Raw genomic sequence first — 42,417 nt, 5'->3', positions numbered from 1 at the left:
CGGTGCGGCCGGTGGCTTGGGGGCGGCAGGCGGTGCCGGCGGCGGCGTTGCCGGGCGCGCAGCGGGCGGCGGTCCCTTTGGCGCTTCCTTCGGAGGCTGCTTCGGTTTTCCGTCAGGGCCCGTCTCCGGCTGGGCCTGCGCGACCACGAGCGGCGGCGCGCTTTGCGCATGAGCTGCAGAGCCTGCAAATTGCATCGCGGTCAGGGCCGTCGTGGCAAGCAGCACGAAACGAAGGTTGGTCATGTGGTTGAACTTCCCCGGAAGGTTCTTTGACGATGTGAAGTCGGGTGATGAACAGCTACGCGTTAGGCCGGATTGTGGCGGGCGAAGACATTGCGTCGCGATTTATTTCTGCATGGAAATCATGTCACGAGAACAACGTTCATTACGCATTCAGGCGTGAGTCGCAATCGCCTCACATGTGAGTGCTCTGTCTCACATGTGACGCCTGCGACGAATTGGCATCCGTCGCGGGATTCGGCGTGAGCGGGCCGCTCGGTCCACGCGACGGAATCTCTTCGGGCACGCGGCCCGGCAATTCGTCGGGCCGAGGTGATTCGCCGGGCTCGTGCACCGGCGGCGTGACTTCAGGCTGCGGATTGCCCGGCGGAATACCGGGCGGCGGCTCGGTCGGCGTGCCCGGTGTCGATGGCGGTATCTCGGGCGGGTCAATCGGCATCGGCATCATCGAGGTCAGTTGTCAGGAGAACGACAACGATGATGCGGCACCAATGTTCCGCCGCGCGTTACGCTATTCCGGCGCGTGGCAGACCGCCTCGATGTTGTGGCCGTCGGGGTCGAGCACAAAGGCGCCGTAATAGTTCGCGTGATAATGCGGGCGCAGGCCGGGTGGCCCGTTGTCGCGGCCGCCTGCCGCCATCGCAGCCTTGTAGAACGCATCAACCGTGGCGCGGTCTTTCGCCGAGATCGCGACATGCACCGGCTTGTTCATCGCGCCTTTTCCGTCGATCCAGAAATCCGGCTTGCCGCCCGCACCGAATCCGGCGGCTGCGGCGTGACCGGTCTGCTCCTCCGTCACTTCCATGATCAGGCTATAATCGAGCGGCGCGAGCGCCTTGCTGTAGAACGTTTTCGCCGCCTCATAGTCGGAGACGGAGAGGCCCAAATGATCGATCATCGCTAGGCTCCGTGGTTCAGCGCGACAGGAACGTATTGCTGCGCGTCTTGCGCGCGACGGTAAAGCCGCGCGCGACCATGTCGGCGATACAGTCCTGCTGCCATTCGTTTTGTGACAGATGCTCCATTACGACCGCGCGCGGCCATAGCGCTTGTTGCGCATCACGGAAGAAGCCGATCAGCACGCGGTCCTCAAAACCCTCGACGTCGATCTTGAGCGAATCGACCTGGGTCACGCCGGCCTCTTCAAGGATGCGCGTCAGCCGCAGCGAGGGCACCTTGATGGCCTCCGTGCTGGCCGCGCCGGTGACCACATGCGTGGCGCCGAGATTGCCGCCGCCGCTCTCGATCATCAGCTCGCCGTCGGCATCGCCCGCGGCGGCCTGCACCAGGCGAACCTGCGCCGCCTTCGATGCGGCATGGTTGAACGTGAGCCGCGCGAACGTGAGGGGATGCGGCTCGATCGCGACAACCTTGCCTGATGACCCGACCTGCCGTGCCATCACCAGCGCAAAGGTGCCGACATTGGCGCCAACGTCGACGAACGTGCCGCCTTCGGGTGTGTGCTGGCGCAGGAAGTCGAGCTCGTCGATGTTGTAGTCGGGATTGAACAGCGCGCCGCGCTCGGTGGCGCTGCCCTGATGGTAGAAGCGAAACGAAGCGCCCTGATATTGCACGTCGACCGGCCCGCCGCGCAGCAGGTTGACCAGTCGCGACATCCAGGGACGGAACGCGCCGCGCTTCAGCCCGGACCCCTGCGCGAGGCGGATGATCGCGGCCTGCGCTGCGTTGGGCGCAAACGCGCCGAACGGCGCGGTCGAAAGGGCGTTGTCGGGCGTCAAGCAGGCGGTCCTCGTTGCAGGCGGCGCATGCATAGCCGGTTTTGCAGAGAGCTACAATTTCAGTGTCATCCCGGCGCAGGCCGGGATCCATAACCCCAGGGAGGAGTTTGACGCGAGGCGCTCACTCCAAGTCTTCGCTAAACCTCTCTCGGTGGGTATGGATCCCGGATCTGCGCGCGCTTAGGGCGCGCTTGTCCGGGACGACGGCCTTACACCTTCTTCCGCTGCCGCAGGAATCGGCCGAGCAGCTTGCGCCTGCCCTTGCGCGGGATCAGGTCGATATCGCTGACGAGCTTGGCGCCGCCCTTGTGGCGCTCCAGCACGATCTTGCGGCTGTGGAAGGCCTCCAGCTCGACGCGATGCGCGACGCTGACGATGGTCGCCTTTGGCAGCTCGTCGGTGATCATCTGCATCATCTTGTCCTGGCTCTTCTCGTCGAGTGCCGATGTCGCTTCGTCCAGCACGACGATGTCAGGGTTGTGTAGCAGCAGCCGCGCGAAGGCGAGGCGCTGCTTCTCGCCGCCCGAGAGGGTCTGGTCCCAAGGCCCCTCTTCCGCGATCTTCTCCTTGAGATGGTCGAGGCCGACCTTGTGCAGGGCTTCGCCGATCTGCTCGATGCTCCAGTCGTCCTCCGCGCCGGGATAGGCGACCGCACGGCGCAGACTGCCCGAGGGCACGTAGGGCCGCTGCGGCAGCATGAACAGCCGCCGGTCTGGATGGAAATTGACGCTGCCGCCGCCCCATGGCCACAGGCCCGCGATGGCGCGCACCAGCGTGCTCTTGCCGGTGCCGGATTCGCCGGCGACCAGAAGCCGCTCGCCGGGCTCGATCACCACCTCGGTCTCGCCGACCACGGCGGTGCCGTCGTCGAGCGTGACGGAGAGGTCGTGCAGCTCCAGCATCGCATCGTTGCTGGTTTCGCCGCGCTTGATGCGGCCGAGGCCGTCGCCCAGCTCGGCGCGCTCGAGGCCGTCGAGCGACATCATCAGCGAGGCGATGCGGCGCGCGCAGGCGTTCCAGTCGGCGAGCCGCGGATAATTGTCGACCAGCCAGCCGAACGCGCTCTGCACGATGGTGAAGGCCGAGGCCGCCTGCATCACCTGTCCGAGGCTCATGCTGCCGTCGAGGAATTTTGGCGCGCAGAGCAGAAGCGGGACCACGGGAGCAACAAGGCTCGAGCCCTGCGACACCAGCGTGGTCCGCATGTGTTGCCCGGCGAGCCGCGCCCATTGCCTGAGCACGCTGGTGAAATTGCGGTCGATGCCGCCGCGTTCTTCCTCCTCGCCGCCGAGCAGCGCGATGCTCTCGCCGTTCTCGCGCACACGCGTCAGCGTGTAGCGGAAATCCGCCTCAGCCTGGTTCTTGTCCTCGGAGACCTGCACGAATTGACGGCCGATCCGCCCAGCGTGACGGTCAGCGCGCCGCCGATGGTCCAGAGCACGACGATGAAGGTTGCGGCCGACAGCAGCGCCGAGGTGACGCCGGCGAGGAAATCGACCGGCGAATCCGTCGCGATGCGCAAATCCTCGGCGATCCGATATTCCGGGTTCTTGTGGTCGCCGCCGACGAGGTTGAGCTGGTAGTAGCGCCCGTTCGCGAGCCACCGCGTCAGCACGCTGCTCGTGAGCCAGGCGCGCCAGCGGCGCTGGATGCCCATGCGCGCGAACACCTGGGCGACCCCGAGCACGATGCTGCCGATGGCGAGCGGAAAGAACACAGCGGTGAGATGGAGCACCGTGGTCGCATCACGCTTCTCGATGGCGTCGAAGATCGCCCTGTTCCAGACATTGATGCCGTATTGAAAGCCGACGGTGAGGACGATCAGCACGACGAGGCCGAGCGAAAAGGGCCAGGCGAGGCGGTCGCCCTTGCGGCTCCAGAAGCCCCGCGCGCTGATCCAGAAGCGCGTCAGCAGATAGTCCCTGCGCGCCTGCTCGGCCTCTTCGGCCGTCAGCTCGGGATCGGGCTCCAGCAATTCCGGCGGCGGCGGGACGACTTCATCGCCATTCTCGCCGGTGATCTTCACGATGGGCGGCGTCGTGCCCTGCTCACTTTTCCGGACCGGCTTCTGCATGAGGGAACAACGCCATCAGGTTCCCAGCGGTTCCAAGGAGGTTCCCAACCTCACTCGGCGGCGCCGTCCCGCACCCGCCTCGACCGAGCGGCCTGGTGCAGCACACGCGACAGCTCCTGGATCGAATAGGGCTTCTGCACCAGCTCGAAGCCGGCGACGCCGTCTTGTGACAAGGCCTGGCTATAGCCCGTGGTCAGAACGATAGGGACATCGATGCAACGATTCCGCATCGCCTCCGCAAGATCGAGCCCGGTCATCCCGGGCATGACGACGTCGGAGAACACGACGTCGAAGCGGTCCGGGTCGCTGACCAGTTCGGTGAGGGCGTCGGTGGCGTTGTCGATCAACGTGATGCTGTAGCCGAGCTCGGTCAGCCCGTCGGCGGCGAAATTGCCGAGCTCGATATTGTCTTCGACGACCAGCACCGACATGCCGCTGCCGGCGACGGCGGGAGCCGTGGTCGGCGCCTGGCTCCGCGGCAACCGATCGGCCGGCACGCGCGGCAGATAGAGAGAGAAGGTGCTGCCCTGGCCGACTTCGCTGACGACGGTCACTTCGCCGCCGGATTGCCGGGCGAAGCCGAACACCTGCGACAGGCCGAGGCCGGTGCCCTGGCCGACCTGCTTGGTGGTGAAGAACGGCTCGAAGATGCGCCCCAATTGTGCGGCGGGAATGCCGACGCCGCTATCGCTGACGGTGACGCAGATGAATCCAAGATCTTTCAAGGTCTGGCTTCCGGACAGATGCGTCAGCGTCTCCGGACCGCTCGTCGCCGTGTGGACCGTGAAGACGATCCGGCCCTTGCCCTGCATGGCATCGCGCGCATTGGTCGCCATGTTGATCATCGCGGTCTCGAACTGACCGGCGTCGGCGCTGACGAGGCAGGGCTCGCTCGGCAGCTGCGTGACGATCTCGATCGCAGATCCAAGCAGTGTGCCGAGCATGTCGCGCAGCGCACGCATCCTCTCGCCGACGTCGAACACCTCGGGCTTCAAGGTCTGGCGCCGCGCAAAGGCGAGCAGCTGCGAGGTCAGCTTGGCGGCGCGCGCGACGGCTTCCGCGATCGCCGTGATGTAGCGCTGCCGCCGTTCCTCGCTCAATTGCGGGCGGTTCAACAAGTCGACCGACGCGCGGATCACGGTCAGGAGATTGTTGAAATCATGCGCGACGCCGCCGGTGAGCTGGCCCAGCGCCTCCAGCCGCTGGCTGTGCTTGAGCGCCTCCTCGGCCTCGCGCCGCCTGGCAGCTTCGAGTTGGAGATGCTGGGTGCGGCGGAAGGCGAACGCCAGCAGGATGAACAGCAGCGCGGTGGCGGGTACGCCGAACACCAGATGCTGGCTCATGGTCGCGAACCAGCGCGCACGGATCGCCGAGGTCTCGAGGCCGGCGCTGACATAGATCGGATATTCGGCGACGCGCCGGTAGCCGATGCGCCGCTCGATTCCGTCCGATGGCCAAACGATGGTCATCAGCCCGCGGTCGGAATGGGCTGCAATGCTGTGGCCGACCGGGCCGTTGGGATCGAGTCGAAAGTCACGATCGAGCCGCGGGAATTGCGCCAGCAACACCCCATCGGCGCGTCCCATCGCAAAGAAGCTGCCGGGATCGGTCCCGATCCTGGCGTAGAAGCTCTCGAAATATTCAGGCAGGACGGAGGCCTGGATCACGCCGGTGAAGCTGCCGTCCTCGGACGAGCGGCGACGGCTGACGCCGAAGAAGCGCGCGCCCTGATATGGCAGACGCGGCGTCAGCGTGGCGCCGATGTAAGTGCCGATGCTCTGGTCGACATGGGCATAAAAATAATCGCGGTCGGCAAAGCTCAGCTCCGGCGGCGGTGACGCCAGGCTGTTGACCAGCGCTTTGCCGTCGGCATCGAAGATCCAGGCCGATTTGAGCTGCGGCAGCGTGTCGGTGAGCTGCTTCAGGCGCTTGTGCAGCGCTGCTTCCCGGGACCGGATCACGTCGTCGGGCAGGTCGCGCACGACCTCGTTGAGCTCGGCGAGACTCCGGTCGATGGTCTCGAACACCTTGAGCGCGTGCTCATGGGCGACATCGAGCGTCCGCTCGATCTCACGGTCGGCGATATCAAGCGTCGAATGGTAGGAAATCGCGGAAGCAATGGCGAACAGCGCAATGGGCAGCGCCAGGGATGCCGCCATCATCCACTGCAACAGTCTCAGCGAGTTGCGTTGTGCGCCCTGCACGGTCGCTCCGGTCCCCCGACCGGAGAGCTTACTTGAATCTGACGGGCGGAAGGAAGCGGCTTTGTGACGGAACTTCAGGTTGTGGTTCGCCAATTCGCGCGTACCGCGAGATCAGTCAATTTTGTCGAAAATCGTACCCCGGCCGCGCGGGCCGGGGTCGGTCGCATCAAAAAAGCCGTTAGATCTGGCGCTCGACCATCTTGAGCTTGAGCTCGGCGATGGCCTCGGCTGGGTTCAGGCCCTTCGGGCAGGCCTTGGCGCAGTTCATGATGGTGTGGCAGCGATACAGCCGGAACGGGTCCTCGAGATTGTCGAGCCGCTCGCCGGTGGCCTCGTCGCGCGAATCAGACACCCAGCGATTGGCCTGGAGCAGTGCGGCAGGGCCGAGATAGCGGTCGCTGTTCCACCAATAGCTCGGGCACGAGGTCGAGCAGCAGGCGCACAGGATGCACTCGTAGAGGCCGTCGAGCTTTTCGCGGTCCTCGTGGCTCTGGCGCCATTCCTTCTGCGGCGTCGGCGAGGTCGTCTTCAGCCACGGCTCGACCGAGACGTATTGCGCGTAGAAATTGGTGAGGTCCGGAACGAGGTCCTTTACGACGGGCTGGTGCGGCAGCGGGTTGATCTTCACCGCGCCGTCCTTCACGTCGTGCATCGAGCGGGTGCAGGCGAGCGTGTTCTGTCCGTCGATGTTCATGGCGCAGGAGCCGCAGACGCCTTCGCGGCAGGAGCGGCGGAAGGTCAGCGACGGGTCGATGTGGTTCTTGATCCAGATCAGGCCGTCCAGCACCATCGGACCGCAATCATTGACGTCGACGTAATAGGTATCGACGCTCGGATTCTTGCCGTCGTCGGGATTCCAGCGATAGACGCGAAACTCGCGCGTCTCGGTCGCGCCCGCGGGCTTCGGCCAGGTCTTGCCGCCAGTGATCTTGGAGTTCTTCGGAAGTGCGAATTCAACCATTTCTCTAACCTTTCGTCATTCCGGGATGGTCCGAAGGACCAGACCCGGAATCTCGAGATTCCGGGTTCGATGCTGCGCATCGTCCCGGAATGACGGCTACTGTTCGCTCAATACACGCGCGCTTTCGGCGGGATGTACTGCACGTCGTTGGTCATGGTGTAGTCGTGAACCGGGCGGTACTCGATCTTGACCTTGCCCTTGTCGTCGAGCCAGGCCAGCGTGTGCTTCATCCAGTTCTTGTCGTCGCGCGCGGAGAAGTCCTCGCGGGCATGCGCGCCGCGGCTCTCGGTGCGGTTGGTGGCGGAGTCCATCGTCACCACCGCCTGCGAGATCAGATTGTCGAACTCGAGCGTCTCGATCAGATCGGAATTCCACACCAGCGAGCGGTCGGACACGGCGATATCGGAGATGCCGCTGTGGACCTTCTCGATCAGGTTCTGGCCTTCGCTCAAGACCTCGCCGGTGCGGAACACGGCGCAGTTGGTCTGCATCACGTGCTGCATGCCTTCGCGCAGCTTTGCGGTCGGCGTGCCGCCCGAGGCATAGCGGTAATGGTCGAGGCGGCCGAGCGCGAGATCTGACGAGTTCGCCGGCAGCTCCGGCTGCTTGGCGTTCGGCGTCAACTTCTCGGCGAGGCGCAGCGCCGCGGCGCGGCCGAACACGACGAGGTCGATCAGCGAGTTGGAGCCGAGGCGGTTGGCACCGTGCACGGAGACGCAGGCGGCTTCGCCGATCGCCATCAGGCCGGGGATGATGGCGTTGTCGTCGCCGTCCTTCTTGGTCAGGACTTCGCCGTGATAGTTCGTCGGGATGCCGCCCATGTTGTAATGCACGGTCGGCACGATCGGGATCGGCTCGCGCGTTACGTCGACATTGGCGAAGATCTTGGCCGACTCCGAGATACCCGGCAGGCGCTCGGCGAGCACGGCGGGATCGAGATGGTCGAGATGCAGGAAGATGTGGTCCTTCTTCTTGCCGACGCCGCGGCCTTCGCGGATCTCGATGGTCATCGCGCGCGAGACGACGTCGCGCGAGGCGAGGTCCTTTGCCGACGGCGCATAGCGCTCCATGAAGCGCTCGCCTTCGGAGTTGACGAGATAGCCACCTTCGCCGCGGGCGCCTTCGGTGACGAGACAGCCCGAACCGTAGATGCCGGTCGGGTGGAACTGCACGAACTCCATGTCCTGCAGCGGCAGTCCGGCGCGCAGCACCATGCCGCCGCCGTCGCCGGTGCAGGTGTGCGCCGAGGTGCAGGAGGCGTAGGCGCGACCGTAGCCGCCGGTGGCGAGGATCACGGTCTGGGCGCGGAAGCGATGCAGCGTGCCGTCGTCGAGCTTGAGCGCGATGACGCCGCGGCAGGTGCCCTGGTCGTCCATGATCAAATCGATGGCGAAGAACTCGATGAAGAACTCGGCCGCGTGACGCAGCGACTGGCCATACATCGTGTGCAGCATGGCGTGGCCGGTGCGGTCGGCGGCGGCACAGGTGCGCTGCGCCTGGCCCTTGCCGTAGTCCATGGTCATGCCGCCGAACGGACGCTGGTAGATCTTGCCGTCCTCGGTGCGCGAGAACGGAACGCCCCAATGCTCGAGCTCGTAGACCGCCTCGGGCGCGTTGCGCACCATGTATTCGATCGCGTCCTGGTCGCCGAGCCAGTCCGACCCCTTCACGGTGTCGTACATGTGCCAGCGCCAGTCGTCCTTGTGCATGTTGCCGAGCGAGGCGGAGATGCCGCCCTGCGCCGCGACGGTGTGCGAGCGGGTCGGAAACACCTTGGTGATGCAGGCCGTCTTCAGGCCGGCCTCGCTGCAGCCGACCACGGCGCGCAGGCCGGCGCCGCCGGCGCCGACCACGACGACGTCATAGGTGTGGTCTTCGATCGGATAGGCTTTGCCATTGGTGGCGGGAGCGCCGTTGCCCTTGCCATTCGTCTCGTTGGCCATGGGTTACACTCCGGAAGACAGTTTGAGGATCGCATAGGCCGAAGCGAGCGCCACGGCGATCGAGAAGAAGTTGTTGAGCATGATCGAGACCAGCTTCAGCTTCTCGTGATGGACGTAGTCCTCGATCACGACCTGCATGCCGATCTTCATGTGCCAGGCGCTGGCGACGATGAAGAGCAGCATGATGACGGCGATCGGCAGCGAGCCGAGGGTCTGTGCCGCGAACGCCTGGTTGCGTCCAAACAGCATGACGATCACCACGATGACAGGGATCATCAGCAGCGTCATGGCGACGGCCGTGATGCGCTGGCGCCAGAAATCGGACGTGCCGGAATGCGCGGCACCGAGACTGCGGACGCGGCCGAGCGGGGTGCGCATGCTGCGCTTGGGCGTATCTGACGCGCTCATCGTCCACCTCCGATCGCGTAGGCGATGATCCAGATCAGCACCGTCAGCGCGATGCCGCCGATCGCTGCGCCCCAGGTCAGCGCTTCGCGCTCATTGGCCTTGAAGCCGTAGCCGAGGTCCCAAACGAAGTGCCTGATGCCGCTCAGCATATGGTGCATCAGCGCCCAGGTGTAGCCGAACACGATCAGCCGGCCGATGATGCTGCCGGTGAAGGCCTGCACGTTGGCGTAGGCGGCGGGGCCCGAAGCTGCGGCAACCAGCCACCAGACCAGCAGCAGGGTTCCGACATAGAGGGCGATACCGGTGGCGCGATGGACGATGGACATCGCCATCGTCAACGTCCAGCGGTAGACTTGCATGTGTGGTGAAAGCGGTCGTTCGATCCGTGCGGTCATGGGCTTTTGATGTTTATGGCGGCCCAGCGGGGCGCGCGCGGGGATCGCGAGAGGTCGGCTCTATTTACGGAGTCGATTTGGCCTGCGCAATCACCAAATCGCCATAAATCGAACCGGCATTCAGCTCTACGACATTGATGCAACAAGCCAATCGGGGGCTTGGTATACCAGCGCGATGGTGAACCGCCGAAGAAGAGAATATTAATTCATCTCTTTCTGCGACCGTCAAGGTGCATTGAAATTGCTATTGGAACGGCTCTAAGCCGCTGGCTGGTCATCAGGGTTCGAACCAGTCAGTTCATGGCACGCAGGCGCCTCGGCAAGCGCGCGTTCCACTCGCTGATTTCCACGACGCGCATCGATTTTCCGCGCCGCGGCGGATATGCGCCGTCTGCAATCCACCCAAGACTACCGATGCAGCGTGTCGACCGTCCAAATGGGATCGCCTACAGCTTCGCGCGCAGCTCAATTCGTCGCGCGAATCGGAAAAGTTGCGGTGAGCTGCGGGGGCAGGTCCGGGTGATCGCAGGTCTTTATATCAAGGAGCTCGTCGAGCTCGCGCTGCTGCTGATCGCAGTCGGCGCGCTATCAGGATTTCTCGCCGGCGTGTTCGGCATCGGGGGCGGCGCGATCCTCGTGCCGGTGTTTTACGAATGCTTCCGCATCGCCGGCGTGCCGCTGGAAGTCCGCATGCCGCTCTGTGTCGGCACCTCGCTCGCGGTGATCATCCCGACGTCGATCCGTTCGTTCCAGGCGCATTACAAGCGCGGCGCGGTCGACATGTCGATCCTGCGCGTGTGGTGGCTGCCGATCGTCATCGGCGTCGTCGCCGGCAGCGTGATCGCGCGCTACGCGCCCGAGCGCTTGTTCAAGATCGTGTTCGTCGTCGTTGCCTATTCCGCATCGGCCCGCCTCATCTTCGGTCGCGAGACCTGGAAGCTCGGCGACGACCTGCCGAAGGGACCGTTGATGCGCGTCTACGGCTTCTGCGTCGGCATTCTCTCGACGCTGATGGGCATCGGCGGCGGTCTGTTCTCGAACCTGCTGATGACGTTTTACGGCCGTCCGATCCATCAGGCGGTCGCGACCTCATCGGCGCTCGCCGTGCTGATCTCGATCCCCGGTGCGCTCGGCTACATCTATGCCGGCTGGCCCGCGGCCGCGACCTATCCCGGCGTGTCGGCCCTGCAAGTGCCGTTCGCGCTCGGCTACGTCTCGCTGATCGGCGCCGTGCTGGTGATGTCGATGAGCCTCGTCACCGCACCGCTCGGCGTGCGCGCCGCGCACGCGATGTCGAAGCGGACGCTGGAAGTCGCGTTCGGGTGTTATTTGTTTATCGTCGGCAGCCGGTTTGCGATGAGTTTGGTGGGCGGGCAGTAGCCGCCACAACCTCCGTCATTGCGAGTGCAGCGAAGCAATCCAGAATTTCTCCGCGGCGGCAGTCTGGATTGCTTCGTCGCAAGGGCTCCTCGCAATGACGGCGAGAGAGCGGGTCCCCTCACTTCTTCGCGTAAATATCCTTGTACGTATCCCGCAAGACGTTCTTCTGCACCTTGCCCATCGTATTCCGCGGCAGCTCGTCGACGACGAAGACGCGCTTGGGCATCTTGAATTTTGCCAGCCGTCCGTCGAGCGCCTTCAGCACGGCGGCCTCGGTGATGTCGGCGCCCTTGTTGCAGACCAGCACCGCGGTGACGCCCTCGCCGAAATCGGCATGCGGCACGCCGATCACGGCGGATTCGATCACGCCGGGCATGGCGTCGATCTCGCTCTCGATTTCCTTCGGGTACACGTTGAAGCCACCCGAGATCACGAGGTCCTTGCCGCGGCCGAGGATGTGGACATAGCCCTTGTCGTCGATCTTGCCGAGGTCGCCGGTGATGAAGAAGCCGTCGGGCCGGAATTCGGACTTGGTCTTTTCAGGCATGCGCCAGTAGCCCTTAAAGACGTTCGGGCCCTTCACCTCGATCATGCCGATATCCTCGCGCGGCAATTCCTTGCCGGTCTCGGGTTCGGTCACGCGTACCGAGACGCCGGGAAGCGGAAAGCCGACCGCGCCGGGGATGCGTTCGCCGTCGTAAGGATTCGACGTGTTCATGTTGGTTTCGGTCATGCCGTAGCGCTCGAGCACGGCGTGCCCGGTGCGTGCGGACCATTCGCGATGGGTCTCGGCCAGCAGCGGCGCCGAGCCCGAGATGAACAGACGCATATGCCTGGTCGTCTCCTTCGACAGCGACGGATTTTGCAGCAAGCGCGTGTAGAAGGTCGGCACGCCCATCAGCACCGTGGCGCGCGCCATTAGCTTGATGATGAGTTCAGGATCGAGCCTCGGCAGGAAAATCATCGAGGCCCGCGCGAACAGCGTCACGTTGGTCGCCACGAACAGGCCGTGGGTGTGGTAGATCGGCAGTGCGTGGATCAGCACGTCCTTGTCAGTGAAGCGCCAATAGTCGACCAGCGAAAGTGAGTTCGACGCGAGATTGTCGTGGCTGAGCATTGCGCCCTTGGAGCGGCCTGTCGTGCCCGAAGTGTAGAGGATCGCGGCGAGGTCGTCGTTTTCACGCGAGACCGTTGTGAACTCGCTGCTGGCCTTCTCGGCAGCGTCCGTCAGCGAGCCCTTGCCGTCAGCTCCCAATGTCTCGACCTTGGCCTTCACCTTGGCGGCGATCGGGGCGAGCCCTTCGGCCTTGGCGGGATCGCAGACCACCAGCGACGGTTCGGCATCGCCGATGAAGTAGTCGAGCTCGTTGAGCGTATAGGCGGTGTTCAGCGGCAGATAGACCGCGCCGGCCCTGACCGTGCCGAGATACAGCACGATATTGGCAACCGACTTCTCGACCTGCACCGCGACGCGGTCGCCCGGCTTCACGCCGCGCGCGACCAGCACATTCGCCATCTGCCCGGCCCGCGCGATCAGCTCGCCATAGCTGATACGACCGCCGTCCTGCGTCTCGATCGCGAGGCGCTTGGGATCGTCGAGGCCGTCGAACAGGCGGGAAAACAAATTGGCGTTGGCTGCGTGGTTCATGCAAGATTTCCTCGACCGCAAGACTGACAAGGCCGGTCAAAACCGAGGGCTGGATTAGCAAAAACCGCCCCAATGAAGCAACGGAGACAGTTTGCATGACCAAATCTGGGAAACGCGTGGCCTGGGTCACCGGTGGCGGCAGCGGGATCGGGGAGGCCGGCGCCGAGGCGCTCGCGGCCGATGGCTGGACGGTAGTGGTCTCCGGCCGGCGCAAGGACGCCCTGGAGACCGTGGTGGCCAAGATCACGGGGGCGGGCGGTGCCGCCGAGGCCATCGCGCTGGACGTCTCCAACGCGGACCAGGCCCAGAAGGCGGCCGATCAGATCGTCGCAAAGCACGGCCGGATCGACCTGCTCGTGAACAATGCCGGCATCAACGTCCCCAAGCGCAGCTGGAAGGACATGGAACTGGAGGGCTGGGACAGACTGGTCCAGGTCAATCTCAACGGCGTGCTCTATTGCATGCGAGCGGTGCTGCCGACGATGCGCAAGCAGCAGGACGGCTCGATCATCAACGTCTCCTCCTGGGCCGGACGCCACGTCTCGAAAATGCCGGGCCCAGCTTACACCACCACCAAGCATGCGGTGCTGGCGCTGACCCATTCCTTCAACATGGACGAATGCGTCAACGGCCTGCGCGCCTGCTGCCTGATGCCGGGCGAGGTGGCGACCCCGATCCTCAAGCTGCGTCCGGTGGTGCCGAGCGAAGAGGAGCAGGCCAGGATGCTGCAATCCGAAGATCTCGGCCGCACCATCGCCTTCATCGCCAGCATGCCGCCGCGCGTGTGCATCAACGAGCTGCTGATCAGCCCGACGCACAATCGCGGGTTCATCCAGACGCCGAACAACAGGGATTGAGGCGAGGCACTGCTGTAGGGTGGGCAAAGCGAAGCGTGCCCACCATTCTCAATTGCGGAGAGAGATCGTGGGCACAGCGCTTTGCGCCTTTGCCCACCCTACGGCACCATTCGCTCAGCATGCGCGCACCCCACACGGCCACCCGCCCCATAGTTTCACGCATCACAATAAATTATTCCCCGAAACTCCCATGCGAACCCTCCCGTAGTTCGGCCAACGACGCGCTGCTGCCTCACGTCAAACTGTCGCCAGCAGCCGTTGTTGCCCCAACGCAAAGGCCGGTCATCGCCGGTCACCATCGAAATCGGGAGTTTCTCCATGTCGAAGCGCATTGCCTATCTCACCGCCGCTGCCTTCAGCGCGCTGGCCATCACCGCATCAGTCATCGCGCCCGCCCGCGCCGAGGAAAAGACCGTCATGGTCGGCGGCGCCGCGATGTTCCCCTCGAAGAACATCGTCCAGAACGCCGTCAACTCGAAGGACCACACGACGCTGGTCGCGGCGGTGAAGGCGGCCGGCCTGGTGCCGACGCTGGAGGGCAAGGGCCCGTTCACGGTGTTCGCGCCGACCAACGCCGCCTTCGGCAAGCTGCCGGCCGGCACCGTCGACACCCTGGTCAAGCCCGAGAACAAGGCGACCCTGACCAAGATCCTCACCTACCATGTCGTGCCCGGCAAGCTCGAGGCCTCCGACCTCACCGACGGCAAGAAGCTGAAGACCGTCGAGGGCGAGGAACTGACCGTGAAGAAGCAGGACGGCAAGGTCTGGATCGTCGACGCCAAGGGCGGCACCTCGATGGTGACCATCTCCAACGTCAACCAGTCGAACGGCGTGATCCATGTGGTCGACACCGTGCTGATGCCGGCGACGTAACACCTGATACCCCTGTTTCATCCCCGACAGGATCCGTCGAAACAGCGAGCCGGGGTGACCCGGCTCGCTTTATTGTGACTGATAAGGCAGGCGATTCGATCTGCCGGCTGGCGTAACGAAAGCGGGCAGACCGGCGTATAATCACTGACGCCAGACCTTCAGGACGGAACCATCATGTCGAGCCTTACCGTGACCGACGAGCAGATCAGCGCCGTCAAGCCCAAGGTGATCCAGCCGGTCTGGGTCCGGGTCATGCATTGGACCAACGCGTTCGCCATGATCCTGATGATCCTGTCCGGATGGCAGATCTACAACGCCTCGCCGCTGTTCGGCTTCAGCTTCCCGCGCGACTACACGCTGGGCGGCTGGCTCGGCGGCGCCCTGCTCTGGCATTTCGCGGCGATGTGGCTCTTGATGATCAACGGCCTTGCCTATCTCATCACCGGTTTCGCATCCGGCCGCTTCCGGAAAAAACTGCTGCCGATCACGCCGTCGGGCGTGCTCCACGACGTCAGGGCGGCGCTGACCTTCAAGCTCGGCCATGACGACCTCAGCGTCTACAATTACGTGCAGCGCACGCTCTATGCCGGCATTATTGTTGTCGGAGTGCTGATCGTGCTGACGGGCCTGTCGATGTGGAAGCCGGTGCAGCTGCATTGGCTGGTGACGCTGTTCGGCGATTACCCGACCGCGCGCTACGTGCACTTCTTCTGCATGGCCGCGATCTGCGCCTTCCTCGTGATTCACGTCCTGCTCGCGCTCTTGGTGCCGAAGAGCCTGCGCGCGATGATCATCGGTCGCTGATTAGGAGAACCATCATGGCCAAGCGTTCATTCCTGATCCCCGGCGTCGACAAGCGGCTGCTGATCAAGGACTCCCTCAAAGTGATGCCTGACGTGACCCGCCGCCGCTTCATCGCCGGCGGCGCCAGCCTCGGCGCGCTGACCTTGCTCACCGGATGCGACGTGGTCGATTCCTCTTCGGCCGATACGCTGTTGGCGAAGGTCTCGAAATTCAACGATGCCGTGCAGGATTTCATCTTCAACCCCGATGCGCTGGCGCCGACCTTCCCCGAGAGCGCCATCACGAAGCCGTTCCCGTTCAACGCCTATTACGATCTCGACGACGCGCCTGACGTCGATGGCGAGGCCTGGAAGCTCGAGGTGCGCGGCCTCGTCGACAACAAGAAGTCCTGGACGCTGCCGGAGCTCTACAAGCTGCCGCAGTTCACGCAGATCACGCGTCACATCTGCGTCGAAGGCTGGAGCGCGATTGGCAGCTGGACCGGCACGCCGCTCCGCGATTTCCTAAAACTCGTCGGTGCCGACACGCGCGCGAAATACGTCTGGTTCCAGTGCGCCGACAAGGACGGCTACAACTCGCCCCTGGACATGCGCACCGCGCTGCATCCGCAGACGCAGATGACGTTCAAATACGCCAACGAGATCCTGCCGCGCGCCTACGGCTTCCCCATGAAGATCCGCGTGCCGACCAAGCTCGGCTTCAAGAACCCGAAATACGTCGTCTCGATGGAAGTCACCAACGACTACAAGGGCGGCTATTGGGAAGACCAGGGGTATAATTCGTTCAGCGGGAGCTGAGGCCTAGGCCGGCCCCACCTTCCGCTGCAGCAACGCCAGTACCGCGCCGAGCGCCAGTAGCGCGGCCGAGACATTGAGCGCGTAGCTCAGGCTCCCCAGCGCGTCCGTGATCGCGCCGACCACGATCGGCCCCAGCGTCTGGCCGACGCCGAACGAGATCGTCATCGCCGCGATCGCGGTTGGCCACATCGCCGGTGGATAGTTGAAGCGCACGAAGGCGGTGGTCGAGCCGACCACGGCGAAGAAGGCGACGCCAAACACCACCGCCGAGATGGCGAGCCAGGCGGGCGAATGCCCGAGGATCGGCAAGGCCGCCCCCAGCGCGTTGGTGCCGAGGATGATGGCGGTGGCCAGCCCGCCGCGATCGAGCGCGAGCACGCGCCGCCAGGCCCAGGGCGTGACGAAGGCGCTCATGCCGATCAGGCCCCAGAACGCGGCCTGTGCCGCAGCCCCTCCACCGCCGTCGCGCACATAGGCGATCATGAACGTCATGTAGGCGATGTAGCCGGCGCCGAACAGGAAGTAGGCGCCGAGATAAATCAGCACGGGAGCAACAGCGAAGGCGGCGTGGCTGCCTTCCGAAAAGCGCGCGCCGCTCTCGATCCGGACCAGGAACAGCGGCACGGTCATCGCGGCCGAGAGCAGCGTCATCGCCCACCACACGATCCACCACGAGCCCGGGCCGAAATGCTGCAGCGTGAACGGGGCGATCAGCCCGGAGGCGAGAATGCCGATGCCGGGTCCGGCATAAAACAGACTGAGCAGGAAGTTGGCCCGCTCCGGCCGCGTCTGCGCGATCGTTGCGGCCAGCGCGCCGCCGGCGACGAAGCCGGCCGCCGCGCCCAGGCCCAGCACCAGGCGGGCGAGGCTCAGCGCGATGAAATTGCCTGACAGCGCGCAGGTCGCGAGCGCGGCGACGCAGGCCAGGGTTCCGCCGCGGATCGCAGCCGACCAGCCGACGCGCTGGATCAGCCGCGACGCCATGAGCGCGCCCACGAGGTAACCGACGGCGTTGATGGTGTTCATGAAACCAGCCGCTGAGTAGGACCAGCCGAGGTCCTCCCGCATATCGGGCAGCACCAGCGCATAGGCAAAACGACCGATGCCGAGGCCGACGGTGGCGGCCAGCGACAGGGTCAATATCAGCCGCGCGGGATGCGCGACGGGTGGGCGGCGGTCTTGAGAAGAACAGTTTGGGGCGAGCAAGGGGGACTCCGGCGAGGCGCAGTGTGGCAGGCCCTGCCCGCCTTGCACAGCCGCGGCGCAGCAATGGTGTCTTGCCAAGCGCGCAACGCCGCTCTAGCACTCCGGCCGAATTTCGATCTCAGAGGAAACTGATATGGCGACCCACAAATTGCTGCTGCTCCCCGGCGACGGTATCGGCCCGGAGGTGATGGGCGAGGTGAAGCGGCTGATCGATTGGCTCAACTCGGCCGGGATCGCCAAATTCGAGACTGATACGGGCCTGGTCGGCGGCTCCGCCTATGATGCCCACAAGGTGTCGATCTCCGAGGGCGACATGGCCAAGGCGCTCGCCGCCGACGCCATCATCTTCGGCGCGGTCGGCGGTCCGAAATGGGACGCAGTGCCCTACGAAGTGCGCCCCGAAGCCGGCCTGCTACGCCTGCGCAAAGATCTCGCTTTGTTCGCCAATCTGCGTCCGGCCGTCTGCTATCCGGCGCTGGCGGATGCCTCGAGCCTGAAGCGCGAAGCGGTCGAGGGCCTCGACATCATGATCGTGCGCGAGCTCACGGGCGGCGTCTATTTCGGCGAGCCCAAGACCATCACCGATCTCGGCAATGGCCAGAAGCGCGCCATCGATACCCAGGTCTACGACACCTATGAGATCGAGCGCATCGGCCGCGTCGCCTTCGAGCTTGCCCGCAAGCGCAAGAACAAGGTGACGTCGATGGAGAAGCGCAACGTCATGAAGTCGGGCGTGCTCTGGAACGAGGTCATGACTGCCGTCCACAAGCGCGAATATCCCGACGTCACGCTCGAGCACCAGCTCGCCGATTCCGGCGGCATGATGCTGGTGAAGGCCCCGAAGCAGTTCGACGTCATCGTCACGGACAATCTGTTCGGCGACATGCTGTCCGACATCGCCGCGATGCTGACCGGCTCGCTCGGTATGCTGCCCTCGGCCTCGCTCGGCGAGGTGGACGTGAAGACCAAGAAGCGCAGGGCGCTGTACGAGCCCGTGCACGGCTCGGCGCCTGATATCGCAGGCCAAGGCCTCGCCAATCCGATCGCGATGATCTCGTCCTTCGGCATGGCGCTGCGCTATTCCTTCGACATGGGCGCGCTCGCCGACAAGGTCGACGCGGCGATCGCCGCGGTGCTGGCCAGCGGCCTGCGCACCGCCGACATCAAGTCGGAAGGCACCGCCGCCGCCTCGACCACGCAGATGGGCGAAGCGATCCTGAAGGAACTGCAGAAGCTGCACGCGTAAGGCGGGTGGTGTTGTCATTCCGGGATGGTCCGAAGGACCAGACCCGGAATCTCGAGATTCCGGGTTCGGCTCTTCGAGCCGCCCCGGAATGACAGCGCCGTAGCTCGGAGTAAGTTCATGGATGCACCCCGCCCGAAGATCGCGGAAACCTTCATCGATGAGACGGTGCGCCAGCGCGAGGCGCGGATCGGGCGGCGCTGCGAGATTCTCAGCCATACCCGCATCGAATATGCCTCGCTCGGCGATTACTCCTATCTCGGCGAATACTGCGAAATCGCCGATGCCGTGATCGGCAAGTTCACGGCCATCGCCAATTCCGTTCGGATCGGTGCGCCCAATCATCCGATGGGCCGCGCCTCGCAGCATCGCTTCACCTACGTCCCCGAATATTACGAGGCGAGCGCAACGCGCGACCGCGACTTCTTCGCCGATCGCCGCGGCGATCGCGTCATCGTCGGCAACGATGTCTGGATCGGTCACGCCGCGATCCTGCTGCCGGGTGTGACCGTCGGCGACGGCGCGGTGATCGGCGCGGGCGCGGTCGTCAGCCGCGACGTCGCGCCTTACACGATTGTCGGCGGCGTGCCCGCGCGCCCCATCCGCAAGCGCTTCGACGATGCCGTCGCGGCAAGCCTGCAACGTATCGCCTGGTGGGATTGGCCGGACGAGCTGATCTTCGAGCGCCTCGCCGATTTCCGCTCCGAGGCGATCGAGGAGTTTTGCCGGCGCTATGATCCGGCCGCTAATTCGTGAGGCGGACGCACCTCCCGAAACGAAAAAGGCCGGGCTCACGCCCGGCCTTTTGATTCGAAAGATACGCCGCTCAGTACAGCGGGAAATTCTGCGGATAGCCGCCGACATCGGCAGGCGTCGCCAGCGGCTGGCGGTCGATCGGGCGGTTGAGGTTTTCGCGGGCGAAGGACGGATAGCCGACGGCCGGCGGGAAGGCGTAATCGGTGAACTTGCGGTCGCCCGGATTGACCTCGGTGCCGCCGTCGAGCCAGGAGCGCTTGCTCACGTAAATGCGGGTGCGGCCCTGCTGGTAGACCGCATTGGGGCCGGCCGGACCGTAATAATGTCGGCCGCGATCATCAAAGCGCTGCTTGGTCTTGGTGTCGGCCGAGGCCGGCGCAGCGAAGGCGATCGCAAACGCGGCGCTCGCCGCAAGCAACGTCGCCAGTTTGTTCGCCGCAGAAAAATTCGAGCTCATCACGTCCCCTTCAGGCGGCGCGCCGCCAGTCGATTTCCCCCCATACTAGCCCGGCCGGGGGGACTGCAACTAGGTCTATTCAGTCACACCAGGACGGAATAATCGGGCGCGCCGGCAAAAGTTGCATCAATACCAGCGGCTTGAGCTTGATGCGCCTCAAAGCGTCCCGCGCAATTGCGCATTCGCCGCGCCCAGCAGCCAGTCACCCGAACCCGGGGCGTCGCAGGAGCGGCGCTTCAGCTCGGCATGGGCGAACAGCTCGGCCAGCTTCGGTTCGTTGCCCGAGCCGAGCTGCGTCAGCCGGTTCAGCGTGCAGGCGATCGCCGCACGCCGGGCCGGCCAGGTGTCGCCCTGGCAGGAGAAGCCGGAGATCTGCAGGGCCGGCTCCTCGTTGCGCTTGAGATAGCCGAGGCATGCAGGCGAACCGTCCGCTGCGCCCGACGGACGGAACAGGGCGACGGGGCCGAATTTGGTGTCGATCAGGCCGGCCTGCTCGAGCGTGGTATCGGCACCCAGGCCCATCTGGGCGGCCAGGCCTGATGTTGCCGGACGCGTCACGTCGAATTCGCTGCCTTCCCGATAGATCTCGAGCTCGGCCACCACCTTGTCGGCGTCGCCAGCCCAGCGCATAACGTCGCGGCGGCCACCTTCGGGGTGCCGAAAAATGGTATAAGAGGCTGTTTTCTCTGACGTATCCAGTCGGCTGAGAGCGAAGGCCGGATGCGAGCGGTCTGCGACCGCCCAGCCGGGTTTTGCGGCGGGCTCGTCGCCCTGCAAATCAGGCAGCTGGCCGAGCCCGGCCAGCGCGAGGATGGCAAACAGGGCCAGCGTCCCCACATAGGCGAACAGGCGCGCCAGCGTGCCGACGACCTCGTCGGCGAAATTGGCGAGCGCCAGATGGATCTGGGTGGGATTTGCGGCCGTGCCGGCCTCAGGCGACTGCATCCACGTCCCTAAGGCATGGTCCAACGTTGTCTTGAGGCCGGTTCTCGCATAGAAGCGCTGCTCTTCCTGTTTAAGCATCAGCTTCAGGAACGGCCTTTTTCATCGGAGAGTGAACGATGGGTTACAAAGTCGCAGTCGTCGGCGCGACCGGCAATGTCGGACGGGAAATGCTCAACATCCTGGATGAGCGCAAATTCCCCGCGGACGAGGTCGTGGCCCTGGCGTCACGCCGCAGCGTCGGCGTCGAGGTCTCCTATGGCGACCGCACCCTGAAGTGCAAAGCGCTCGAGCATTACGATTTCTCCGATGTCGACATCTGCCTGATGTCGGCGGGCGGCTCGGTGTCGAAGGAATGGTCGCCGAAGATCGGCGCCGCCGGCGCGGTCGTGATCGACAATTCCTCGGCCTGGCGCATGGATCCGGACGTGCCGCTGATCGTGCCCGAGGTGAACGCGGCCGCGACCGAAGGCTTCAAGAAGAAGAACATCATCGCCAACCCGAACTGCTCGACCGCGCAGCTCGTGGTCGCGCTGAAGCCGTTGCACGACAAGGCCACCATCAAGCGCGTCGTGGTCTCGACCTATCAATCAGTGTCGGGCGCCGGCAAGGATGCGATGGACGAATTGTTCTCGCAGACCAAGGCCGTCTACACCAACAGCGAGCTGGTCGCGAAGAAGTTTCCGAAGCGCATCGCCTTCAACGTCATCCCCCACATCGACGTCTTCATGGAGGACGGCTACACCAAGGAAGAGTGGAAGATGATGGCGGAGACCAAGAAGATTCTTGATCCCAAGATCAAGCTCACCGCGACCTGCGTGCGCGTGCCCGTCTTCGTCGGCCACTCCGAAGCCGTCAACATCGAGTTCGAGAATCCGATCAGTGCGGATGAAGCGCGCAACATCCTGCGCGTGGCACCCGGTTGTCTCGTCATCGACAAGCACGAGCCCGGCGGTTACGCGACTCCTTACGAAGCGGCCGGCGAGGACGCCACCTATATCAGCCGCATCCGCGAGGACGCGACGGTGGAGAACGGCCTCGTGCTGTGGTGCGTCTCGGACAATCTGCGCAAGGGCGCCGCGCTGAACGCGATCCAGATCGCGGAAGTCCTGATCAACCGCAAGCTGATCAGCGCGAAGAAGCAGGCGGCGTAACGAACTCTCTCCCCTCGTCGTCCCGGACAAGGTGCCGTAGGGTGGGCAAAGCGAAGCGTGCCCACGAATTTTCGTGATCGAGAGAGGTGGTGGGCACGGCGCGTTGCGCCTTTGCCCACCCTACGAGAGCAGCGCTACACCACGCTCCGCGCGCTCCTGAATTCCTTGCTCGCCTTGTCCAGCACGAACAGCGTTCCCTCCGCAACGCCGAAATAGGCGCCGTGCAGCTGCATCTGGCCGCTCTCGACGGCCTTGCGCACGAACGGGAACGTCATCAGGTTCTCCAGGCTGCGGAACACCGCGGCCTTCTCGATGCGCTCGACGAATTGCGCCATCGTCTCGTGGTTGCGCTGCTCGACCACCTCGCCCGGCTTGATGAACATCTGCATCCATTTGCCGATGAAGTCGCCCGGCGTCAGCGGCTCGATCTTGTCGACGAAGGCGCGGATGCCGCCGCATTGCGCGTGGCCGAGGATGACGATGTGCTTCACCTTCAGCACGGTGACGGCATATTCCAGCGCGGCCGAGACGCCGTGGGCGTTGGCGTCGGGCTGATAGGTCGGCACCAGATTGGCGATGTTGCGGACGACGAACAATTCGCCGGGGCCGACGTCGAAGATCGCCTCGGGCGAGACGCGGCTGTCGCAACAGCCGATCACCATCACTTCGGGCGACTGTCCCTTCACCGACAGCTCGCGATAGCGGTTCTGCTCGGCCGGCAACCGGTTGGTGGCGAAGGCGTTGTAACCGTCGAGCAGGGACTTCGGGAATGTGATCATGGCCTATGCCTAATCATATACCGGTAGCGCGAACAAGCCTTTCGAATAGGCAGGCCAGATGCTATCGGCTTCGGCCATCATACCGAGGAAACAGGAAGGACCGCCTGCATGACCCGTCCGCGCCGCAGCCATCTGTTCATGCCAGGCTCCAACCCGCGCGCCCTTGAAAAGGCGCGCAATCTCGCCGCCGACGGCCTGATCCTGGACCTCGAGGATTCCGTCGCCCCCGACGCCAAGGCGGTGGCGCGCGACGGCATCGCCGCCGCGATCGCTGCAAAAGGGTTCGGCAAGCGCGAGATCCTGATCCGGACCAACGGTCTCGACACGCAATGGTGGGCCGAAGACGTCGCCATGGCCGCCAAGGCCTCGCCTGACGGCATCCTGGTTCCAAAAGTTTCAAGCATCGAAGATCTCCAGACCATCCGCCGCGATCTCGCCGGGCTCGGTGCCGCACCCACGGTGAAAGTCTGGGCGATGATCGAGACCGCGCGCGCGGTGCTGCATGCCGAGGAGCTGGCTGAGGCCGGTCGCGATCCATCGAGCCGCCTCGCCGGCTTCGTGTTCGGCCCGAACGACATCTCGCGCGAGACGCGGATCAAGATGCTGCCCGGCCGCGCCGCGATGATCCCGATGATCACGCATTGCATCCTGGCGACACGCGCCGCCGGCCTCGAAATCCTCGACGGCCCCTATAGCGACATCGCCAATCCTGACGGCTTCGCCACCGAATGCGCGCAAGGCCGCGATCTCGGCTTCGACGGCAAGACGCTGATCCATCCCTCGCAGATCGAAGCGTGCAACGCGATCTTCACGCCGCCCGAGGAAGACATCGCGCGCGCACGCAAAATCATCGCAGCGTTCGAGCTGCCGGAAAACGTCTCGCGCGGCGCGATCCGTCTCGACGGCGCAATGGTGGAACGCCTGCACGCCGACATGGCCCGGCGCACCATCGCAATCGCCGATGCGATTGCGGCGATGAGCAAGGGCTGAGACAGGAACTGAGCAAAGGGCCCGGTCCGGTCCGCCAGGCCGGGCGTGATGGAACGGAGGTCGTTTCGCGGCGGGAAGCGTCGGTAATCCGCTGATGTGCCTGATGCTGCGGTGCCACGGTGCCTTCGGGATCACGTCCCCGCGAATATGCCCCGCGGCCACCGCCGTTGACTTGCGCAACGCCCGCGTCGCAAGGTAATCCCGGAAACATCTGAACATATCGGGCCCAACCTTGTGTGAGGTCTCCCCATGACGGCACTTGCGGAAGTGGCTGCTCCGGCCAATCTCGTTGATGAACTCACGGCACATGCGGTGCGCAGCATCGAGGCCGCGGACCATTCCGCATCGCCATTCCCCCATATCGTGTTCCGCGATTTCTTCCCGGCGGATTTCTACCGGGACATGATCCGAAGCGTGCCGACGCAAGGCTACGATCCGATCACCGGAACGGGGACGCGCATGGCGCTGCGCCTCTATGGCGAGAACGTCGACAAGATCGAGCCGTCGCTGCGCCCGGCATGGGCCGCGGTGTCGGCCATGCTTTGCTCGAAGCCGGTCGAGGAGGCGATACGGAACCGGCTGCATGACGGGCTCGAGATTCGCGCCCGTGGCGACAAGGTGGCCCGTGCCGAGGACCTGACGCTCGTCGCAAAGCCGGTCGTCTACGTCGACAGGGACGGCTATCAGATCAAGCCGCATCCGGACACGCGCAAGAAGGTCGTGACGATGCAGCTGTATTGTCCGGCCGATGACAGCCAGGAAGCGCTGGGCACGACGCTCTACAAGGCTTCGCTCAAGGGCCTGTTTCACGTCGGCTCTTATTGCCTCGAGCCCGTGAAGACGATCCCGTTCCTGCCCAATGTCGGATACGCCTTCGTCGTCCTGAAGGCCTATCACACCCTGACCCGGATGAGCTGGCATGGCCGTCCGCAGATCCATACCGATCGTGACAGGGTCACCATTCTCAACACGTTCTATGTGAACGAGAAGGTCGGCTTCTGATCTCTGCGCATCGGTCGCGTCAGCGCGGCGCGACCTCGGCGCGATCGAGCGATTCCAGCGTCGCGGCGTTGCCGCAATAGCCGTGATAGTTTTCAGCCGCGGTGCCGTCGGCGAGATCGCGGTCGCATTGTCCCTTGTGACCGCAGAGCGAGCAGACCCGCTCCATGTCGCGCAGCAGCAGCGGCTGTGCGCGTCCGAGTCCCTCCGCGTCGATGCCGAGCTGCTCCAGCATCTTCGGCAGTTCGTCGGCGGCATGCTTGCCGTTGCGGACCAGCTCTTCGAGATCGTCTGGTGCGATCCTGAGATCGTTCGCGATCCGGTCGAATTCGGCGCGATCGAGTTGCCGCATCTCGGTCATCTCGCGGCGATGCTTCAGCCAGCTGGCGAAGGACTCGATGAGATCCTGGACGATGGGATAAGGCCTGCTTGCGGTGCTCATGAAAAGCTCCATTGGGATCGTGCGATTGGAGCAAGACTAGGCAAAATGATGCAGGGGCGCGTTGCGCTGGATCAAATTGGAAGAAAGCCGAGGAAACCGATGCCGTGTCCCGGACGCGGCGCGGCGCGAAGTGCCGCTCCGCAGAGCCGGGACCTATTTCTCTACATAACTGGGCCCAGGCTCAGCAGCGCACCGCTAAAGAAGCGCTGCGCTGCGTCCGGGGCACGAGAGAGCTACGCGAACCGCTCCACCGCCCAGGCATAGAGGCTGCCCGGAACGGGCGGTTGCAGGCTGCGGCCCTTGCCTGAGATGTGCAGGCCGATCACGTTGGGGTCGGTGACGATGCCGAGATAGCTCGACGGATCGAAGAACAGCTTTGGCTCGGAATGCACCGCATAGAACGATCGCTTCGGCAATGCCCGCGGAAGATCGCCGGAGCGCCGTGCCAGGATGGTCAAGGCCGGAGGCCCGAAGATGGCGATGCGCAGGTCGGAGAGGCGCTGCGAGCCGCCGCCGAGGCGCTTGATCGCAAAGCTCAGACGATGGCTGAGCGACAGCCATTCCGGCGTCAGCTCCTCCTGCTCCATCAGGTCCTCGAAGGCGCCGACGATTTGATGCTTCTGCGGCAGATAGAGGACGGAGTTGCCGAGCCGGCGGGATCGCTCCCAGGCGAAGTAGGGTTTCGCCGGATCGATCTCGACCGGCTTGAGCAGCAGCACGTCGGCGTCGAGCCAGAGGCCGAGATTCCTGGCCATCAGCTTCATGCGGAAGAAGTCGCTGAACTGAAGCGTGGTCCAGTCGCGCCAGCTGCCGTCCGTCTGCGGCGGCCGCAGGCGCTCGGAAAAGGCGTGCGGCAGGATCGCCTCGGCGTCCGCATTCTCGACGCCCGCGGGCAGGCCCGGGATGGTGTCGAAACTGTAGACCGTCACCTTGTGGCCGGCAGCCAGCTGCGAGCGCAGACAGGTCTGGCGTAGCGCGTCCATCGGGCCATGCCAGAAGGTGACGATCTCGGGAAGCATGCGTGCAGCTTAGAGCATGATCCGGAAAAGTGTGCAGCGGTTTTCCGATAAGATCATGCTCGAAAAATAGAGGATATCTCAGGCAAAGAAAAAGCCCCGGCGCCTTTGCACGCCGGGGCTTGAACCGAAATGTGCGATCAAGCCCAGGCGCGTTCGCTCTTGAGCTTCTCTTCATAGGTGTCGATCGAGGACTTCTTCTCCATCGTCAGACCGATGTCGTCGAGGCCGTTGATCAGGCAATGCTTGCGGAACGGGTCGATCTCGAATTTGACCTTACCGCCGTCGGGGCCCCGGATCTCCTGGTTCGGCAGGTCGATCGTCAGCGTTGCGTTGGCGCCGCGCTCGGCGTCGTCGAACAGCTTGTCGAGGTCTTCTTGGCTGACGCGGATCGGCAGAATCCCGTTCTTGAAGCAGTTGTTGTAGAAGATGTCGCCGAACGAGGTCGAGATCACGCAGCGGATGCCGAAGTCGAGCAGCGCCCAGGGCGCGTGCTCGCGGCTCGAGCCGCAACCGAAATTGTCGCCGGCGACCAGCACCTTCGTGTTGCGATAGGCGGGCTGGTTGAGGACGAAGTCCGGGTTCTCGCTGCCGTCATCCTTGTAGCGCTGCTCGGAGAACAGTCCCTTGCCAAGGCCGGTGCGCTTGATGGTCTTGAGGTACTGCTTCGGAATGATCATGTCGGTGTCGACATTGATGATCTTCAGCGGCGCCGCGACGCCTTCCAGCGTGGTGAACTTGTCCATCTCAGGCTTCCCGGTTGGAACTCAGGGGAGGGCTGTTTAGCCCGGTTGGTGCGCAAATCCTAGGCCGGATTCGGCAATCTTGGTCTGTCAGAGCGGCGGAGCCATGCTGTCAGGGACAAAGCCGGTCGGCAGGCCGTCGATGCTCTTCATATTCTTCATGCCCCAGTATTTCCGTAAATTGTCGACGCCCTGCTTCGTCCAGTAGCGCACGAGGCTGCCGCGCTCCTCTTTGTAGTCGAACAGGGGCACGCCCATGCCGCACGATGTCTGCACCAGTTCGACCGAGAGGCGCACGATCTGGCGTGCCCCGGTCATGTCCTCGAACCCTGGGGCGAGATCGTCGTATTCAGCCGTGCCGCGCATCAGCGATCGGCCCTGGCCATAGAGCCGCAGGATCACCGGAGGACCTTCGAAGGCGCAAAACATGATGGTCAGCCGCTTGTCGTCGGATGCCATCAGGTGCGCGCGGGTCTCGCTGCCGCTGCCGGTGCAATCGAGATAGGCGACGTCGTTCGCTCCCAGCACCCGGAATGACGACAGGCCCTTGGGGGAGACGTTGACGCGCCCCGTCGGCGGGGCGCTGGCGACGAAGAAGATCTTCTGCCGCTCGATGAAGGCCCTGTGTTCGGGTTCGATCCCGGCGAATTGCTTGCCCATGTCCGTGCGTCCTTTTCCGAGCCAGGCTAGCACTTCTTTGGTACCAGTTTAAGAACATAAGATATGCTGGTATAAAAACCACCATGAAGGAACAACATCCGATCGCTCCGGCTCTGTCGCTGAGCGCGTTCTTGAGGGCGCTCCGGGAGCGCCAGTCTCCGGCAGAGTTCGGCCTTGCCGCCGGACCACGACGGCGCACGCCCGGCCTCCGGCGTGAGGAGGTCGCCCAGCTCTGCGGCTTGAGCGTCACCTGGTACACCTGGATCGAGCAGGGGCGCGATGTGTCCGTCTCTGCTTCGGCCCTTGCGCGCCTCGCCCGCGGATTGCGCCTGTCACGCGCCGAGCGCGGCTATCTTTTCGAAGTTGCGGGCAAACGCGATCCCGAGCGGCCCGACACCAGGGACGATCCACCTGAAAGCGTGCTCGCCTGTGTCGATGCGATCGATGGTCCCGCCTACATCCTCGATCGCACCTGGAGTGCGTGCCGCTGGAATGCGCAAGCGTCGCGCTTGTTTGCAGGATGGCTCGATGACGACGGCGAGAAGAATCTGTTGCGCTACATCTTCGTCAGACCAGAGGCGCGAAGCCTGATCCTCGACTGGACGTCCCGTGCGCAGCGCGTCGTCGCCGAGTTCCGTGCCGCGGTGACGGCCTATTCGGACGGTCCGGAAATTCGCCGGCTCGTGGACGAGCTGAGAATGGCAAGCTCGGACTTCGAGCGCTGCTGGCAAACCCAAGGGGTGTTGGCGCGCGAAGGCGGCGAACGCGCGTTCAATCATGCGACCATGGGATTGCTGAGATATCAGCAGGTGTCGCTGTCGCTCGCGGGGTGGCCCGATTATCGGCTGACGATGCTTCTGCCCGCACCATCCCCGCGCAATCGATGACGTCCTATTCGGCCTGAACCTCGATCGCGTCCATGTCGTCGTCAGAGAGGCCGAAATGGTGGCCGATCTCGTGGATCAGCACGTGGCGGACGATATGGCCGAGGCTCTCGTCGTGCTCGGCCCAGTAATCCAGGATCGGACGGCGGTAGAGCCAGACCATGTTGGGCAGCCGGGCCACGTCGCCAAGACTCTGCTGGGGCAGGCCGACGCCCTGGAACAGGCCGAGCAGGTCGAACTCGCTTTCGCATTCCATCTCGTCGAGGACCTCTTCGGTCGGGAAGTCGTCGACGCGGATGATCAGGCCCTCGCACAGCCCTCGAAACTCCGCCGGCAGGCGTTCGAAAATCTCGTGCGCCGTCGCTTCCATCTCGGCCAGCGAGGGCGCTTTCAGGTCTGTCCACATCGGTTCCTCTTAGCGCGGGTTTCGCAGCGATGCATCCGGCTTTACAAGCGCGTGAGGTTGACGGGCGCCGCCAAAACGGGGAGCTTGGGGCTCAAGTCGGTGGCGGTCCAGGTGGGCGAAAAAAATGCGAGTAAAAACAGCGGTAGCTCTACTGTGCATGGGGTTGTTTTCGCCCGTCGGCGCGAGCGCCCAGGCAGAGAGGGCCGGCACGGTGGTCCGCATGGCCCAGGCTGCCTCGCCCGACCACGTCGTGCCGCCACGCAAGCGGACCCGCCTGCGCGTCACGCCCTATTACAGCCCTGACGGCGTCTATCCGCGCTACAACCCGGGCCCGGATGCGGTCCGCGAATGCAGCGTCGCCTATGTGCAGGAACACAGGCCCAGCGGCACCGTGATCACGCCGCATATGAGCTGCTTCTGGCGTCGCGGCTGACCCGATCAGTGTCCGCGTAGCGCGCCGATCAGGCCGGCGCCGACGATCACGGCGGAGACGCCATAGACCAGGACCGCCATCACGAGCTGCGTCAGCGGGCTTGCCGTGCCGCTCTCGACGCCCGGCCCCTGCGAGGCCAGTGCCGAGCTCGCGCCAAGGGCGATGCTCGCTGCGATCGCGAGGCGAGATATCCGCAATCTCATGGAATTTGCCATGACCATCTCCTGCATTGGTTCGACCAGAAGATACGTGCGTCACTGATAGCAGGTTCATCCATAGCAGATTGAGGCGCCGCGTTCCAGATTGGGCGCTTTTAACTTGCCGGCGGCCGTGCGATCCCCTCATGTTGCGGGCGGAGGTCGTCATGACGAGATGGATCGCGTTGACTGTCGCTGTCGGACTCACTGCAAGCCTGCCGCACGTCTCCGCCGCGCAAAGGGTGACGAAGCTGCCGGATGCCTCCGCGGGACGCGCGGTGTTCGATGGGCGGCGCCACGTGCGATATGATGCTGCGCGATACGTTCGCCGGCCCGACCCGCATTATTACGCACGACCTGTCTATTACCGTCCCTACCCGTACGGTGTGCCCGCGCCCTTCGTCATCGGCTACGGACCGTTCTGGTGACGCGGCTCACGCTGCGGGTGTAAAGCCTGTCAACTGCGCAATCGCGTAGACGGTCATCTCTCGAATTCCCCTTGCCGCGGACTTGCGCGGAGTATCGTCATTCATGACGCGTTCACGTCACTGTCTCTAGTTTAATCTCGGGAGCGACTGCAAATGAACAGCGACGGCGGCACGACTGCGCCGCAATGACGCTGTGCAGATTCAGGGAGACATTCCATGCTGAGGAACATGCGGCTCGGGACAAGCTCGTTGCGCTTGCTCGGGCTTGCCGTTGTTGCTGCTCTGACGTTATCGGGCGTGACGGTGCGCCGCGCTGAGGCGATGACGCCGATCAATCCGGCCGCGCTGCCGGTGGCGAAGGCTGCAAGCGACGACATGATCACGCAGGTGCGCTTTGGCGGCGGACACGGTGGCGGTGGGCATGGCGGCGGCGGGCATTTCGGCGGAGGAGGCCACTTCGGTGGTGCCCATGTGGGCGGAGGTCATTTCGGTGGCTTCCACGCTGCACCGGCCTTCCATGGCGGCGGCATGCGCTACGGCGGCATCCATTATGGCGGCTATCATCGCCATTGGGGCGGCGGCTACTATCGCCCGTATTACGGCTATCGCCATTTCCACCGGCGCTCTTATTACGGCGGCTATTATCCCTATTACCACCATCCGCGCCGCTGCCGGATCATCTGGACCTATTATGGTCCGCGCCGCATCTGCCACTGGCATCATTGGCATCGCTGGCACTATCCGTACCGCTATTGGTAAGTGCGGGCGAAATCAAAAGGGCGCCTGAACGGCGCCCTTTGTTTCACTGCGTGGCTTAAAGCCAATCCTTCACATTCCATGACGCCGGCTTCCATCGCATCAGCGTCTCGATCTTCCACTTCCTGAACATCGCCGGCGGCCAGCGGCTGAGCTTCGAGATCTCCTCCGGCTCGGGCTTGGCGACGATACGCAAGCCCGGCGCTCGCCGCCGGTGCTGGCGGGTCGCCTCGCTGATGAGATCGACATATTCAGGCTTGTTGGCCATGAGGTGTCCTCGCGAGATCGTCGCGAGGACACTGTCGGACTTGCGGCTTAACGGCGGTTTGCCGCGTTCGTTCAAATTGCAGGAAGCGGCTCAGCGCCAGTGCCTGACGTCGACAAAGTGACCCGCGATCGCGGCGGCCGCGGCCATCGCCGGCGACACCAGATGGGTGCGGCCCTTGAAGCCTTGACGGCCCTCGAAATTGCGGTTCGAGGTCGAGGCGCAGCGCTCTTCCGGCTTCAGCTTGTCCGGGTTCATCGCAAGGCACATCGAGCAACCGGGCTCGCGCCATTCGAAGCCGGCCTTGATGAAGATCTTGTCCAGACCCTCAGCTTCGGCCTGCTCCTTCACGATACCGGAGCCCGGTACGACCATGGCGTTGACGCTGGCCGATACCTGCTTGCCTTCCGCGATCTTGGCGGCGGCGCGCAGGTCTTCGATGCGGCCGTTGGTGCAGGAGCCGATGAAGACACGGTCGAGCTTGATGTCGGTGATCTTCGTGCCCGCGGTCAGGCCCATGTACTTCAACGCGCGATGCTTGGAGAGACGCTTGGCCTCATCAGCGATCTTGTCGGGGTCGGGCACGATGCCGGTCACCGAGATCACGTCCTCAGGGCTCGTGCCCCAGGTCACGATCGGCGGCAGTTTTGCTGCATCGAGTCGCAGCTCGTGGTCGAAATGCGCGCCGTCGTCGGAACGCAGCTTTTCCCAGTAACGCATCGCCGCATCCCAGTCCGCGCCCTTCGGCGACTTCGGACGGTCGCGCAGGAAGTCGTAGGCCTTCTGGTCCGGCGCAACGAGGCCGGCGCGGGCGCCGCCTTCGATCGACATGTTGCAGACCGTCATGCGGCCTTCCATCGAGAGCGAGCGGATGGCGTCGCCGGCGTATTCCAGCACGTAGCCGGTACCGCCCGCGGTGCCGATCTCGCCGATGATGGCGAGGATGATATCCTTGCCGGTCACGCCTTCAGGCAATTTGCCGTCGACGGTGACACGCATGTTCTTTGCCTTCTTCTGGATCAGCGTCTGCGTCGCCAGAACGTGCTCGACCTCTGATGTGCCGATGCCGTGCGCGAGCGCGCCGAACGCGCCATGCGTCGAGGTGTGGCTGTCACCGCAGACGATGGTGGTGCCGGGCAGCGTAAAGCCCTGCTCGGGGCCGATGACGTGGACGATGCCCTGGCGCTTGTCGAACTCGTTGTAATATTCGATGCCGAATTCCTTGGCGTTGTCGGCGAGTGCCTTGATCTGCTCGATGCTTTCAGGATCGGGGTTCGGCTTGGTGCGATCGGTGGTCGGCACGTTGTGGTCGACGACGGCGAGCGTCTTCTCGGGCGCATGGACCTTGCGCCCCGTTGCGCGCAGGCCTTCGAACGCCTGCGGCGAGGTCACTTCGTGCACCAGATGGCGGTCGATATAGAGCAGGCAGGTGCCGTCGTCGGCTTCGTGCACCAGATGGTCGTTCCAGATCTTGTCGTACAATGTGGTCGGCTTGGACATGAGCTTAAGCTCCGAAGGAATGTGTGAAGCAGTGAGCGCGACTCGCGCGCGGGGCAACAAAATCATCAAGCGCAGCTTTTAGGCTGCGCGCGTAAGCTCTGACGTTGCCGATGTCGCGAAGCGTCCGAAGAACCGGCCAGGCAGCCGCGAGCGATCGTCGATGACGATGCGCTGGGGGCTCACGAAGCTGGTCAGATCTGGAAACATTCCAGGAATATATAGCAGGCCGAATTGGAAGCGCGAGTGGTTTGACGCGCACGGCTGAGGCAACAAAAAAGCGCGGGGTTTTGCCCCGCGCTCTCGAAAACTCGCTGTAAGTGGAGCTTACTCGTTGACGGCCTTGGCGTGCTCGGTCTTCTCGACGATGCGGGCCGACTTGCCGCGGAGATTGCGGAGGTAATAGAGCTTGGCGCGACGCACCTTGCCGCGACGCACCACCTTGATCGAGTCGATCATCGGCGACATCACCGGGAACACGCGCTCGACGCCTTCGCCGTAGGAGATCTTGCGAACGGTGAAGCTCTCGTTGAGGCCACCGCCGGAACGGCCGATGCAAACGCCTTCATAGGCCTGCACGCGGGTGCGGTCGCCTTCGACGACCTTCACGTTGACGATCACGGTGTCGCCGGGGCCGAATTCCGGAATGTCCTTGCCGGCGGACAGCTTGTCGAATTGCTCTTGCTCGAGCTGCTTGATCAGGTTCATGGGTAAATCTCCATCGGCGCGCCCAGCCTTGCGAAACGGGGGCTGCGCGAAATTCGTCTATCCAGCCATTGCGGATGTGGGCGCTCCTATAAGGCAAGCCGGAGCGTTTGTCACCCGTCTGTCTTGTTTTTTGGCGTTTTTTGGCGCCTCGGCCGATTCGGGGCTTTGGGCGGGATTTGGGCCCATAAATCCGGCCGCCGGGCCTCTGTGAGGGCCTCCGACTGCGCCCGCCGCCAGGCGGCAACCTTGGCATGATCGCCGGAGGTCAGGATCTCCGGGATCGGAACCCCCTCGAACAGCTGCGGGCGGGTGTATTGGGGGTATTCGAGCAGGCCGTCCGAGAAGCTCTCCTCGGTTCCCGAGGCTTCCTTGCCCATCACCCCCGGCAGCAGCCGGACGCAGGCGTCGATCAGCGCCAAAGCGGCGATTTCGCCCCCTGAGAGCACGTAATCGCCGATCGAGACTTCCTCCAACCCGCGGCTGTCGATCACCCGCTGGTCGATCCCTTCGAACCGGCCGCAGACGATGAGGGGGCCGGGGCCCTGGGCGAGCTCTGCCACGCGGGCCTGGGTCAATGGCCGACCACGTGGGCTCATCAGCAGGCGAGGGCGGTCCGGGGCGATCGCTGCGGTGTCGATCGCCGCGGCCAGAACATCCGGCCGCAGCACCATGCCCGGCCCGCCGCCGGCGGGGGTGTCGTCGACGCTGCGATGGCGGTCAGTTGCGGAGGCTCGGATGTCACGAGCCTCGATCTGCCACAGGCCGGACGCCAACGCCCGGCCGGCTAGGCTCACGCCAAGCGGTCCCGGAAACATCTCCGGAAACAGCGTCAGCACCGTCGCGCGCCAGGGGGAGGGATTGGTCATTCGATCTCAGTTCTCGTCATCCCGGACAAGCGAAGCGCAGATGCGGGATCCATAACCACCGCAGCCAATTTTGCGACGGCCGGAGCGATCAGCTTACCCAAAAGTACAGCCTGTGGTTACGGGTCCCGGCGTTCGCCGGGACGACTCGTGGAGGGAGCTTCGTCCTCGTCCTTGTCGCCCTCGATCTCCTGCGGCAGCGCGATCACGACGCGGCCGCCTTTGAGATCGACCTCCGGCACCACGGCATTGGAGAACGGCAGCAACATCGTCGCGCCCTTGAGTGGTGCGATCTCGATGATGTCGCCGGCGCCGAAATTATGGATTGCGAGCACGCGGCCGAGCGCATCGCCGTCACTGGTGACGGCGGCGAGCCCGATCAGGTCGGCGTGGTAATATTCATCCTCGTCGGTCGCGGGCAGTTTGTCGCGCGCGACGTAGAGTTCGATGCCGTTGAGGCGCTCGGCCTCATCGCGGGTCGCGACGCCCTTGAAGGTCGCGACCAGATGGTCCTTCGCTTCGCGGACCTGCGCCAGCTCGAACTGGCGCCTGCCATCCTTGGAGAGCAGCGGACCGTAGCGCTTCACGGCAAAGGGATCTTCAGTGAAGGTCCACAGCTTGACCGCGCCGCGCACACCATGCGCGGCGCCGATCCGCGCGACGCAGATCAGCGCCGACATGGTCTAGCCTTAGCCCTTCGCAGCGGCTTCGGCCTGCGCCTTGCGCTCCTTGCGCGGCACGGCCTTCTCGGGGTTGTTGCGCGCTTCGCGCTTCTTGACGCCGGCGGCATCGAGGAAGCGGGAGACGCGGTCCGACGGCTGCGCGCCCTTGGCGAGCCAGGCCTTCACCTTGTCCATGTCGAGCTTCAGGCGGGTCTCGTTGTCCTTCGGCAGCAGCGGATTGAAATAGCCGAGGCGCTCGATGAAGCGGCCATCCCGGGGGAAGCGCGAGTCGGCGACGACGACGTGATAGACGGGACGCTTCTTGGTGCCTGCGCGGGCGAGGCGGATAACGACGGACATTCAGTTCTCCTTCAAAGTACAGTTTGTTCGGTGATTGGTATTCCGCGTAGCGCGAGACCGATGCGATCCCTCGCGACGAATTCCTCATTTCTTCTTGCCGGGGAAACCGCCGAGACCCGGAAGGGTCGGCTTGCCGCTGAGGCCGGTGAGCCCCGGCAAATTCGGCAGGCCCGAGCGAAGACCGGGCGGCAGATCCTTCGGCAGGCTGGGCAGACCTTGTCCGCCGCCACCCATCTTCTCCTGCATCGCTTTCATCTCTTCCGGAGACGGCATCTTCATGCCGCCGCCAAAACCCATCGCCTGCGCGATGCCGGCGAGCGGGCCGCGCTTGCCCGAACCCATCGCCTTCATCACGTCGGCCATGTTCCGGTGCATCTTCAGGAGCTTGTTGACATGCTCGACGCTCTGGCCCGAGCCTGCGGCGATGCGCTTCTTGCGGCTCGCTTTCAGCAAATCCGGATGACGGCGCTCGTCGCGCGTCATGGAATCGATGATCGCGACCTGGCGCTTCAGGATCCTGTCGTCGATGCCGGCGGCCGCGATCTGGTTCTTCATCTTGGAGATGCCGGGCATCATGCCCATCAGGCCGCTGATGCCGCCCATGTTCGCCATCTGCAGCAGCTGCTCGCGCATGTCGTTAAGGTCGAACTGACCCTTGCGCATGCGTTCGGCGGTGCGCGCGGCCTTCTCGGCATCGATATTGGCGGCGGCTCGCTCGACCAGCGACACCACGTCGCCCATGCCGAGGATGCGGCCGGCGATACGATCGGGATGGAAATCCTCCAGCGCGTCGGTCTTTTCACCGGTGCCGATCAGCTTGATCGGCTTGCCGGTGACCGCGCGCATCGACAGCGCAGCGCCGCCGCGGCCGTCGCCGTCGACGCGGGTCAACACGATGCCGGTGAGGCCGACGCGCTGGTCGAACGAGCGCGCGAGATTCACGGCGTCCTGGCCGGTCAGCGAGTCCGCAACCAGCAGCACTTCATGCGGGTTTGCGGCAGCTTTAATGGCAGCCGCTTCCGCCATCATCTCTTCGTCGAGCGTGGTGCGGCCGGCGGTGTCAAGCAGCACGATGTCGTAGCCGCCGAGCTTGCCCGCTTCCAGCGCGCGTTTCGCAATCTGCGGCGGCTGTTGTCCCGCCACGATCGGCAAAGTCGGAATGTCGAGATCGCGGCCGAGCACGGCCAGCTGCTCCATCGCCGCCGGGCGATAGACGTCGAGCGAGGCCATCAGCACCTTGCGCTTGTCGCGCTGGACCAGGCGGCGGGCGAGCTTTGCAGTGGTGGTCGTCTTGCCCGAGCCCTGCAGACCGACCATCATGATCGGCACCGGCGGCACCGAGTTGACGTCGATGGTCTGGCTTTCGGCGCCGAGTGTGTTGATCAGCTCGTCATGGACGATCTTGACCACCATCTGGCCTGGCGTGACCGACTTGACGACGGTGGCGCCGATCGCCTGCTCGCGGACGCGTTCGGTGAAGCTGCGCACGACCTCGAGCGCAACGTCGGCCTCGAGCAGCGCGCGGCGCACCTCGCGCATCGCGGCATCGACGTCCTTTTCGGTCAGCGCACCGCGCCCCGTCAGACGATCGAGAATTCCGCCAAGCCGTTCCGACAGATTGTCGAACAATGAAGTTGTCCTCTTTTACCTCTCCCCGCCTGCGGGGAGAGGTCAGATCGCCCCCGGCGATGCAAATCATCGTCCGGCGCGATCCGGGTGAGGGGGTACGGGTCCATCAACGCGCCTCATGCGCGGAGAGAGCCCCTCACCCCGACCCTCTCCCCGCAAGAGCGGGGCGAGGGAGCAGAAAGTCCAGACACCTTCACGCCCGAGGGCGCATCGCGCTGTCGGGCGTTGACCTCTGGCCTCCAGGGCCAGTCGGCGGGTCGAAAAGAAAGCCTTTCCGAGAAAGTGGCGGGGTTAAACGCCGCTCCCGCCCAAAAGTCAAGGAAAGTTAGGGTGCCGGGACGCCGCTGCCAGGGTAAATCCTTGAAATTCCAGTATTTCCGACGATGGGTTCCTTTTTCGGAGGCCCTGCCCATATAGCCGGTGATGTCTTACCGTTTCGACCAGCCCTGAGCCCCGCTCGTGCCGATCACCCGCCGCCGCCTGTTCGGACTGTTTGCCGGGGCCGGCGCGCTGGTCGGTATCCCGCCCCTCTGGATATCCAATATGAAAACCTATGACGGCCCCGTCTCCGACCATTTCAACGGTCTGCATTTCTTCGACCCCGACGGTTCGCCGCCAAAATCGCTCCGCGAGGTGCTGCGCTGGCAGCTCAGCGGACGGGAGCGGGCCAAATGGCCCGTGTGGGCCCCGAGCCCTCACGCCGACACGCCGCCGGAGCGGGTCGATGGCGAAAAGGTGCGGCTTTCCTTCGTTGGCCATGCGAGCTGGCTGATCCAGGCCGGCGGCCTCAACATCCTCGTTGATCCCGTCTGGTCCTCGCGGGTCTCGCCGGTCGGCTTCGCGGGGCCGAAGCGTCACAACGATCCCGGCATCGCCTTCGAGAAGCTGCCGAAGATTGATATCGTGCTGGTCTCGCACGGCCACTACGACCATCTCGACATCGCGACGCTGTCGCGGCTTGCCAAGAACTTTGCCCCGCGCGTGGTCACGCCGCTCGGCAATGATGTGACGATGCGCAGTGCCGATGCCACGATCAAGGTGGAAGCCTTCGACTGGCACGATCGCGTCGAGCTCGGGGGCGGCATCGCCGCGACGCTGGTGCCGACCCGGCACTGGACCGCGCGCGGCATGTTCGACCGCAACAAGGCGCTGTGGGCGAGCTTCGTGCTGGAGACGCCGGCCGGAAAAATCTACGTGGTCTGCGATTCCGGTTATGGCGATGGCACGCATTTTCGTCGCGTCGCCGAGACGCATGGCGCGTTGCGTTTGGCGATCCTTCCCATCGGCGCGTACGAGCCGCGCTGGTTCATGCGCGACCAGCACATGAATCCGGAAGATGCGGTGAAAGCGCTCGGTGATTGCGGCGCCGAGCAGGCGCTCGGGCATCATCACGGCACGTTCCAACTGACCGACGAGGCGATCGACGCACCAGCCAGGGCGCTGGTGGAAGCGCTCGATGTCGCACAGATTCCGCAGGAGCGGTTTGTCGCGATGAAGCCGGGGCAGGTGGTGGAGATTTAGCTGCACCCTCCGCTGTCGTCCTGGACAAGCGAGCGTAGCGAGCGCAGATCCAGGACCCATACGCCGCAGCAGTCATTTTACGAAGACGGGTGATGACCATCTCGCGCAACGACAACGGCTGCGGCGTATGGGTCCTGGCTTTCGCCAGGACGACGGCTGTAACTGTTGCAGCAGTGCGCCTCTTACCGCCTACTGCGCAGGCTTGATCGCCCAGCTCACATTCACCGTCACCGACAGCGTTTCCTCACCCGGTGCAACCGCGGCAGGAGCAGCCATTGGGGCTGCGGTCATTCGCGCTTTGAACAGCGGCATCGGCGCGCCACCTTCGGACACGCTAAGCGGCGCACCTAACGTGACGCCGGTGGCTTTGGCATAGATCTCGGCCTTGCGGCGGGCATCGGCCACCGCCTGCTCGCGCGCATCGTCGAGCAGCTTGGAGGCTTGCGTCACTTCAAACGAGATGTTGCCGATATCATTGGCGCCGGCGCTGACCAGCGTGTCGATGACGCTGGCGACCTTGGTCACGTCGCGAATTTTCACCGTGACGCGATTACTGGCACGGAAGCCGACCACCGGGTTGGCGCCGGTCGAGCGATTCGGCGCATATTGCGGCTGCAGCGACAGACGCGAGGTCTGGTAATCCTTCTCGGGGATGCCGGCGCCCTTCAGCGCCAGCAGCACCTTGCCCATCGCGGCGTTGTTGGCATCGGACGCTTCCTTCGCGGACTTGGCATCGTTGGCGACGCCGGCATCGATCTGTGCAAGATCGGGTGCCGCGGAGACGGTCGCCTCGCCGCTGACGGAGATGGCGGACGGGAAATCATCGGCCAGTGCGGGCGCTGCCAGCAAATTGGCGGCAAGAGCGGCGGCGAGGGAGGTAGCAACGGCGGCAGTTTTGTTCATCGGTCTCACTTCAGCGGTACGAACACATTGATCACGAGCTTGTCCTCGGCCGTCTTGAGCGGATCGGTGAGGTACTCCTCGATGAACGTGTCCTTGGCTTCCAGCTTCTTGTCGTCGAGGTGATTGGTGATCGCCTCGTAGGTGTTGTCCATGTTGTCGTAGGAGCCGCGATGGACGAATTTCAGTGCCTTGCCTTCAGGCGATTTGCCGATGCTCATGTCCTTGGGCAGGTTCTTCGGATCCTGATCAACAGGGATTTCGGCAAAGAAGGTGAAGCCGGTGTCGTCGGTCGAGGTGTAGACGATCATCGCATTGCCGGCGTGCTTGATGCCCTGCTTGTCGAGCAGGGTGTTCAGCGCCTTGAAGGCGTCGACCAGGGTGTCGAAGGCCGAGTCCCAATTGGCGGTGCCCTTGACCATCAAGACCTTCCGGGCCTCCAGCGTGGTCTCCAGGCCAAAGGGATCGGCGGTCTGAACCGGAGCCGGGGTAGCGGCCGCAGCGGGCGGCGGGGCCGCCGGGCTCGGTGAAGCGCTGGCCGCAGGTGAGGGCGATGTGGCCGGCGCAGGCGAGGCGCTGGCCGCCGGCGACGGGGTCGCTGCCGGCGCGGGCGAAGCACTTGCAGCCGGAGAGGGCGAGGCCGACGGGTCAGGCGAGGGACTTGCCGAGGCAGCGGGCGTCGGGCTCGGGGTCTGCGCGAGGGCACCGGACAGGCCAAGCGACAAGGCCGCTGCCGGGATCAGCGCGGCCAGAGCAAGACGACGAAACCTAATCATTCCATTCTCCCCAAAACCTTCTCGTCAAGACCTTCTCGTCAAGACCTTGCCCACCAAGGCCAGAATCCGGCTTTGCGCATGGTTGCGGATCCCCGATCGCGCGAACTGCGCCGTTCTAACACGCGAGTGCCAAATTCGTCCCATGACAGATGCGTCATGGCAGACGTCTTGACGATCTGGCCGCAAATCACTGGCCAAGCCGCCTCACATCGCCATATAAGACAGGCGAAATTCGGGAATTTTCATGAGCGCGCTGGCCAACCACGCATTTGCCAAGATGAACGGCATCGGCAACGAGATCGTCGTTGTCGACATGCGCGATTCTGCCGGGCGGGTCACGGCTGACGACGCCCGCGTGGTGGCGTCCGCGGACGGCGGCGTGCCGTACGATCAGCTCATGGTGCTGCAGAAGCCGCGGCTCGACGGCACCGAAGCCTTCATCAGCATCTACAACAGTGACGGCTCCGCAGCTGGCGCCTGCGGCAACGGCATGCGCTGCGTGGTCCGCCGCATCTTCGAGAAGAGCGGACAGACCACGGCGACCTTCGAGACTGCGGCTGGCCTGCTCAATGCCTGGCAGGGCCCGGCGCCGGATCTCTACACCGTCGACATGGGCGCGCCGAAGTTCGGCTGGCAGGACATTCCGCTGGCGGAGGAGTTTCGCGACACCCGCTACATCGAATTGCAGATCGGGCCGATCGACAATCCGATCCTGCATTCGCCCTCCGTGGTCAGCATGGGCAATCCGCACGCGATCTTCTGGGTCGACGACGTCAACGCCTATGACCTCGAGCGCTTCGGTCCGCTGTTGGAAAATCACCCGATCTTCCCCGATCGCGCCAACATCACGCTCGCCCATATCGTCGATCGCGAGCACATCACCATGCGCACCTGGGAGCGCGGCGCCGGGCTGACCAGGGCGTGCGGCTCGGCGGCCTGCGCGACCGCGGTGGCGGCGGCGCGCTTGAAGCGCACCGAGCGCAAGGTCGAGATGACGCTGCCCGGCGGCAAGCTCGGTATCGAATGGCGCGAGCGCGATGACCATGTGCTGATGACGGGCACTGCGACCTTCGAATATGAAGGCCATTTCGATCCGGCGCTGTTCGCGCCGGTGGGCTGATGGCCGTCGACATCGTCACCTTCGGCTGCCGCCTCAACGCGTTCGAGGCCGAAGTGATCCGCCGTGAAGCGGAGGGCGCGGGGCTTTCCGACACCATCGTCATCAACAGCTGCGCCGTCACCAATGAGGCGGTGGCACAGGCACGTCAGTCGATCCGCAAGATGAAGCGGGAGCGGCCGGAAGCGCGCATTGTCGTCACCGGCTGCGCGGCGCAGACGCAAAGCCAGATGTTCGCCGAGATGGCCGAGGTCGACCGCGTCGTCGGCAATGACGACAAGATGCGAAGCGAAGCTTGGCGCGCGGCGCGCGACGCCTTCGATCTCGACGCCGCCGAGAAGGTCGCGGTCAGCGACATCATGGCCGTGACGGACATGGCGCCGCATCTGATCGACGGCTATGCGAGCGGCCTGCCACGCGTGTTCGTGCAGGTGCAGAACGGTTGCGACCATCGCTGCACCTTCTGCATCATCCCCTATGGCCGCGGCAATTCGCGCTCGGTACCGATGGGTGCGGTGGTCGATCAGGTGCGCACCCTGGTGGAGCGCGGTCATGCCGAGATCGTGCTGACCGGCGTCGATCTCACCAGCTACGGCACGGACCTGCCGGGCGCGCCGAAGCTCGGCCTGCTGACCAAGCAGATCCTGCGGCACGTGCCGGAGTTGAAGCGGTTGCGCATCTCTTCGATCGATTCGATCGAGGCGGATGGGGATCTGCTAGATGCGATCGCCGATGATGCGAGGCTGATGCCGCATCTGCATCTGTCGCTGCAGTCGGGCGACGACATGATCCTGAAGCGCATGAAGCGGCGGCATGCACGGAGCGATGCCATCGCGTTTTGCGATCAGGTGCGCCGCTTGCGGCCGGATATCGTGTTCGGCGCCGACATCATCGCGGGCTTCCCGACCGAGACGGACGAGATGTTCGCGCGCTCGCTCGATCTGGTCGAGGAATGCGGGCTGACGTTCCTGCATGTGTTTCCGTATTCCCCGCGCCCGGGCACGCCGGCCGCGAAGATGCCGCAGGTCGCGGGATCCGCGATCAAGCAGCGCGCCAGGCGGCTGCGTGCGGCCGGCGAGGTTGCGTTACGCCAGCGGCTAAATTCCGAGATCGGCGCAACGCGCGAGGTGCTGATCGAGAGCGACGGTCAGGGGCGGACCGAGCACTATTTGCCGGTGGCAATTGCGGGCGAACGCATCGGCAGCGTCGTGCCGCTGACGATCGCCGGCAGCGATGGCGAGCGGCTCACCACGTGAACCGCGGCTCTTTTCCCTTCTCCCCTTGTGGGAGAAGGTGGCGCGAAGC

45 protein-coding genes and 2 pseudogenes are annotated in these 42,417 nt (G+C 64.3%); 17 read left to right on the top strand and 30 right to left on the bottom strand.

Annotation, left to right across the window (positions count from 1 at the left end):
• From Q0687_RS05130 to sdhC, 10 genes and pseudogenes are all read right to left on the bottom strand, one after another.
• Positions 1 to 243: pseudogene (locus Q0687_RS05130) on the bottom strand (OmpA family protein); the annotation flags it as partial.
• Between the two features lie 172 nt (positions 244 to 415).
• Positions 416 to 679 carry a hypothetical protein gene (locus Q0687_RS05125; protein ID WP_298873079.1) on the bottom strand — a complete coding sequence of 88 codons (264 nt, stop codon included), beginning with the start codon at positions 677 to 679 and terminating at the stop codon, positions 416 to 418.
• 72 nt (positions 680 to 751) lie between these two features.
• Entirely contained in the window at positions 752 to 1,138 is a 387-nt protein-coding gene (locus Q0687_RS05120) for a VOC family protein (protein ID WP_298873077.1), read from the bottom strand.
• Positions 1,139 to 1,154: 16 nt separating this feature from the next.
• On the bottom strand, positions 1,155 to 1,979 hold the full coding sequence (locus Q0687_RS05115) for an FkbM family methyltransferase (RefSeq protein WP_298873074.1): 825 nt from the start codon (positions 1,977 to 1,979) through the stop codon (positions 1,155 to 1,157).
• A gap of 209 nt (positions 1,980 to 2,188) precedes the next feature.
• Positions 2,189 to 4,053, bottom strand: a pseudogene (locus Q0687_RS05110) (ABC transporter ATP-binding protein/permease).
• A 50-nt stretch (positions 4,054 to 4,103) separates the two neighbouring features.
• Positions 4,104 to 6,257, bottom strand: coding sequence for a hybrid sensor histidine kinase/response regulator (locus Q0687_RS05105; protein ID WP_298873072.1), 2,154 nt, complete (start codon positions 6,255 to 6,257; stop codon positions 4,104 to 4,106).
• Positions 6,258 to 6,435: 178 nt separating this feature from the next.
• Complete coding sequence (locus Q0687_RS05100) at positions 6,436 to 7,218, bottom strand: succinate dehydrogenase iron-sulfur subunit (protein ID WP_298873070.1); 783 nt, start codon at positions 7,216 to 7,218, stop codon at positions 6,436 to 6,438.
• Between the two features lie 107 nt (positions 7,219 to 7,325).
• Positions 7,326 to 9,161, bottom strand: a complete 1,836-nt coding sequence (gene sdhA / locus Q0687_RS05095; RefSeq protein WP_298873068.1) for a succinate dehydrogenase flavoprotein subunit — start codon at positions 9,159 to 9,161, stop codon at positions 7,326 to 7,328.
• A 3-nt stretch (positions 9,162 to 9,164) separates the two neighbouring features.
• On the bottom strand, positions 9,165 to 9,569 hold the full coding sequence (sdhD, locus tag Q0687_RS05090; RefSeq protein ID WP_298873066.1) for a succinate dehydrogenase, hydrophobic membrane anchor protein: 405 nt from the start codon (positions 9,567 to 9,569) through the stop codon (positions 9,165 to 9,167).
• The gene (gene sdhC / locus Q0687_RS05085) at positions 9,566 to 9,964 is read right to left on the bottom strand and encodes a succinate dehydrogenase, cytochrome b556 subunit (protein WP_298873063.1); all 399 of its coding nucleotides are present in this window, start codon (positions 9,962 to 9,964) and stop codon (positions 9,566 to 9,568) included. The genes sdhD and sdhC overlap by 4 nt, the downstream gene beginning before the upstream one ends.
• A 519-nt stretch (positions 9,965 to 10,483) precedes the next feature.
• On the opposite strand from sdhC, the gene Q0687_RS05080 reads away from it, so the two are divergent.
• Complete coding sequence (locus Q0687_RS05080; protein WP_298873061.1) at positions 10,484 to 11,344, top strand: sulfite exporter TauE/SafE family protein; 861 nt, start codon at positions 10,484 to 10,486, stop codon at positions 11,342 to 11,344.
• Between the two features lie 118 nt (positions 11,345 to 11,462).
• Here Q0687_RS05080 and Q0687_RS05075 read toward each other — a convergent pair whose 3' ends face one another.
• Positions 11,463 to 12,992, bottom strand: coding sequence for a malonyl-CoA synthase (locus tag Q0687_RS05075; RefSeq protein ID WP_298873059.1), 1,530 nt, complete (start codon positions 12,990 to 12,992; stop codon positions 11,463 to 11,465).
• Positions 12,993 to 13,087: 95 nt separating this feature from the next.
• Here Q0687_RS05075 and Q0687_RS05070 point away from each other — a divergent pair, with 95 nt between their 5' ends.
• The 4 genes from Q0687_RS05070 (at position 13,088) to Q0687_RS05055 (ending at position 16,323) form a co-directional block, all read left to right on the top strand.
• Positions 13,088 to 13,849 (top strand): SDR family oxidoreductase, encoded by a 762-nt coding sequence (locus tag Q0687_RS05070; protein ID WP_298873057.1) that lies wholly within the window; start codon positions 13,088 to 13,090, stop codon positions 13,847 to 13,849.
• Positions 13,850 to 14,167: 318 nt separating this feature from the next.
• Positions 14,168 to 14,722, top strand: coding sequence for a fasciclin domain-containing protein (locus Q0687_RS05065; RefSeq protein WP_128962789.1), 555 nt, complete (start codon positions 14,168 to 14,170; stop codon positions 14,720 to 14,722).
• Between the two features lie 174 nt (positions 14,723 to 14,896).
• Positions 14,897 to 15,526, top strand: a complete 630-nt coding sequence (locus tag Q0687_RS05060; protein ID WP_298873052.1) for a cytochrome b/b6 domain-containing protein — start codon at positions 14,897 to 14,899, stop codon at positions 15,524 to 15,526.
• Positions 15,527 to 15,540: 14 nt separating this feature from the next.
• Entirely contained in the window at positions 15,541 to 16,323 is a 783-nt protein-coding gene (locus Q0687_RS05055) for a molybdopterin-binding protein (RefSeq protein WP_298873050.1), read from the top strand.
• A gap of 3 nt (positions 16,324 to 16,326) precedes the next feature.
• Here the strand turns inward: Q0687_RS05055 and Q0687_RS05050 are convergent, their stop codons facing one another.
• Positions 16,327 to 17,529 carry a YbfB/YjiJ family MFS transporter gene (locus Q0687_RS05050; RefSeq protein ID WP_298873048.1) on the bottom strand — a complete coding sequence of 401 codons (1,203 nt, stop codon included), beginning with the start codon at positions 17,527 to 17,529 and terminating at the stop codon, positions 16,327 to 16,329.
• A gap of 133 nt (positions 17,530 to 17,662) precedes the next feature.
• Here Q0687_RS05050 and leuB point away from each other — a divergent pair, with 133 nt between their 5' ends.
• Together leuB and Q0687_RS05040 are read left to right on the top strand one after the other, a co-directional pair.
• A complete protein-coding gene (gene leuB / locus Q0687_RS05045; RefSeq protein ID WP_298873046.1) occupies positions 17,663 to 18,775 on the top strand; it encodes a 3-isopropylmalate dehydrogenase in 1,113 nt (370 codons plus the stop codon).
• 117 nt (positions 18,776 to 18,892) lie between these two features.
• Complete coding sequence (locus tag Q0687_RS05040; protein ID WP_298873044.1) at positions 18,893 to 19,528, top strand: DapH/DapD/GlmU-related protein; 636 nt, start codon at positions 18,893 to 18,895, stop codon at positions 19,526 to 19,528.
• A 70-nt stretch (positions 19,529 to 19,598) separates the two neighbouring features.
• On the opposite strand, the gene Q0687_RS05035 is transcribed toward Q0687_RS05040, so the two are convergent.
• Entirely contained in the window at positions 19,599 to 19,985 is a 387-nt protein-coding gene (locus Q0687_RS05035; RefSeq protein WP_298873042.1) for a hypothetical protein, read from the bottom strand.
• 156 nt (positions 19,986 to 20,141) lie between these two features.
• The gene (locus tag Q0687_RS05030) at positions 20,142 to 20,930 is read right to left on the bottom strand and encodes a hypothetical protein (RefSeq protein ID WP_298873040.1); all 789 of its coding nucleotides are present in this window, start codon (positions 20,928 to 20,930) and stop codon (positions 20,142 to 20,144) included.
• A gap of 116 nt (positions 20,931 to 21,046) precedes the next feature.
• Between Q0687_RS05030 and Q0687_RS05025 the strand changes: the two genes are divergently transcribed.
• Complete coding sequence (locus Q0687_RS05025; RefSeq protein WP_298873038.1) at positions 21,047 to 22,081, top strand: aspartate-semialdehyde dehydrogenase; 1,035 nt, start codon at positions 21,047 to 21,049, stop codon at positions 22,079 to 22,081.
• Positions 22,082 to 22,215: 134 nt separating this feature from the next.
• On the opposite strand, the gene Q0687_RS05020 is transcribed toward Q0687_RS05025, so the two are convergent.
• Entirely contained in the window at positions 22,216 to 22,860 is a 645-nt protein-coding gene (locus tag Q0687_RS05020; RefSeq protein ID WP_298873037.1) for a carbonic anhydrase, read from the bottom strand.
• A 108-nt stretch (positions 22,861 to 22,968) separates the two neighbouring features.
• On the opposite strand from Q0687_RS05020, the gene Q0687_RS05015 reads away from it, so the two are divergent.
• Positions 22,969 to 23,850, top strand: coding sequence for a CoA ester lyase (locus Q0687_RS05015; protein ID WP_298873035.1), 882 nt, complete (start codon positions 22,969 to 22,971; stop codon positions 23,848 to 23,850).
• 249 nt (positions 23,851 to 24,099) lie between these two features.
• Positions 24,100 to 24,852 carry a hypothetical protein gene (locus tag Q0687_RS05010; protein ID WP_298873033.1) on the top strand — a complete coding sequence of 251 codons (753 nt, stop codon included), beginning with the start codon at positions 24,100 to 24,102 and terminating at the stop codon, positions 24,850 to 24,852.
• A 19-nt stretch (positions 24,853 to 24,871) separates the two neighbouring features.
• On the opposite strand, the gene Q0687_RS05005 is transcribed toward Q0687_RS05010, so the two are convergent.
• The 4 genes from Q0687_RS05005 to Q0687_RS04990 all read right to left on the bottom strand — a co-directional run bounded on the left by Q0687_RS05005 (position 24,872) and on the right by Q0687_RS04990 (position 27,710).
• Positions 24,872 to 25,291 (bottom strand): DUF6455 family protein, encoded by a 420-nt coding sequence (locus Q0687_RS05005; protein ID WP_298873031.1) that lies wholly within the window; start codon positions 25,289 to 25,291, stop codon positions 24,872 to 24,874.
• Between the two features lie 233 nt (positions 25,292 to 25,524).
• On the bottom strand, positions 25,525 to 26,310 hold the full coding sequence (locus Q0687_RS05000) for a hypothetical protein (protein WP_298873029.1): 786 nt from the start codon (positions 26,308 to 26,310) through the stop codon (positions 25,525 to 25,527).
• 137 nt (positions 26,311 to 26,447) lie between these two features.
• Complete coding sequence (gene leuD / locus Q0687_RS04995; protein ID WP_298873028.1) at positions 26,448 to 27,053, bottom strand: 3-isopropylmalate dehydratase small subunit; 606 nt, start codon at positions 27,051 to 27,053, stop codon at positions 26,448 to 26,450.
• 87 nt (positions 27,054 to 27,140) lie between these two features.
• Positions 27,141 to 27,710, bottom strand: coding sequence for a pyridoxamine 5'-phosphate oxidase family protein (locus Q0687_RS04990; protein ID WP_298873025.1), 570 nt, complete (start codon positions 27,708 to 27,710; stop codon positions 27,141 to 27,143).
• 83 nt (positions 27,711 to 27,793) lie between these two features.
• On the opposite strand from Q0687_RS04990, the gene Q0687_RS04985 reads away from it, so the two are divergent.
• Entirely contained in the window at positions 27,794 to 28,597 is an 804-nt protein-coding gene (locus tag Q0687_RS04985; protein WP_298873023.1) for a helix-turn-helix transcriptional regulator, read from the top strand.
• 4 nt (positions 28,598 to 28,601) lie between these two features.
• Here Q0687_RS04985 and Q0687_RS04980 read toward each other — a convergent pair whose 3' ends face one another.
• Complete coding sequence (locus Q0687_RS04980; protein ID WP_298873021.1) at positions 28,602 to 29,000, bottom strand: metallopeptidase family protein; 399 nt, start codon at positions 28,998 to 29,000, stop codon at positions 28,602 to 28,604.
• Between the two features lie 157 nt (positions 29,001 to 29,157).
• On the opposite strand from Q0687_RS04980, the gene Q0687_RS04975 reads away from it, so the two are divergent.
• Positions 29,158 to 29,433, top strand: coding sequence for a hypothetical protein (locus Q0687_RS04975; protein ID WP_298873019.1), 276 nt, complete (start codon positions 29,158 to 29,160; stop codon positions 29,431 to 29,433).
• Between the two features lie 5 nt (positions 29,434 to 29,438).
• On the opposite strand, the gene Q0687_RS04970 is transcribed toward Q0687_RS04975, so the two are convergent.
• Positions 29,439 to 29,648: a hypothetical protein gene (locus Q0687_RS04970; protein ID WP_298873017.1), complete on the bottom strand. Its 210-nt coding sequence runs from the start codon at positions 29,646 to 29,648 to the stop codon at positions 29,439 to 29,441.
• Positions 29,649 to 29,797: 149 nt separating this feature from the next.
• Here Q0687_RS04970 and Q0687_RS04965 point away from each other — a divergent pair, with 149 nt between their 5' ends.
• Complete coding sequence (locus Q0687_RS04965; RefSeq protein ID WP_298873015.1) at positions 29,798 to 30,058, top strand: hypothetical protein; 261 nt, start codon at positions 29,798 to 29,800, stop codon at positions 30,056 to 30,058.
• Positions 30,059 to 30,274: 216 nt separating this feature from the next.
• Entirely contained in the window at positions 30,275 to 30,817 is a 543-nt protein-coding gene (locus tag Q0687_RS04960; RefSeq protein WP_298873013.1) for a hypothetical protein, read from the top strand.
• Positions 30,818 to 30,872: 55 nt separating this feature from the next.
• On the opposite strand, the gene Q0687_RS04955 is transcribed toward Q0687_RS04960, so the two are convergent.
• The 7 genes from Q0687_RS04955 to ffh form a co-directional block, all read right to left on the bottom strand.
• On the bottom strand, positions 30,873 to 31,082 hold the full coding sequence (locus Q0687_RS04955; protein ID WP_298873012.1) for a hypothetical protein: 210 nt from the start codon (positions 31,080 to 31,082) through the stop codon (positions 30,873 to 30,875).
• A gap of 90 nt (positions 31,083 to 31,172) precedes the next feature.
• Positions 31,173 to 32,579: a 3-isopropylmalate dehydratase large subunit gene (leuC, locus tag Q0687_RS04950; protein ID WP_298873010.1), complete on the bottom strand. Its 1,407-nt coding sequence runs from the start codon at positions 32,577 to 32,579 to the stop codon at positions 31,173 to 31,175.
• A 324-nt stretch (positions 32,580 to 32,903) separates the two neighbouring features.
• Positions 32,904 to 33,284, bottom strand: coding sequence for a 50S ribosomal protein L19 (gene rplS / locus Q0687_RS04945; protein WP_092233923.1), 381 nt, complete (start codon positions 33,282 to 33,284; stop codon positions 32,904 to 32,906).
• Between the two features lie 110 nt (positions 33,285 to 33,394).
• Positions 33,395 to 34,150 carry a tRNA (guanosine(37)-N1)-methyltransferase TrmD gene (gene trmD / locus Q0687_RS04940; RefSeq protein WP_298873006.1) on the bottom strand — a complete coding sequence of 252 codons (756 nt, stop codon included), beginning with the start codon at positions 34,148 to 34,150 and terminating at the stop codon, positions 33,395 to 33,397.
• Positions 34,151 to 34,266: 116 nt separating this feature from the next.
• Positions 34,267 to 34,827: a ribosome maturation factor RimM gene (gene rimM, locus Q0687_RS04935; RefSeq protein WP_298873005.1), complete on the bottom strand. Its 561-nt coding sequence runs from the start codon at positions 34,825 to 34,827 to the stop codon at positions 34,267 to 34,269.
• A gap of 9 nt (positions 34,828 to 34,836) precedes the next feature.
• Complete coding sequence (gene rpsP, locus Q0687_RS04930; protein ID WP_014438992.1) at positions 34,837 to 35,169, bottom strand: 30S ribosomal protein S16; 333 nt, start codon at positions 35,167 to 35,169, stop codon at positions 34,837 to 34,839.
• Between the two features lie 84 nt (positions 35,170 to 35,253).
• Positions 35,254 to 36,798, bottom strand: a complete 1,545-nt coding sequence (gene ffh / locus Q0687_RS04925) for a signal recognition particle protein (RefSeq protein ID WP_298873002.1) — start codon at positions 36,796 to 36,798, stop codon at positions 35,254 to 35,256.
• A 459-nt stretch (positions 36,799 to 37,257) separates the two neighbouring features.
• Between ffh and Q0687_RS04920 the strand changes: the two genes are divergently transcribed.
• Positions 37,258 to 38,319: an MBL fold metallo-hydrolase gene (locus Q0687_RS04920; RefSeq protein ID WP_298873000.1), complete on the top strand. Its 1,062-nt coding sequence runs from the start codon at positions 37,258 to 37,260 to the stop codon at positions 38,317 to 38,319.
• Positions 38,320 to 38,508: 189 nt separating this feature from the next.
• Here the strand turns inward: Q0687_RS04920 and Q0687_RS04915 are convergent, their stop codons facing one another.
• Positions 38,509 to 39,222, bottom strand: a complete 714-nt coding sequence (locus Q0687_RS04915; protein ID WP_298872999.1) for an SIMPL domain-containing protein — start codon at positions 39,220 to 39,222, stop codon at positions 38,509 to 38,511.
• Between the two features lie 5 nt (positions 39,223 to 39,227).
• Positions 39,228 to 39,995, bottom strand: a complete 768-nt coding sequence (locus tag Q0687_RS04910) for a GyrI-like domain-containing protein (RefSeq protein ID WP_298872997.1) — start codon at positions 39,993 to 39,995, stop codon at positions 39,228 to 39,230.
• A 244-nt stretch (positions 39,996 to 40,239) separates the two neighbouring features.
• On the opposite strand from Q0687_RS04910, the gene dapF reads away from it, so the two are divergent.
• Together dapF and mtaB are read left to right on the top strand one after the other, a co-directional pair.
• Positions 40,240 to 41,115 carry a diaminopimelate epimerase gene (gene dapF / locus Q0687_RS04905; RefSeq protein ID WP_298872995.1) on the top strand — a complete coding sequence of 292 codons (876 nt, stop codon included), beginning with the start codon at positions 40,240 to 40,242 and terminating at the stop codon, positions 41,113 to 41,115.
• Positions 41,115 to 42,368 (top strand): tRNA (N(6)-L-threonylcarbamoyladenosine(37)-C(2))-methylthiotransferase MtaB, encoded by a 1,254-nt coding sequence (gene mtaB / locus Q0687_RS04900; RefSeq protein ID WP_298872993.1) that lies wholly within the window; start codon positions 41,115 to 41,117, stop codon positions 42,366 to 42,368. The genes dapF and mtaB overlap by 1 nt, the downstream gene beginning before the upstream one ends.
• The last annotated feature ends 49 nt before the right edge of the window (positions 42,369 to 42,417 follow it).

The sequence above is a fragment of the uncultured Bradyrhizobium sp. genome, assembly GCF_936928535.1.
In the GTDB taxonomy this organism is placed as follows: Bacteria; Pseudomonadota; Alphaproteobacteria; order Rhizobiales; family Xanthobacteraceae; genus Bradyrhizobium.
This window is presented reverse-complemented; position numbering and strand designations above follow the sequence as displayed.

What these genes read in the sequence shown, in the direction of transcription:
- Q0687_RS05125 (WP_298873079.1), bottom strand. Translation starts at nt 679, where the DNA reads ATGCCGATTGACCCGCCCGAGATACCGCCATCGACACCGGGCACGCCG.
- Q0687_RS05120 (WP_298873077.1), bottom strand. Translation starts at nt 1,138, where the DNA reads ATGATCGATCATTTGGGCCTCTCCGTCTCCGACTATGAGGCGGCGAAA.
- Q0687_RS05100 (WP_298873070.1), bottom strand. Translation starts at nt 7,218, where the DNA reads ATGGTTGAATTCGCACTTCCGAAGAACTCCAAGATCACTGGCGGCAAG.
- sdhA (WP_298873068.1), bottom strand. Translation starts at nt 9,161, where the DNA reads ATGGCCAACGAGACGAATGGCAAGGGCAACGGCGCTCCCGCCACCAAT.
- sdhD (WP_298873066.1), bottom strand. Translation starts at nt 9,569, where the DNA reads ATGAGCGCGTCAGATACGCCCAAGCGCAGCATGCGCACCCCGCTCGGC.
- sdhC (WP_298873063.1), bottom strand. Translation starts at nt 9,964, where the DNA reads ATGACCGCACGGATCGAACGACCGCTTTCACCACACATGCAAGTCTAC.
- Q0687_RS05075 (WP_298873059.1), bottom strand. Translation starts at nt 12,992, where the DNA reads ATGAACCACGCAGCCAACGCCAATTTGTTTTCCCGCCTGTTCGACGGC.
- Q0687_RS05070 (WP_298873057.1), top strand. Translation starts at nt 13,088, where the DNA reads ATGACCAAATCTGGGAAACGCGTGGCCTGGGTCACCGGTGGCGGCAGC.
- Q0687_RS05065 (WP_128962789.1), top strand. Translation starts at nt 14,168, where the DNA reads ATGTCGAAGCGCATTGCCTATCTCACCGCCGCTGCCTTCAGCGCGCTG.
- Q0687_RS05060 (WP_298873052.1), top strand. Translation starts at nt 14,897, where the DNA reads ATGTCGAGCCTTACCGTGACCGACGAGCAGATCAGCGCCGTCAAGCCC.
- Q0687_RS05055 (WP_298873050.1), top strand. Translation starts at nt 15,541, where the DNA reads ATGGCCAAGCGTTCATTCCTGATCCCCGGCGTCGACAAGCGGCTGCTG.
- leuB (WP_298873046.1), top strand. Translation starts at nt 17,663, where the DNA reads ATGGCGACCCACAAATTGCTGCTGCTCCCCGGCGACGGTATCGGCCCG.
- Q0687_RS05040 (WP_298873044.1), top strand. Translation starts at nt 18,893, where the DNA reads ATGGATGCACCCCGCCCGAAGATCGCGGAAACCTTCATCGATGAGACG.
- Q0687_RS05035 (WP_298873042.1), bottom strand. Translation starts at nt 19,985, where the DNA reads ATGAGCTCGAATTTTTCTGCGGCGAACAAACTGGCGACGTTGCTTGCG.
- Q0687_RS05030 (WP_298873040.1), bottom strand. Translation starts at nt 20,930, where the DNA reads ATGCAGTCGCCTGAGGCCGGCACGGCCGCAAATCCCACCCAGATCCAT.
- Q0687_RS05025 (WP_298873038.1), top strand. Translation starts at nt 21,047, where the DNA reads ATGGGTTACAAAGTCGCAGTCGTCGGCGCGACCGGCAATGTCGGACGG.
- Q0687_RS05020 (WP_298873037.1), bottom strand. Translation starts at nt 22,860, where the DNA reads ATGATCACATTCCCGAAGTCCCTGCTCGACGGTTACAACGCCTTCGCC.
- Q0687_RS05015 (WP_298873035.1), top strand. Translation starts at nt 22,969, where the DNA reads ATGACCCGTCCGCGCCGCAGCCATCTGTTCATGCCAGGCTCCAACCCG.
- Q0687_RS05010 (WP_298873033.1), top strand. Translation starts at nt 24,100, where the DNA reads ATGACGGCACTTGCGGAAGTGGCTGCTCCGGCCAATCTCGTTGATGAA.
- Q0687_RS05005 (WP_298873031.1), bottom strand. Translation starts at nt 25,291, where the DNA reads ATGAGCACCGCAAGCAGGCCTTATCCCATCGTCCAGGATCTCATCGAG.
- Q0687_RS05000 (WP_298873029.1), bottom strand. Translation starts at nt 26,310, where the DNA reads ATGCTTCCCGAGATCGTCACCTTCTGGCATGGCCCGATGGACGCGCTA.
- leuD (WP_298873028.1), bottom strand. Translation starts at nt 27,053, where the DNA reads ATGGACAAGTTCACCACGCTGGAAGGCGTCGCGGCGCCGCTGAAGATC.
- Q0687_RS04990 (WP_298873025.1), bottom strand. Translation starts at nt 27,710, where the DNA reads ATGGGCAAGCAATTCGCCGGGATCGAACCCGAACACAGGGCCTTCATC.
- Q0687_RS04985 (WP_298873023.1), top strand. Translation starts at nt 27,794, where the DNA reads ATGAAGGAACAACATCCGATCGCTCCGGCTCTGTCGCTGAGCGCGTTC.
- Q0687_RS04980 (WP_298873021.1), bottom strand. Translation starts at nt 29,000, where the DNA reads ATGTGGACAGACCTGAAAGCGCCCTCGCTGGCCGAGATGGAAGCGACG.
- Q0687_RS04975 (WP_298873019.1), top strand. Translation starts at nt 29,158, where the DNA reads ATGGGGTTGTTTTCGCCCGTCGGCGCGAGCGCCCAGGCAGAGAGGGCC.
- Q0687_RS04970 (WP_298873017.1), bottom strand. Translation starts at nt 29,648, where the DNA reads ATGGCAAATTCCATGAGATTGCGGATATCTCGCCTCGCGATCGCAGCG.
- Q0687_RS04965 (WP_298873015.1), top strand. Translation starts at nt 29,798, where the DNA reads ATGACGAGATGGATCGCGTTGACTGTCGCTGTCGGACTCACTGCAAGC.
- Q0687_RS04960 (WP_298873013.1), top strand. Translation starts at nt 30,275, where the DNA reads ATGCTGAGGAACATGCGGCTCGGGACAAGCTCGTTGCGCTTGCTCGGG.
- Q0687_RS04955 (WP_298873012.1), bottom strand. Translation starts at nt 31,082, where the DNA reads ATGGCCAACAAGCCTGAATATGTCGATCTCATCAGCGAGGCGACCCGC.
- leuC (WP_298873010.1), bottom strand. Translation starts at nt 32,579, where the DNA reads ATGTCCAAGCCGACCACATTGTACGACAAGATCTGGAACGACCATCTG.
- rplS (WP_092233923.1), bottom strand. Translation starts at nt 33,284, where the DNA reads ATGAACCTGATCAAGCAGCTCGAGCAAGAGCAATTCGACAAGCTGTCC.
- trmD (WP_298873006.1), bottom strand. Translation starts at nt 34,150, where the DNA reads ATGACCAATCCCTCCCCCTGGCGCGCGACGGTGCTGACGCTGTTTCCG.
- rimM (WP_298873005.1), bottom strand. Translation starts at nt 34,827, where the DNA reads ATGTCGGCGCTGATCTGCGTCGCGCGGATCGGCGCCGCGCATGGTGTG.
- rpsP (WP_014438992.1), bottom strand. Translation starts at nt 35,169, where the DNA reads ATGTCCGTCGTTATCCGCCTCGCCCGCGCAGGCACCAAGAAGCGTCCC.
- Q0687_RS04915 (WP_298872999.1), bottom strand. Translation starts at nt 39,222, where the DNA reads ATGAACAAAACTGCCGCCGTTGCTACCTCCCTCGCCGCCGCTCTTGCC.
- Q0687_RS04910 (WP_298872997.1), bottom strand. Translation starts at nt 39,995, where the DNA reads ATGATTAGGTTTCGTCGTCTTGCTCTGGCCGCGCTGATCCCGGCAGCG.
- dapF (WP_298872995.1), top strand. Translation starts at nt 40,240, where the DNA reads ATGAGCGCGCTGGCCAACCACGCATTTGCCAAGATGAACGGCATCGGC.
- mtaB (WP_298872993.1), top strand. Translation starts at nt 41,115, where the DNA reads ATGGCCGTCGACATCGTCACCTTCGGCTGCCGCCTCAACGCGTTCGAG.